Source organism: Granulicella sp. WH15 (assembly GCF_009914315.1).
GTDB lineage: Bacteria > Acidobacteriota > Terriglobia > Terriglobales > Acidobacteriaceae > Edaphobacter.
The window spans coordinates 1,781,915-1,839,585 of record NZ_CP042596.1 but is presented as its reverse complement, the minus strand read 5'-3'; the positions used below and the strand labels follow the sequence as shown (position 1 = coordinate 1,839,585).

The following is a 57,671-nucleotide window of genomic DNA, read 5'->3' as shown; positions in this document are numbered from 1 at the left end:
CCAGGGCACACGGCAGACCACTCGAGCTGCCAGCACCATCAACAACCTGCCCCCAGCGGCATTCCGCACTGGTGACTTCTCGGGCACTTCGGTAAAGATCTTTGATCCCACCACACGGCACATTGGCCCCAACGGCACGGTGGTCGCTACCCAATTTCTTGGCAACAAAATCCCACCTGGACAACTGAATAAAACAGCCCTGGCGATCGTCGGCCTTATTCCTCCAACGAATACCGGACTCCCGACCGATCTGTCACGTAACTTCGTCTATCAAGCGCCGCAGTTCAACAACACCGATCAGGGAGACGTTCGCATCGACTACACGATCTCCCAGAAGAACACGCTCTATGGCAGCTTCTCCAAGAGCAATAACACCGTACCCGCGGTAGGTATATTTGCGGGTTTTCTCGGTGGAGGTTCGCCTGCGGTAAGTAACTCCATGCAGTTGGCGATGACCGACGTGCATATCATCACGCCGAACCTGATTAACGAGGTTCGCTTCGGATTGATCCGTCATAACGGCAGCCTCTCCGGTACGGGTCAGGCAGGCGAAGCGTTCGCCAATGATAACAACTTCGCTTTATTTCCCGGACCAGTGCAAGGCTTTGGCACAATCAACTTCAACTACTCCGGCGTGCAAAACGGCACGCAGGAGTTCACAACCATCGGCGGCGGCGATCTGAACAACAACATCGAGACTCGTGGCCAGCTTGGCGATAATATCTCCTGGACACGCGGCAAGCACGCCATGAAGTTTGGCGTCGATCTGCGCAACGCCCGTTTGAATACACTGCGTGGTTCGCCTTTTTTCGCGCAGAACTTCTACGGTGCAACCTTCACGTCGAGTTCCGACTCGCCGGGTTCCGGTTTACCCTTCGCAGACTTTCTGCTGGGCGATCCTACCAGCCTGCTGGCCGCTCCCATGCTAGCGTGGGGCCGTCAGCGCGACAGCTACGTCGGTCTGTTCGGGCAGGACGATTGGAAGCTCTCCAAAAATCTCACGGTGAATGTGGGGCTGCGCTATGAGCTGTATACAGAGCCAATCGATTCGCGCAATCTCGGTAGCCTCTTTGACATTCGCACAGGAAAATACGTCATCCCATGCACCAATGGATATAGCTGCGCCATGGTCCAGGGCGACCACAATAACTTCGGGCCCCGCATTGGTGCGTCCTATCAGATCACTCCCAAGTTCGTGGTTCGCGGCGGCTACGGCATCTTCTACGGGCTCAAGGATCAGAACCAACAGATCACGCAGTTCTCGGACAACCCACCGAATATTCCTCTCGTCGCGCTTCCAAATGTCTCGGCCACCACGACTGTCACTCCGCCATTCAACATCAGTACCCCAATCAAGGCGTTGCCTGTGAGCACGGATCTTAGCGGCTTCACCGCTGCGAATCCGCTGAGTACTTCTTTCCGTACGCAGGCCTTTGACCACGCGCAAAACCCAATGCTGATGCAATACAACCTGGACCTACAGTACCAGCTCACGAACAAAATCGTGATCGAAACTTCCTACAGCGGCGCTCGCGGATCGGACCTGGCTTCGCTCTTTCAGGATCAGAACCAGATTCCGTTCTCGCAAGCCGTCGCCGGGCTGAACAAACAGGCAAACCGTCCGTTCCCGGGCATCAATGGCCAGGTATTAGCGGTCTTCGCAACGGCAACTTCAAACTACAACTCGGGTAACGTGAAGCTCGAAGTACGTCCCACCCATGGCCTCAGTATGCTCACCAACTACACCTGGCAGAAGAACCTGGAAACAGGTGGCAGTGGACCAAATGCCTTCACGCAGAACGGCGGAACTGCTATCTCCATCAGCACCTATGAGCCGCAGCGCGAAAATGGTCTGGCCGCGATCAACGTAGCTCATAACTTTACTGCAAGCGTCAGCTATGAGCTACCGTTTGGAAAGAACCGTACTTTTCTGAATAGGAGTGGCGTGCTTGATGCGTTCGTGGGCGGCTGGATACTTAACGGCATCGGCACGCTACGAACCGGCTTCCCCACTGATATCCGTACCAGCCTGCTGCCCCCGGTCTTCAACACCTATAACGTTGCTGATTGCGTTGCAGGAGTCCCGAGAAAGCTTCCAAACCCAAGTCCCAGTGGCTACTTCAATCCGGCGGCGTTCAAAGTGCCAAACGTCGTGATTGGTGCCCAGGGCCAGAACGTGCAAACCTTTGGCAACTGCGGTCACTTTCCAACCACAGGCCCTGGCTTGAAGAACCTCGACTCATCAATCTTCAAAGACTTTCACTACTCCAGTAGGTCCTATGCCGAGTTCCGTGCCGAGTTCTTCGACACGACGAATACTCCGGCCTTCACCCTGCCGGGTGCCAATGACCCAACGCTTACTTGCCAGGGAACACCCGGAGCCACCTGCAATGCCAGCAATCCTAACTTCGGCAAGCTATCGAGCGGCACCGCTGTAGGTCGTCAGATACAGTTCTCGGTGAAGATTTACTACTAAAATGCCTTCACATGACCGGAGAGAGATAACGATGAGCGATAACAATGAAGTAACTCGAAGAGACTTCCTCTTGTCTACCGCGATGATTACGGCGTCTTCTGCCGTGGGTCATACGCAGCCGCTTCTTGGCGCGTTGGTGGGACAGGACACAGCCTCTACAGTCGTCATGCCCAGCACCGAAGTCAACATGGGTTCGGTCTTCCCTTCCGGCGGCGTCTACTTCCGCAAATCCAACCCTCCGACGGATGAGTGGGCACGCGATCATCAGACTGCATCGCAGCTCGGGATGAATACCTTTCGCCACTGGTTCATGTGGTCCGCGCTTGAGGTCGCACCCGGCAAGTGGGATTGGGCCGACTATGACACGATGATGGATCTCGCAGCGAAGAACGGCATCAAGGTCATCATCGCAACGCTCGATACCGCAGCGCCCGAGTGGGCCTTCCGCAAGTATCCGCATGCACGCTATAAAGCGAGCGACGACTCAATCACACACAGCTCTGTCTCGGCGAGCAGCGGCATCGGAGGATTTCCCGGTCTGTGTCTCGACAATGCTGATGTCAAAGCGCTGGCGGAAAACTTTCACACTAAACTGATCGAGCACTACCGTGGCCATCCAGCCCTGCTGGGTTATGACCTGTGGAATGAGACGACCTACGACAGTGGTCGCATCGGCAAGATGAACTGCTTCTGCGAAGCAAGCCAGAAGAAGTTACAGGAGTGGCTCAAGGATAAGTACGGTTCGCTCGATGCAGTCTGCAAGACCTGGCATCGCCCCAGCTTCTCGGAGTGGGCCGATATCGAGCCACCGCATGACTTCAGCGGCTATCCGGAGAGTCTCGACTGGCTGCAGCATCGCATTGATAAGGCATACGAACACTTCGACTGGCGCATCGCGCTGTATCGTCGCCTCGACCCCAAACATCTGGTGACCTGCCACGGTGTCGCAGGCACATTGGAGAGTCACGCCTCCGCCTCGCATAACGAGTGGATGGCCGCCAAGCGTGTCGATGTGTACGGCCTCACCTGGGTTCAGTCGCGGCACGGCACGGAACCCTGGCGGCAGTGGCAATCATTCGATCTGGTCCGTGCCGGAGCGCGCGGCAAACCGTTCTGGCACGCGGAAGCACAGGGTGGCCCGCTCTGGATGCAACCTCAACTCATCGGCAAACCGCGCGAGGACGGCCGCGTCACCGAACCGGAGGACATCCGCATCTGGAACATGATCTCCTTTGCAGGAGGAGCACGCGGTCTGCTCTACTGTCGCTATCGCCCGCTGCTGGACGGGCCGCTCTTTGGAGCATTTGGCTCCATCGGCATGGATGGCTCGGTGACGCCGCGCGCGCAGATGGCAGGCAAAACACTGACCTGGGCCAATGCTCATCCCGAGATATGGAAGTCACGTCCCGTACGCGGCGATGTCGGCCTGCTCTTTATCCCAGAGGCAGAACTATTCAACTACGTGCAACAGCTCTCGACGGACTTTTACCTTGAGTCCATGCGCGGCGCATATCAGGCCTTTTTCGACCAGAACATTCAACCGGACTTCGTCGCGCTCGATAACATCGACGAGTACAAACTCATCTATCTGGCCTACCCGGTGATGATGAAGCCTGAGACCGTGGCCAAGCTGAAGGACTATGTAAGCAAGGGTGGCACGCTTATCAGCGAGGGACTTCCCGCCTACTTCGGCGAACATGGCCATGTGGGAGAAGTACAGCCTAACTATGGTCTGGATGAGGTCTTCGGCGCGAGAGAGAGCTACGTCGAGTTCCTGGCTGACATCCACGACAACCTCATGATGGAGGTCAATGGCAATAACATTCATGGCCGTTACTTCTTCCAGCAATACGAGGTCAAGGGGGGCAAGGCAGCGGGCCATTATCCGAATGGCTCGGTGGCGGCAGTCGAGAACCAGATGGGCCGTGGTCGCACCCTGTTGATGGGCTCGTTCCCTGGCAGCGGTTACTACCTGCACCACGACAAGCCAACGCTAACCTTGTTTGCCGGGTTTCTGAAGATGGCCAGCATTGTTCCACGGGTGAAGGTCAATGACAACGAGGTCCAGGTGCGCGTACATCAGGGAGAAGGCGGAACCAACCTGTGGGTGACGAATCCAACTCGAACCGATCGTTCGGTATCCGTCTCACTCAGTTCAGACCTCGGGAGATTCTCCACGGGCGAAGACAAGTGGGGCAAGCTCGACATCAAGGTCTCGGGGCAACAGGTCACGGTCAACGTACCGGCACGGGATGCGGCAGTCATCTCATTGCGCTAACCGTTGCGAACAAACTGCCGTGATGGATGACGGCGAGAGAGTCGGGGAATAAAAGATGGCAACCAGTCGTCGAACTTTTCTGGGTTATTCCGTAGCTGCATCGGCTTCAACTTTATTGAAGCCAGCTTTTGGCACGCTGGCGGAGTCCTTCGCCGGTGCGCCGGGCGTGGGTGAGCCGGCAAAAGACTGGTACGACAAACCCATGCGATGGGCTCAGATTGGTTTTGCCGAAGATGACCCCGGCAACTACGATCAACAGTTCTGGCTGGACTACTTCAAGCGTCTGCACGTCGAAGCGGTAACCCTAAACGCAGGTGGCGCAGTTGCTTACTATCCCACGCAAGTGCCCTTCCACTACCGCAGCAAATGGCTTGGCAATATGGATACCTTCGGCGACTTGATGAAGGGTTGCCGCGCAATGGGCATCGTTGTTGTGGCACGCACCGATGCCCATGCCTGCCATCAGGACGTCTACGACGCACACCCCGACTGGATCATGGTCGATGCGAAGGGCAACAAACTTCGCCATCCCTCCGATAAGGACTTCTGGCTCACCTGCGCGCTCGGACCCTATAACTTCGAGTTCATGACCGCGGTGCATCAGGAGATTACGACCAAGTACATGGTCGACGGCATCTTCACCAATCGCTGGGCCGGATCGGGCATGTGCTACTGCGAGAACTGCCAGAAGAACTTTCGCACCTTCAGCGGCCTGGACCTGCCGCGAACACGCGACCCACAGGATCCGGCACGCAAGCAATACATCATCTGGCATCAGCAGCGACTATTCGAGCTATGGCGGCTATGGAACGAGACTATTCAAAAGGTGAATCCTAACGCCAGCTATATCGCCAACGCGGGTGGCGGCGCTCTCAGCGAGCTCGACATGAAGACCGTCGGCGAACTAGCCCCGACACTCTTCGCCGACCGCCAGGGCCGTGCCGGTCTGATGCCTCCGTGGGCCAACGGCAAGAACGGCAAGGAGTATCGTTCGACCATGGGCCGCAAGGCGATCGTCGGCATCTTCAGTATGGGGCTGGAGGACAAGTATCGCTGGAAAGACTCCGTCCAGAGCGATGACGAGATCCGCTTGTGGGTAGCAGACGGCATCGCACACGACCTGCGGCCCTGGTTTACGAAGTTCGACTGCAAGATCATCGACCCCCGCTGGGTGCCGGTCATCGAAGGCATCTACAAATGGCACGCCGCGAATGAAGCCTATCTGCGCAACGAGCGACCACTCGCCAGAGTCGGCCTGGTCTTCTCGCAGCAGACCGCCTCATACTACGGTGGGGAAGAAGCCCGCGCCAAAGTCGAAGACCCCGGACTCGGTTTCTATCAGGCACTCATCGAAGCACGCATCCCCTTCGAGATGGTCCACGATCATCTGCTCGACTCCACGCACGTCAGCCAGTTTCGCACGCTCATCCTTCCGAACATCGCCGCGCTTTCCACCGCTCAATGCAAGCAGCTTCAGGAGTTCGTGGAGGGCGGCGGTAATCTGGTCGCAACCTTCGAAACCTCCCTCTATGACGAGTGGGGCGTGCGTCGCACTAACTTCGGACTGGCTTCTCTCTTTGGCGTCAATTACGCAGGTAAAGTTGAAGGTCCGATGCTCAATTCATACCTGAGCCTCAACAAGGATTCATCGGGGCAGTACCATCCTCTGCTCAAAGACCTCGAAGACTCAGTCCGCATCATCAATGGAGCAAATCAGGTCTCCATAACTCCAGCCGGAGATGGGACATACCCCTTACAGGTAGTCCCGACCTACCCCGACCTTCCCATGGAAGAGGTCTTCCCGCGCAAGGATGCGCCGAAGGGAGAGCCTGGAGCTGTCGTTCGCCAAGTAGGCAAGGGGCGCGTCGTCTATCTACCCGGCGATATCGACCGCACGTTCTGGGAGACATTAAGCTTCGATCAAGCTCGGCTACTGCGCAACGCCGTCCTATGGGCGACTAACGAGCCAGCCCCTCTGACCGTCGAGGGCAAAGGCGTGCTGGACGTTTCGGTATGGACGCAGAAGAGCTCGATGACCGCTCATTTCGTGAACCTAACCAACCCCATGATGATGAAAGGCCCGATCCGCGAGATCATTCCAATCACAGCCCAGCAGGTCAGCATCAAGATCCCAGACGGCCGCAAGGTGAAGCAAGTGCATTTGCTTGTCGCAGGAATAAAGCCAAACTATACCAACAAGGAAGGCATACTCCAGCTCGAAGTGCCGTCTATCGCGTTGCATGAAGTCGTAGCAGTCGACTTTGCATAGATCCTTTTGAGACGGTCGGGTGGAAGCAAAACTGAGTTCATAAAGGGGGCAAGATGGCGAAACTAGGTTTTCTTGGACTTGGCATCATGGGTGGGCCTATGGCGAAGCGGCTTGTGGCGGCCAAGCACGAGGTTGCTCTCTGGTCGCACAGCAAGGGCAAGGCGGAAGCACTGGGAGGCAATGCCTGCGCAACACCCCGCGCAGTCGCTGAGGCCAGCGACTGTGTCTTCCTTTGCGTCGGCGATACGGCCATGTCGCGCGAGGTCATCTTTGGCAAGGACGGTCTTCTCGCAGGTGCGAAAAAGGGCCTCGTCATCGTCGACTGCAGCACCATCTCCCCCAAAGAGAGCCGCCAGATGGCGGAAGAACTTTCGACGTCCGGCATCGAATTTCTGGACGCACCATGCACCGGCTCGAAAGGAGGTGCGGAGGCTGGAACACTTACCTTCATGGTCGGCGGCAACAGAGAGGTCTTCGATCGCGTAAAGCCATGGTTCGAACCTATGGGAAAGCAGTTTTACTACTGCGGGGCCTCCGGCCAGGGCCTCCACGCCAAGCTCTCCCAGAACATGATTCTCGGCAATTTGCTGCAGGCCTTCAACGAGAGCATTGTGCTCAGCACCAAGGCAGGCGTGCCGCCTGAGCTGATGCTCGAGATCATCGAAAACAGCGCGGCGAAATCGGGCCTCGTCTCCCTGAAGGCCCCATTGGTCTTCAAACGTGACTTCGATCCTCGCTTCTCTGTGAAGTGGCTGGAAAAAGATATGCAGCTCATGCTGGACTCTGCCGCCGATCTGAACGTACCCGTTCCCCTCACTGCGCTCTCCCGTCAGATGTATCGCGCTGCAATCGCCAAAGGGTTTGGCGAAGAGGATATCTGCGGCTCCATCCGCCTGTTGGAAGACCTCGCGGGCTGCGAGGTAACTACTAACCAGTAACGATGAAGTGCCTACTGTTATCGCGTATCAATTGATGTAATACAAAAAAGACGGGACAGGCCACCATTCTCTGCTCCGGCGAAGATTGCTCTATTGAAGAAAACGTTTCCATAGTGCGGTCCATTACACTTATCAATCCAGAGAAGATTCTCGATGCGGAAACAAATCTGCATTGAGTTTGTTTGAGGGCTCCAAGTGAGCAGGCTGCTTTCTCTTCGAAGCTCGAGACCTCGGCGGGATGACTCAGCATGGACAGGTGTCCGGACTGCAAGGTCAACGTCGCGGCCTTCATCCGTTTTGCCATAGTCACCTCGAGTGCCGGTGCGATGGCTCGATCGTTGTTCGCAACAACGTACCAGGTGGGACGTTCTTCAGAGATCGGGACTGACATAGAATTCTCCATAGAAGGGTGATTCGAGAAATCATCAGGTAGTGGGCGGATGCCATTACGCAACTACCACTTACTAGTAGGCAGACCAGGAGGGGTTAAGATGTCTTATGTCAAAAGGGTAATCTTAGAGCAACTTCAATTTGAGGCTCGAAGGCGTTCCAGAGCACCCTTTGTGATTGAGGTAAAGATGCCCGGCGAGCCAAACTCTCGGGCAGAGATCATTGCCCCATGAACCAGAGCGACAAAGCTCTGCGCTTCCACTTCCACGCTATGTTGCAGGTGGATGCTGCCGTGGCCGATGCCATCTTTCAACGTAGAGCGAACCCAGCGGACAAGATATTTGAAGTGCAGTTGTATCTCAGCTTGTCCGTCGCTCTTCCCCTCAAGGTTACCCGTACTGACAGAGTCGTAACGAGAGGGCAACCTATCGGAAGCGATCCGCGACAATGACACTCTGTTTTACTCCAGAAATAACGAACATAAATTGTGCTGTAGAGCACACTATCGTGGGAGAGCCGACCTCGCTAGTCCGTCGACTCTCAACCACATCCATAAAGATGACTATCTTCTGGTCCTTGAACTGGGTGCGCGCTTCGATCAGGCGTTCGTCCCGCCATCGACAGTCAGATTCGTTCCGGTGATATACGAAGACTCCGGACCGGCGACGAATGCCACCAATGCGGCGACCTCCTCCACTGTGCCATAACGGTTGAGCGACGTAAGGGCCTTCTGAGGCACTGCCCAATCGCCCGCAGCGGGATTAAGCTCCGTGTCGATCGGACCCGGCTGAACATTGTTGACCGTGATGCCTCGGCCACCAACCTCTCTAGACAACCCCTGAGTAAACATCTTCACGGCTCCCTTGGTGGCCGAGTAGGCTACCAGCCCAGGGGTCATGGTGCGCTCGCCCACGCATGAGCCAACCATGATGATGCGGCCTCCACTCTTCATGTGCTTGAGAGCTGCCTGCGTCGCGACCAATATGCCACGGAAGTTGAGGTTGATCATGTGATCGATCTCTTCCAGGGTGGTCTCCTCAAAGACCTTTGGAATGGCTGTGCCTGCATTGTTCACGAGCACATCCAGTTGGCCGAAGGTCGCAACTGTCTTTTCGACCGCAGCCTTGACGGCAGCAACATCGGCAGCGTCAGCCTGAATCGCGACCGCTTTTCCGCCAGCGGATTCAATCGCTTTGACGACGGTGGAAGCCGAGTTGGCGTCCTTTGCGTAAGTGATGACCACGCTGGCTCCGTCCGCAGCCAGTCGTTTTGCGATTGCGGCACCGATTCCACGCGATCCGCCTGTAACCAAAGCGACTTTTCCTTCTAATGAGTGAGGCATGTATCTCCACCTTTCTGTTGAGTAGCGCTCTTGATTGAGCGACGACCTGGCATGAAGAGGAGAGGCCAGTGTCGACGCTATATGGCTATAGCAACGCTCCTCTGTTGCGTGCATCGTTTCCAATGAAAAAATAGCCTTCCAGAGTCATTAATAAAATTGCTTTGTAGGCTGAGGGGCTATGCTTTCTAGGCAGAGGTGGACATTGGAGCTCAGGCATCTTCGTTATTTCGTAGCCGTGGCTGAAGCACGAAGCCTCAAGCTTGCGGCAGAAGAAAAACTGCACACCACTCAGCCATCTCTGAGCCGCCAGATCCGCGACCTTGAGAATGAGGTTGGGGCGGCGCTTTTCTTACGGGGCACTCGCGGGGTCGAGCTCACCGCGGCAGGCCGGGTGTTTCTGGACCATGCTCGAGTGATGCTCTCCCAGGCTGAGACTGCGGTACAGTCGGTGCGCCAAATAGCCAATCCGACAAAGCCTTACTTCTCTTTGGGCTTTATGATCGGTCACGACTCGACCTGGCTCCCCAAGACTCTCCAGATACTCCGTGATGAGCTGCCGAATATTCATGTGGTGATCTCCACTCAGAACTCTCCACAGCTTGCGGCGGCGCTCTCGCAAGGGCTGATCGACGTAGCTTTTCTTCGCAGAGAAGATGGCGGCCCCGGACTGGAGTACAGTCTGATCATTGAAGAACCTTTCGAGGTATTTCTTCCTAAAGATCATCCTCTCGCTGCGCAGAGTGTGATCAAGGCGAAAGAGATCGTAGGGGAGACATTTCTCAGCGTATCGGGGACTGCTCTCAGCGTGTCGGGAAAGCCGCCCGCGCTGAGATTAGCTATTGATCGATACCTAAAAGAGAGAGGCCTCGATATCAGACCGAGCCATGAAGTGGATAATCTCGGCGGCGTGATGTCTCTTATTGCTTCAACCCGAGGCATCGCGCTCTTACCCGCGTATGCAAAGACATTCCTTCCTGACTCGGTAACAACCCGTCCACTACAGGGCTGCTCGCCGACGATCGATTTATCCGTGGGCTATCGCAGGGTAAACTCCTCCGCAACTCTAAAGCTGCTTCTCTCACGAGTGGATGAATTGGTGGCCGAGGTTCCAAATCACGCATAGAAGATGTAGCGCTGGTTCGATGGTCGGGACTTACTTGAAAGCTTTGCATTTACGGATGCTCGCGGTGGCTGCTGCGGAGATGTAAGAAAAGATCCGTGGCCAGCTCACTTCTTTGTCGTCAGGCGCGCTTGAGACTAGAGGGTGCGAAGTTATCGTGGAACCGCAGTAACACTGACCAGAAGACAAGCTTCCGGTCAGTGTTACTGTGTGTTTTCATACCACTAGAGACCGTGCTCTGAGGATGTATCCCGTAGCGTCACGCTACGCCAAGATTGATGCCGTGCCATCTGGCGACTTCGTGAAAGCGTGAATGACGTTGCCATCTGTATCGACGTGGCGCAGCGTGAGAAGCTTATCCGTTGCTTCGAGATGGCTGAAGCCATGAACCTTGTTGAAGAAGGGACCGCGCTGGACGACCTCGTCACGCTCATCGTACAGATCCGCGCCTCCGCCGCCGGAGAGGAAGAAGGAGGTGGGATGCCCTTCAAATTCGAGGTGCTGCAGATCATGGTCATGGCCAGCAAGGTAGAGATGTACCTTGTGCTCACGGAGAAGCGGCTCCCAATCCGCAATGAGAACCTTGTGATCGCCATGAGGGCCATTGGAGAAGACAGGATGGTGGGCGATGACGATGCGGAATGGAGTGGTGAGCGGCTTGGCAAGCTCAAGCTTGAGCCATTCGAGCTGCTGCTGCCTCTGCTCTTCGGTCATCACATGTGTAAAGCCGTGAGCCAGCTTGCCGTCAGCAAATGGCATATTGCTGTCCAACGCGATAACCGTCGCCACCGGCTTGTGTAGTGGAAACTTGTAGCTATACCACTGTGCAGGCTCGGTCCAGCGGGTGTTGCCGCGCGCAGAGTATGCCATCTGGGAGTGCAGTTTGATCTCTGGCCGCGCCTCGTAATCATGGTTGCCTGGGACCGCGTAAGCAGGGCAGTTGAAGACATCCTTCGGATACATCTCTTCGAAGTCAGTGCGGAAACGCGGGCAGTCGACGCCACCAGGAAACTCACCATAAAAGTTATCGCCCAGAAGGAAGAGCGCATCATGCTTCAGGTGATGCTGTCGTGTATAGGAGGCCATCGCTCGTGCGACGGAACTCTGTGAGTCGAGGTGACGATCGTCGCCCCAGTCCCCGATCATAAGCGCGTGCGCGGCATGGGGATTGGGAGAGGATTTTCGGTCCGCCGCAAAGGATGCAAGAGGATGAAGTGCAGCGGCAGCGCTGAACACAAAGCTTTGACGAAGAAAACGGCGGCGGCTTGGGGAATGATCTTGAGTAGTCACACAAAGAATTATTCCATTGCTTCCTTAGAACAATCTGAAGCCGGAGATGAATAGATCGTGAATGGCTTCAAGGAGAGAGCGGAACAGTCCAGATGGACTATGGTCCTGCATTTACGTGTTTAGCAAACTCTGACTGGGACGCTCTTGCTAACAATGAAGAGGAAGGCATCGATGCCTATGATGGCCACTATGCAGGTACCCGGAGTCATTCTTGGTCGCGCTGATGTCAGATGGACGGTAGAGAATCAGGACCTGACTCAAGCTCTCGGGGAGATCCACCAACGAACCTAGTATCACCTTAAATTATTAACTCACGGCTGCTATGTGGTAGCCGAGGAGCGCCTCCCCGAATAGAGCGATGCAGAGGGCACTGCGCTCACGGTATTGGATTGCGATCCGACATCTCCGGCGGAGCCAACGCTACAAGGAAAATCTGGACTCGATTCTAGACGGCGCAGCGGCTCACGTTCGCTGATGTTCGATCTTGCTCCGCTTCCCGGCGTCCAGCCCCTCCATCTGAACGCCGGTCCCTTCGGACGAACACTATGCCGCAGCAGGCTTCTTAGTGCTTTACAGCAATTGCAGATATTTCGATCTTCGCCCCGCCGATCAGCCCCGCGACCTGCACTGTGGCACGAGCTGGCTTTGGATCCGCCATCAGCTTCTTGTAAACCTCGTTCATCGCCGGAACATCCGCGAGATCCGTGACATAAACAGTGACAGATACGATATCTGACATTTGATAGCCTGCCTGCTCCACAACTTTCTTGACCGCAGCGATCGCGTTCGTCGTTTGCAGGGCAATATCCGTGCCAGTCACTTTGCCATGAGCATCCGGACCTTGCTGGCCGGCGACATAGAGAGTATTGCCTGCAATGTAGCCTTCACTGAACGGAGCACCTTGCTTAAAACCTATCGCCTTGTTCTGGGCCAAGAGATTCCCTGTGAAGCAGAAAGTCGTGAGCGCGGCCACCACCAGGGCTCGCCGAGCAATCGCAGCATACATTTTCGTCATTATTCGTTCTCCTCAATTCACAAATATCTGTGGCGAAGCTTAGCATCAAAATCGAAGTTGCCGCTCGGCCGAATGACCTACCTGCACACGGCTTGAAGCGTGTGGGAAGGCTAACATATCTCAATGAGGGATTTTCTTGCCGAGGCACGGGCGCTGCACGCGGAAAGCGTCGTTCTGGATGGACATGCGGATACTCCGCAGCGTTTTGTGGATGATGATTGGGAGTGGACCGGTCAGCCCCTGGGCCTGGGACAACTTTCGGAGGAGACGGCACGTGCCGGTGGGCTCGATGGCGAATTTCTGATTGCATGGCCGGAGCCGGGGTCGTGGTCGGGACGGTTTGCCGAGCGCACGCGAACACTTATCGCCAGCGTTCATACGCAAGCCGCAAAGCATCCGGAGGCCCTGGCGGTGTGCTGTTCTCCTGCGGAGATTCGTGCGGCAAAGGCTGCTGGACGGTTTTCCGCCATGATCGGCGTGGAGGGTGGGCACGCGATCGAGAACAGCCTGGAGTTGCTGCGGGAGTTCTTCGCCAGCGGCGCGCGATACATGACACTGACCTGGGCCAACTCGACGGAGTGGTGCGGATCGAGCGGTGAGGGCAAAGGCGCGAAGGGGCTGAGTGAGTTTGGCCGGGATGTCATACGCGAGATGAACCGGTTGGGCATGTTGGTGGATGTTTCGCACGTGAGCGACGCGGCCTTCTGGGACGTGCTGGAGACGAGTTCGGTGCCGGTGATTGCTTCTCATTCGTCGTCGCGTGCGTTATGCAAGGCGGTGCGCAACCTGACCGATGAGATGGCGGTCGCACTCGCGAAGAAGGGCGGGTTGGTGATGGTGAACTTTTATGCCGCGTTTCTCAGCGATGCTTGGCGAGCGGCGTATGTGGCACAGCGTCCCGAGGTGGAACAGGCACTCAAACCTGTAAGGGAGCAGTATCGCGAGCGGGGCGAGCCGGTTCCATTTACTGCAGAGTTAGCGGTGATCCGGCCCTATGCGCGGCAGTTGCCACCGGTTCCCTTCTCCGTACTGGTGGATCACTTCGATTATTTGTTGCGGCTGGTGGGCCCAGACCATGTCGGGATTGGCTCGGATTTCGATGGGATTGCCCTTTCGGTCGAGGGGATGGAGAGTGCCGCGGACCTGCCGAAGGTAACGGCTGCGCTGCTCGAGAGAGGATGGCAGGCCGGTGAGCTAAAGGGCCTGCTGGGGGAGAACCTGCTACGTGTGATGGAAGCGGCGCAACCCTTTGCGGCTCAATGAGTAACCCGCCTGAATCCCTCCTCCATTGACAGAGGCAAGTCAACGCCCCTACTATCTTTCTCAGAGGTGAACGGTATATGAAGCAGTGGAATACGCCCAGCTATGAAGAAGTCTCGCTCTGCTGCGAGATCAACTCCTACTCGCCTGCCGAGATTTAGGCCGCAGTGCGTCTACATCTGCTGGGGGCCGCCGCAGGTGGCGGTCTTCCCCAGTGGAACTGTGCTTGTTCCAACTGTCAGGCCTCCCGCTCTCATCCCACTCTTGCACGATCCCAGTCGCAGCTTGCCGTCTCTGCGGATGGAAATGACTGGCTGCTGGTAAACGCCTCTCCAGACCTGCGTGACCAGCTTTCCCGGACGTCTTTTCTTCATCCTAAGCCGCAATACGGTCTGCGCCATACGCCTGTGGCCGGCGTACTGCTGACCTCGGCTGATCTGGACCACATTCTGGGCCTTCTCCTGATGCGCGAGTTCACGCCGGTCTCGATCTATGCGACCGATAGCGTGCTCTCTGTGCTGGAATCGAATCCGTTCTTTTCCATGCTGGAGCGTGTGCCAGGCCAGAAGCGCACACAGACCATTCGGCACGATGTTCCTCTGCTCCCGTTGCCGGGATTGAAGATCATTCCTATCGAGCTTCCTGGCAGCTTCCCTATGCACATTCCGACAGCGATGAGAGACCGATTGAAGCTGAACGAGATGACACTGGGCGTGCTCTTCGAATCGAGCGAAGGCAGGCGAGCCGCCTATCTTCCGGCACTACCGTCCATGACGCCTGAGCTGCTGGACCTGCTCAGCAACTGCAATGTCGTGATGGTGGATGGAACGCTATGGAGCGAGGACGAGCTGCAGCGTCTGCAACCCGGTACGCCGTCCGCTACCGAGATGGGGCACATGCCAATTGGGGGACCGTATGGGTCGTTGACAGCTCTGCGGGGTCTGACTCATGTGCGACGCATCTACACCCATATCAACAACAGCAATCCCATCCTAGCCAACGGATCTGAGGAGCAAAAAGCCGTGCTGAATGCCGGCATAGAGATCGGTTACGACGGGATGGAGATCAACCTCTGATGGAGATGGACTTCTGATGGCAGAGATGCTCGATAAGCAAGGGCTTCGTGACTACCTGCAACGCACCGGCGAAGCCATGTATCACCACACCCATCCGTTCCACCTGCGAATGCACGCGGGCGAACTGACGCGTGGGCAGATGCAGGCGTGGGCGCTGAACCGCTTTTACTACCAGAGTATTATCCCGATCAAGGATTCCATCATTCTGTCGAAGTCGCACGATGCGAAGTTCCGCCTGGCGTGGCGCAAGCGCATTGTGGACCACGACGGCGACCCCGCACATCCCGAGAAGCCGGGAGGGATCGAGAAATGGATTCAACTTGCGGAGGCAACCGGTCTCGATGCCGCATACGTACAGTCCTACAAGGGCATCCTGCCGGGCGTCCGCTATGCGGTTGATTCATACGTCGATCTCGTCACGCATAGAACGCTGCTGGAGGCAGTGGCATCGTCGCTGACGGAGCTTTTTGCAGGCAACCTCATCGCGTTGCGCATGGATGCTTTGCGCAAACACTATCCGTGGGTCGTGCCGGGGCTCGCGTACTTTGAAGGGCGTCTGACGCAAGCTCCGGAAGATGCGAAGTTCGCCTTCGATTACGCCTTCGAGCACGCGACCACGCCGGATCTACAGGAGCTTGTGGTCGAGTGTCTGCGCCGAAAGTGCGCGTTACTGTGGGCCCAACTCGACGCCATCTATTACTCGTATGTTGAACCGGGGAATATTCCGCCTTCGCCTGGCGTCTTCCGTCCGGAGCCGAGCGCATGATCGATACGTCAAACAGAGTGCCACAGCTTGCGCGTGGGTGTCGGGTGCAGTCGCGCAACGAGGATGAAACAGTCCTTCTGATTCCCGAAGGGCTACTACGGTTGAAGGGAGCAGCGGCAGAGATCCTCGCATTTGTGGATGGACAGCGTACCGTCTCACAGATCACCGATGCCCTTCAGGCGCAGTATCCCCCTGAGGCGCACGCACAGATCGCTCAAGAGGTGGATGGGTTCCTGCGCAGCCTACATCAACGCAGTGTTCTACTCTTCAAAGAAGCATGATCGAAGCCCGTAACAATCCGCAGTCTCTCGCGCTTCCGCAGCCGTTGTCGCTGGTCTGCGAGTTGACGCATCGCTGCCCATTGCACTGCATCTACTGCTCGAACCCCCTGGTGATGCAGTCCGCGGATGCTGAGCTTTCGACCGAGACGTGGTCGCGCGTCTTCCGCGAGGCAGCCGCGATGGGGATCGTACATCTGCATCTCACCGGTGGTGAGCCGTTGGCAAGGCAGGACCTGCCGGAGTTGATCGCCGCGGGACGTGAGGCGGGCCTGTATCTCAACATGATTACGTCGGGGCTTGGGCTTACTGAGCAACGCCTGCAATCGCTGGTCGATGCTGGTCTCGACCACATGCAGCTTAGCCTGCAGGATGCCGACGAGCAGCAGGCGAACCAGTGGGCGGGTGCTCGCGTGCACGCGAAGAAGCTCGAGATGGCAAAGCTCATCAAGGCTCAGCCGAACCTCGCCTTCACGGTAAACATCGTCGTGCATCGGCAGAACCTTGACCGGCTGGAGGAGATGATCGCCCTGGCTGAGAGCATGGGGCCGGAGCGTATTGAGATAGCTCATGTTCAGTACTATGGCTGGGCGTTGAAGAACCGAGACACCCTGATGCCCACCCGGGCGCAGTTGGAACGCAGTATTCGCGTGTTGCAAGAGGCTCAGGGACGCCTGAGCGGCCGCATCCATCTGCAGGCAGTGGTACCGGACTACTTTGCGAAGTATCCCAAGGCCTGTGTCGGCGGCTGGGCGCAGCAGTTGCTGCTGATTGATCCGGCGGGCCGTGTGTTGCCATGCCACTCAGCCGGGATTATTCCGGGCATGGTGTTCGATTCCGTTCAAGATCGCAGCCTTGATTGGATATGGCGTGATTCCGCAGCCTTCAACCGCTTCCGCGGGGAGGACTGGATGCAGGAGCCCTGCCGCTCGTGCGATCGCAAGAACATCGACTTTGGCGGCTGCCGCTGCCAGGCCATGCAGATTCTGGGCGATCCCGATGCGACCGATCCAGCCTGTCATCTGAGCCCTCATCACCAGGAGCTTATTGAGATCGCCGAGGCCGCATCGGGTAGAACGGCGGACATGGTCTATCGCATCTTGACTGCAACGCCAGCCGTCGAAACGCACCTTAGCTAGATCAACACAAGCTCGCCTGGATAGACTCATCCTCCCCAACAGGGCTTTTCAGTAAAGGCTAAGCCCTGTTAGTTCCCTTCCATAAGCAGAAACCGTTCGCGCCTCGACTTGATCCGGGTTATTCCGGATCAAGTCGAGGTGCGAACGGCATAAGCCCCTGCGGCCTACCTTACGAGATTACGCAAGGTCGAAGCGATCAAGGTTCATCACCTTGGTCCAAGACGCTACGAAGTCATGGACGAACTTCTGCTGCGCGTCCGCGCTTCCGTAGACTTCGGCCACGGCTCTTAGCTGCGAGTTGGAGCCGAAGACGAGGTCCGCACGTGTAGCCGTCCACTTAAGCTCGCCAGTCTTGCGGTCGTGCCCTTCATACACTTCCTTGCTCTCCGAGGTCGCCTTCCACTCCGTGCCCATGTCGAGCAGGTTGATGAAGAAGTCGTTGGTCAGAGCCTCCGGCTGCTTGGTGAAGACGCCATGCCGGGTCTGTCCGACGTTGGTATCCAGCACGCGCAGACCACCCACCAGCACCGTCAGTTCAGGCGCGGTCAGCGTCAGCAACTGCGCCTTATCCAGCAGCAACGCCTCAGCCGGTACGCTGTACTCGGCCTTGAGGTAGCTACGGAAGCCGTCCGCAGCCGGCTCGAGCACCGAGAAAGATTCCACATCGGTCTGCTCCTGCGAGGCGTCCGTGCGCCCCGGGATAAAGGGAACGGTCACGGTGAGACCAGCATTCTTCGCTGCCTGCTCGACGCCTGCGCAACCAGCCAGGACGATGAGATCGGCGAGCGAGATCTTCTTGCCGCCCGACTGTGCGCCGTTGAATTCGCTCTGAATATCCTCGAGCGTCTTCAGCACCTTCGCCAACTGCCCAGGTTGATTGACCTCCCAGTCCTTCTGAGGGGCCAGACGGATGCGGCCGCCGTTTGCGCCGCCACGCTTGTCGGAGCCACGGAAGGTGGACGCCGACGCCCAGGCGGTAGAGACCAACTGCGAGACCGACAAGCCCGAAGCAAGGATCTTGCTCTTGAGCGAAGCAATGTCCTGCTCATTGACCAATGCATGACCGACCGCGGGGACGGGGTCTTGCCAGATAAGCTCCTCGGCAGGAACCTCCGGTCCGAGGTAGCGTGCGCGCGGCCCCATGTCACGGTGTGTCAGCTTGAACCACGCACGGGCAAAGGCATCCGCAAACGCATCGGGATTCTCATAGAAGTGCCGCGAGATCTTCTCGTAAGCCGGATCGAGACGCAGAGCGATGTCGGTGGTCAACATGGAAGGCGCGTGGCGCTTGGACGAGTCGTGCGCATCCGGAATCGTGTTGGCGCCAGCATCATTCTTCGGCTTCCACTGGTGCGCACCTGCCGGGCTCTTCGTCAGTTCCCATTCGTAACCGAAAAGGTTCCAGAAGAAGTTGCTGCTCCACCGCGTTGGCGTGCTGGTCCAGGTGACCTCCAGGCCGCTGGTGATCGTGTCGCTACCCTTGCCCGTGCCAAAGCTGTTCTTCCAGCCAAGGCCCTGATTCTCGATACCTGCACCTTCCGGCTCAGCTCCCACGTTGGAGGCAGGGCCAGCGCCGTGGGTCTTGCCGAAGGTGTGGCCGCCCGCGATCAACGCAACGGTCTCTTCATCGTTCATCGCCATGCGGCCGAAGGTCTCGCGAATATCCTTGGCTGCCGCAACGGGGTCGGGATTACCTTCGGGACCTTCGGGGTTGACGTAGATCAGACCCATCGTAGTTGCACCAAGGGGATTCGCAAGGTCGCGCTCGCCGGAGTAACGCTTGTCTGTACCCAGCCAGGTGGTCTCCAGTCCCCAGTTGACATCCTGATCCGGCTCCCAGACGTCCGCGCGCCCGCCGCCGTAACCGAAGGTCTTGAAGCCCATCGACTCCAAGGCGACATTACCAGCGAGAATCATCAGGTCGGCCCATGAGATCTTCTGGCCGTACTTCTGCTTGATCGGCCACAGCAGGCGACGCGCCTTGTCGAGGCTCACGTTGTCGGGCCAGCTATTGAGGGGTGCGAAGCGCTGCTGGCCTCGGCCACCGCCACCACGACCGTCACCGGTGCGGTACGTACCTGCGCTGTGCCATGCCATGCGAATGAACAAGGGACCGTAGTGGCCGAAGTCCGCAGGCCACCAGTCCTGCGAGTCCGTCATCAGAGCCAACAGATCCTGCTTCACCGCTGCAAAGTCGAGGCTCTTGAACTCTTCCGCGTAGTTGAACTCCTTATCCATAGGATCGGACAGGGAGGAGTGCTGGTGCAGAATATTCAGGTTCAACTGGTTCGGCCACCAGTCACGGTTCGATGTGCCTACGCTCTTCGCTGGATGAAAGGGGCACTTCGCTTCGCTTGACATGCTTTCTCTCCTTTTACTGGTTGAGTCCAACTATCAGGGTCCGCTTGGAGCCCGGATATAGTTTGTCTCGACCAGATGAATGTAGCATTATGGAGGTCGATAGCTCCAATACATAATTCCCATACGGAGTATAGGTATCACCTATGGAGTTTCACCAGTTACGTTACGTTTGTGCTATCGCGGAGACGGGCAGTTTCAGCCGCGCCGCCGAACGCTGCCAGGTCGCCCAACCCTCGCTCTCTCAGCAGGTTCTGAAGCTCGAAGAAGATCTGGGGGCAAAGCTCTTCGACCGCCTGGGCCGCAGTATCCGCCTCACCGAGGCTGGTCGCGCCTTTCTGCCCCACGCCCGCTCCGTTCTGAGCCAGATGGAGGCGGCGCGGTCCAGCGTGGCCGATAAGAGTACGGACATTCACGGCAGCGTGGCCGTGGGCGTTATCCCGACCATTGCTCCCTACCTGATGCCGCGCTACACGGCGTCCTTTACAAGGAAGCATCCGGAAGCGAAGCTGCGCATTGTTGAAGAAACGACGCCGATTCTAGTCGAAAGCCTGCGAGACCTGTCGATCGATCTTGCGATTCTGGCCCTCCCCCTGCGCCACAGAGACCTGGAGCTGTTTCCCATTCTCACTGAGCCGCTCTTTGCCGTTCTGCCCAAAGGTCATCCCCACGCCTCTGCCAAATCACTCGCCATCAAGGATCTCCGCGGAGAATCCTTCGTCATGCTACGAGATGGCCACTGTTTTCGCGACCTCAGCATAGACGCCTGCACGCACGCACGCATCACGCCTCATATCGCGTTCGAGAGCGGCCAGTTCAGCAGCCTCTTCGCAATGGTCGCCGCCGGTGTCGGCATCTCACTCGCGCCCGAAATGGCCATAGACCGGAACGCCGGTTGCCGCTATGTGCGCCTCAGCGACGTGCGCGCGACTCGCACCATCGTCGCCGCCATTCTGCGTGGACGCAGCTTCAATCGCGTCCAGCAGGCATTTCTATCAGGAATCAAATAATTACGGCAATGGATCAGTCGGCACAGCATTGGGAAAGAGCCATCGCTCACCATGAGCGATCATTAAACTGGCTCACTAGCTCTGTGAGCCTCCGGAAGACGCCTCCCTCACCACTCCAGTTCAGGTAGAACAGTAGAATGAACTCGCATAACTTCCCCGAGGCGCGCATGATCTCACGACGTAGTTTCCTAGTCTCACTACCTGCCATAACGCTTTCAGCTCGCACCGCCTTTGGTCGCGCCGGTGCTCCTATGCAGACCCGGCGCATCTTTATCGGTACAGGCGGACGCGGCCCTGGACAAGGCATTTTCACGGCCGATTGGAATGCAGCCACGGGTGAGATTGGAGTCATCACCCTGGCAGCAGAGGTTGCCTCGCCTACGTTCCTGGCCACGCACAGGAGAGGCACTGAGAGCCTCATCTATGCGGTTACAGAGGCTGGGGGCAAGGACGCCAAGATAAGCGCGTACACGACGGTGGCAGGCGAAGCGCGCCTCAAACTGCTCAATATCTCCGATACGCAGGGTGGAGGTCCGACTCATGTGTCGGTCTCACCGGATGGCCGTTGCGTCTTTGTGGCGAACTATGGTGGTGGCAGCGTGAGCTCTTATCGTGTGCTTGCCGATGGCTCGCTCTCCGGGCCTGTCTCGCACTTCCAGTTTAGTGGCAGTGGACCAGTCCAAGAGCGTCAGGAGAAGCCACATACTCACTCTGCGATTACCTCTCCTGATGGCCGGTTTGTATTCGTCAATGATCTGGGGTTGGATCGGATCATGATCTATCGGTTGGACTCCAACACTGCCGAGATGACGCCTTGCGACCCTCCTTACTTTTCTTCACGGCCGGGCAGCGGCCCTCGGCACCTGGCATGGAATCCCAATGGGCGATTTGTCTACTGCGCCAATGAGCTTGATTCCACGGTCGATGTGCTGGCATGGGATAAGAAGAAGACGTCGTTGCGCTTGATCGGCTCTCTGTCGTCGCTCCCGGAGAACTTTCCGAAAGGCACCGCGTTTGTCGGCGAGATCGCATCTTCTGCCGATGGCAGGAATGTCTATGCCGGAAACCGTGTGGCTGACGATACGATTGCCGTCTTCGACGTGAACAGGAAAACAGGCCTTCTGACACAGGTGCAGCTTGCGGACGGGGGCGGTAAAAACGCCCGTCATATCGCACTGGATCCCTCACAGCGCTGGCTGGTTATCTCACACCAGGACAGCAATGATCTTACCGTGCTGGAACGGAACCAGGTAAACGGAAGACTCTCGTCTCCCATTCATTCTTATCCTCTCAGCAAGCCGATGTGCGCCGTTTTTGTGTAATCACATTTTCTGTTCGAAGCAGGACATTTGTCCGATTGCAGGAACTGTGCACGCAAAGAGCATGGGAGTTGTCGTCAAACTAAACTTACGATCTAACTGGAAGACGCCAGCGGCACGTGTTGCGACACGCGCCGCTGTAGCCACTGTGCTTAGATGGCTGTCGATTTCAGTTGGGCTGATTGGAATCTATGGCTGCCACGGTTACGAAGCAGGACCCCCGCTACCCTACGCTTTCGAGAGGCAAGAATGCACGATTTCCCGCAAAGCCATCGGACGCTGTTTCGCGGATAGAGGTATGCGAGAGCGCGGCCGAAGCGGCTGAGGCTCTACAACGCATCGTAAGCGCGGGGTTGCGACCCACTGTTCGCTCCGGCGGTCATTGTTATGAGGACTTCGTTGCCAATAATCCGAATGGCGCGATTATTGATGTAAGTCTACTGAATCACACATCGAGCGCGCCTGGAGGAAAAGGTCCATATCAGGTTGGAGCGGGAACGGTATTGGGTGCTGCCTATACCGAACTCTATCGGAAATATAATTTGACCATTCCAGGGGGCAGCTGCTATTCGGTAGCAGCCGGAGGACATCTTAGTGGCGGCGGCTATGGGCTGTTGACTCGTCTTCAAGGACTCTCTGTGGATTGGATAACCGGCGTCGATATTCTGACGGTCGAAGCCGATGGCAAAGTCGTAAACCGCCATGTTAGCAAGGCGCAAGATGCCGATCTATTTCGCGCGTTGCGCGGTGCTGGCGGGGCAAACTTTGGAGTCATCACCAGCTTCTATTTCGATAAGCTCCCGCCAGCACCGCGAAGCTTGAGTAGCGCGGGTGTCTCCTTCCCCTGGGAGACCATGACGGAAGAAAAGTTCATCCATATTGCACGGACCTATGGAGAGTACTTTGAGAAGAGAGGCCAGGAACCAGATACATGGGCACTCTTCACCTTTATGGGACTAACGCATAAAGGAATCGGTCAGCGCATTGCTGTCAGCGCCTCTTACCATCACATGGATGAAAAAAACGATCTCAGCATCCCGACAGAGTTTCTTGACTTGTTTCTGAAGTGCGGCGATGCTGAGGCGCTGGCGGACCCGGCTATCACCGGACACCAGCAGCAACAACAGGCAGGACGCCAGCAACAACTGACTCCCTGCATAGCTGGACAGCATCGCTTCACCACACGTCCCTGGCTCGACGCGACAATAGGCGATGGTGGAGGAGCTGGCGCAAACGGAACGACGCGCGGGAAATACAAATCCTGCTATATGAAGAAAAACTTTACCGTGGAGGAGCTGCGACGCATGTATGCGCATTTGACGCGAGACATCCCCGGTATGACGACCGGCGGCATCATTGCTGTCGACTCCTACGGTGGCGCGTCGAACAAGCCCGCTATGGCGAATGAGACCGCTATCCCGCAGCGCGCGTCAATCATGAAGCTGCAGTATCAGATGTACTGGCAGAATCCTGAAGAAGATGAAGCTCGGCTAAAGTACTTCGACGAACTCTACACCGATGTGTACTCAGCCAACATGGACGCAAAGCACGCCGGAACCCCGTTCCATAACAATTTTTATGAAGGCTGTTATATCAATTACCCGGATGTAGATATGGTGCGATATCCATTCTGGCCGGAGCTCTACTACGGAACAACAGGCCTTTATCCCTTTCTCCAGGGCGTGAAAAAGAAGTACGACCCCAATAATATTTTTCATCACAGCATGACGGTCCGAGGCTAGACATAGCCCGAGAGTGGAGCGATGGACACCATGACCAAACAACCGAGCCAATGGACGCGGCGGACGTTTTCAACTGGATTAGCAATATTTGCGGGAATACCTTCTCTTAGCCTAAAAGCCTTGGCCAAGTCACTGAATGACGATCAAAAAGATGCAGCCGGATTTGCTTATATTGGCTCGGAAGCAGGTGAGGGTGCGATCCACGTCTTCGATACCACCGGTGACCATTGGCGGCCAATGCAGAGAGTCCCGGCCATGCGGCCAGCCCATCTGGAAAGACACCCTTCCCTTCCGATCCTCTACGCAGTTCATGCAGTTGACCTATGGGATCATCTTCCCCGTGGCGCAGTAAGTGCATATTCTATCAATGCCTCTTCGGGCCGCCTGCAGCTACTCAATACACGCGCCTTGTCGCTTTCGGCCACGTCTCCACGACATGCAGTAGTAACCGATAACGGAGCGCACCTGATTGTTGCAGCCCAGAAGGGCGGCTCGTACGATCTCCTTCCCATTGCCTCCGATGGAAGTTTGATGGCCTCTGAAAGCGTTAGAAAAGAGGTTGGTCTCGTGGAAGGGCTTATAACGAAAACAGCACAACCGAGATGTATCCTTCGGCATCCGGATGGCTCGACACTTCTTACAGCCGATTCCGGCAACGAGGCAATGCATTCCTTCAAAATAGAAGCTGGCTTGCTACAACGCCAAGCAAGTCTACGTATTCATCCGCAGGCAGGGCCTTCACAGATTGACCACTCCAGCGATGGGAAGTGGATCTATGCGCTGAACTCAATCAATGGCTCTCTCAGCGTCCATGCTTGGAATCAGGTCTCCAAACAGATTTCCGCAGCTTCTCAGGTTATTGCACTCCCCCGGCCCGGGGCAACACTTATGGCGATGCATCCAGAAAGACGTTTTCTTGTGACGGCGGGTGTAGATGACCGCGCGCTCGCCATACATTCTTTGAGCATCGACCATCGGACCGGACGCTTGGCTCTCGTTGAATCGACGCAGCAGCGCGAAAGACTCAGTGCTCTTGCTTTTTCGCCGAACGGGGAATATCTGGTAGGAGTTGGTGCAGACTCCGGCCAAATCATTCGCTTGAGCTTCGACTCCCAAACAGGCGTAATCCGCAATCGCCAGAGCATCGCACAAGTTGATTCCGCATCCTGCGTTGCCTTTCACTCAGCCTGATTCGCTTGAGTTCTCAGGAGCCCCATACGATGTATCCCTTCCGTCGCAAAGTGGGGCGCTACATGCTCATCCCGGCGATAGCGCTCTTTAGCCGTACTGTATCTGCACAAACCAACTCGGGGGGGGTACCGATGTCGCCTCCCGCGTCCAGTACCTGCATGAATCTTCCTCATGCAGATCATCCGATGGCGAGAATAAGCAATGGCAAGTTGAGTGCCGTCATCTTTTTACCAGACAAGGATCATGGATTTTATCGCGCCTCTCGTTTCGATTGGGCGGGTATCGTGGGTTGCGCCTCTCTAGATGGTCATACCTTCTTCGGCGAATGGTTCAAAAAATACGATCCCATGTCGAACGACGCTGTGGCTGGCCCTGCGGAAGAGTTCCGTCATCCGACAAGTGAACTAGGATACGATGAAGCAGCTCCGGGAGGCCTCTTCGTCAAGATCGGCGTCGGTGTCGTAAGACGTATCGACGACTCTCCTTATCGTTTTGGCGGTGCCTATCCCATTGTGGATAACGGAAGATGGAAGGTGAAGGTTCATAAGCGATCTATCCACTTTCGTCAGGAGCTTCATTCTCCTATGGGATTTGCTTATATCTATGAGAAGGTTCTTTCCTTGGATGAGCATGGCAATGTACTGAGCCTCGAGCATCACCTGAAGAACATTGGCACGAAGTCTATTGACACCGCCGTGTACGACCATGACTTCTTCATGCTCGACAACAAGACTACGGGGCCAGATATGAAGATCCATCTTCCATGGACACCTGTTCCCGACTCTGCTCTTCCTAGCTCTGCACAGATAACCGGAACAACTATTCAATTTGTCTCACAGTTGCAACCGCAACATGGGGTAGGCAGCTATCTTACTGGATATTCTGACAAAGTATCCGACTACGACATCCTGTTTGAAGATCGATCTACGAAACTGGGAGTAGAACAAACCTCCGACTCGCCCATCAATAAGTTTTACTTGTGGGCCACCCCAAAGACAGTCTGCCCGGAAGCTTATATAGCTATCCATGTGGCTCCTGGAAAAAGTCAGGAATGGACTATACATTACCGCTTCTTCACTAATTAGTTTTATCCACGCTTCTCAGAGCAATAAAAAGGTCGGCATCCCGAAGGATGCCGACCTTTTAGTTTTTTCTTTTAGAAGGTGTACTTCGCCGAGAGCTGCAGTTGACGCGGCACTAAACATGACAAAGTAATGGAACAGAACGAGCTATAAACAAAAATAGATCAATTGGCCTAGCAAGCAGCCTGTCACGTTGCGCTATACGCATCAGGCATAACAAGCATCTAGCGAGAGCACTTAGCAATTCGAAGCAGTGTAAACTCATCGCATGTTTTTATCTCGACGCATCAGTCTCTGTCTTGCGGCCTTGGCTTGTTTATCTGTAGCTCCTGCTCTCACAGCACAGGCGCCTGCTCCTCTGGGGAATCGTCCTGAACGGCTGGAATGGTTTCGCGATCAGGGACTGGGTCTCTTTATTCATTGGAGCGTCGATTCGCAGCTCGGTGTCATCATCAGTCACTCCCTTGCAGGTGCGAGCGACGAGTATGTCGACCGCTTCTATCGAGATCTACCTCAGACCTTCAACCCTACGCACCTCGACCCTGAAGGTCTTGCGAGACTGGCCAGAGTAGCAGGCTTTCGCTACATGATGTTTACCACTAAGCATCACAATGGATTCTGCATGTGGGATACAAAGACTGTCTCGTTCAATAGTATGCAGACCCCTTACAAAAAAGACATTACGGCCGAGTTGTTTGCTGCATTTCGCAGCCAGGGCGTATCCCCCGGGGCGTACTTCTCACCGGACGATTTTCTCTGGCTCCATCAGAATGGCAAACAGATTCAGAGGCTGGTTCCAGAGGTGCAACCCAGCAGGAATCCGGGACTTATGAAGTTAGATAAGGATCAGGTCACGGAACTGATGAGCCACTATGGACCAGTGGCGGCCGTATTCTTCGACGGAGAAGCAAAGGAACTCCGTGATCTGGTCTGGAAGATGCAGCCGGATGCAGTTGTAACTCGTGGCGCGATTGAGACGCCTGAACAAAATATCCCTGGCGCGCCGCTTCCAGGCGCCTGGGAGACAAATATGACGCTAGGAACTGCCTGGGGATATCAGCCAACGGATGAACGCTACAAGTCCGTGCGTGATCTACTGCGTATTCTGATCCAGACGCGCTCTCGCGGGGGCAATCTACTGCTGAATATTGGGCTGAAACCAGACGGCTCACTGCCAATCGAACAAGAAGAGGGGTTACGCACCCTTGGTGCATGGATGTTTATCAACTCCGACGCAATCTATGGCACACGGCCATGGGTGGTAACCAATGAGGGGAAGGTCTGGTTTACGCGATCAAAAGATAAACGCTCGCTTTATGCAATTGTGGATGATGACGATGCTGCGCCAGCGTGGAAACGCGGCACATGGCGCGAGTTCACGCTGAAGACAGTACGTGCGACATCAACCACTACCGTTGGTCTTCTGGGCCAAAACGATCAGCTAGTGGAATATCGTCCGGAACTGAAGCCGCAAGGCTCCTTTCATCAGGAGGCAGATGGGCTTCATGTTCGCGTGATGCGAGCACAGCGACTGCGCGATAGCGATTCATGGCCTTATCCTTCTGTAATCAAGCTCACCAATGTGGAAGAGGCCTTTGCGCCTCCTACAGTGCATACACTTCCTCCACTGACGATGAACAACGGATCGATCACGCTGCGAGGAAGCTGGCAAGATGCGGCAGACGCGCCCGGGACTGAGTTTGGCTTTGACTATCGCCTCATCACCGGCGAAGACAAGCTCTCTAGATTGCATGGATGGCAACATCTACCATTGCAGCCGGCTGCACATTCAGGAGAGTTCTCCGCGGTCTTTCACCCTGAGCCCGGTGAGCAATACGAGTATCGTGCGGTGCTGAAACACCCTCTGCTCATGCTCTTCGGCGAAGAGATACAGCTTCCGAAACGCTAAGAGCGAGGAATAATCCAGCATCTATTCAATGGGCGTTGAGGCCATCAACGAGAGAGTTCCGATAAGCGCGGAAAGCAGGGATTGTACCAATGAGCGCGGCAGAGATGATCGTCGCCAGGGCATAGAACTCAACTCGTGTGGACAGACCGACCAGTGTAATCGGTAGGCCGAATCTACTCTCAATCGTCGAGTGCAAAGCAAAGAGAAGAACGTACACAGTACCGATTCCCAGAACAGTTCCCGCAAAAGCGATAAGGACCGACTCGATGAGGAAGAGCATGAAGATCTGCCGAGCGTGCAACCCCACGGCTCGGAGAATTGCGACCTCCCGCCGCCGTTCGTTGAGGGCCGTATAAAGCGCTGTAAGCATGGCAAGCAGGCCAACAATAAGCACGGCGGCAGAGACCAGCGAGAGCGCAGTGTCAGCGTAATCGAGCAGACCCCAGAGCTCCTGCAAGGTGTAGGCCGGAATAATTGCAGTTAGCGGTTCGGGCTTGTAGGTATTAATCTCACGCTGAAGATAAAGAGTGCTGATACGCGATTTAGTGCCAAGCAAAAATGATGTAATCTGATCGACTTTAAGCTTCGAGGCATCGAGCTTCGGCACCGTCTCACCAATTGCGGGCGGCGTGCCATCTGACCAGCCAAAGTGCATGGCCTCGTCGCCAAGAAGCGTGATGTACACCGCTCGGTCAATCGGGGTGGAAGTAGGTTTCAGGATGCCCACCACTGAAAATGGAGTGTTGTCGTGCTTCAAGATCGACTTTTCTTCAATGCCGTGCGCGAGAACAATCTTTTTCCCAAGAGCATCATGCAGGCGCGCGGCGGCCTCTGCTCCAAGAGCAGCCTCGAAGATACCGCTCGGTGCGCGGCCCTGCGCGAACTCCAGCCTGTGGCTTCCACGATACTGATAGTGCGCATAGAGGTTGTCATCCGTAGCAACTACACGATACCCGCGGTAGGAGTCGCCCATTGAGATTGGGATTGTCCACGCAACGGCGGGATGCTGCACAAAGTGCTGATACGTCTCCCACGAGATGTTGTTGGAGGCGTTGCCGATGTGGAAGACGCTGGAGAGGAGCAGCGGCAAATCGCCTCCGCGAGCGCCGACCACCAGATCAGCATGGGAGAGAGTCCCGGAAAATCCGGCTTGAGCGGCACCACGCAGTCGATCGACTCCGACAAGCAGCATGACGGAGAGCGCAATTGAGAAGATGGTGAGTGCTGTTGTAAGAGTGCGGGCACGAAGGGATTTAAATGCCAAAAGGAGAAGCGTCACAGGGTATTCTCCAACGATCTCGTCTCCTGATTAATTTCGGGAAGCGACAGGATCGAGTCAAAGCGCGTAGCGAGAGATCGATCGTGCGACACAAATAGAAGCGTCATCTCGGGATTACCACGCGCCTTCGCTTCACCGGTCACTTCAGTAAGGAGCGACAAAAAGTCTTCGCGGCGATCCGTATCAAGCGCGGAGGTAGGTTCATCTGCAATCACAAGTGCCGGAGAACCAATGATGGCACGTGCGATTGCAACGCGCTGTTGTTGACCAACGGAGAGATGAGCGACTGGCGCACTTAAGTGTGTGTGTATATCCAGACGCGAGGCCAGGCGCGTTACTTCAGCCGACAACGTCTCAGCAGTAATACGAGCACGGCGCTCGGGATGCAGCTTGCAGGGTAATGCAATATTTTCCTCGACTGAAAGGTAAGGAATGAGATTGAAGCCCTGAAAGATATAGCCGATCTGGGAGCCGCGTAGTGTATCGCGAGCTGCGGCCGAAAGTTGCGTGAGTTCCTGCCCAAGAATGCGAATGCTTCCCTGCTGCGGTTTGAGGACCCCCGAGATGAGCGAGAGAAGAGTCGTTTTGCCACTACCTGACGGCCCGTGAAGGAAGCATCGATGGCCAGAGGAAATACATAACTCGTCGATCCGAAGAATCGGCTGCTGCCGGGTATAAGAGAAACGAACCTGCTGCAGGTGCACTGCGTCTGTCATGAAGGAATCACTGGGCATAAGGCTGGACGCTATCTCCGTCCATGTTGAAGGAGACATCGCCGTATGGGCTCTGCACAGTGGCAACATGCAGTTGGCCAACCACCATAATCGGTTCGGTGAATGACATCTTCGCCTTTTGGTTATGCCTCAGCTTGACATAGATCATCTGGTTCGGTGGCGGCGGCGGTACGTGGATGCAAGCTCCGGCAAAAGGCACCAGGAGAAACTCCGTGACTTGATCCGCATCATCTTCGAGCGGGACCATAAATCCTGGAACAGAGACAAGTTTGTTATTGAGCGCGCGTGCGGGAGAGTCTGCCTGTGAAGAATTCAGAGTCTTTAGAGTCGACCAGCTGACGGTCGGAGCGGTCGCAGCAAAAAGGAAGGCGGCCGAAAATACGACGATAAGTGCCGATGCGAGGCGCTTCACCTTAAACCTCCTAGCTACGACTATCTGGATCCATGGTGCTGCTGTTTCTTTAGACACATTCCGCATCCTTTCGTTTGCGGTGGGTAGCTGAATCGCTCCCATGAAGTTGACAAGAGAGAGCGCCGTCACGCTCTCTCTTGTCAACTATTCTACTTCGGTGTAGCCGTATTCTGGCTGCCAGGAGCGTACTGCGGGAAACGAGGAGAGCGAGCGGCTCCGAAAGGACGCTCATTGAAGGTTGTCCAGCGACGCGCCTGGCTTTCGTCTGCAGAGTGCGTCGTGGCATCCCACATATCTGCGGAGATACCATTCAAGTCGTAGACCACCTTGCCATCACGCAGCGTAAGCTCGCAGACCAGCTTTTTCGTTCCCATCATCTTCGTGTTGTACATGTCAACGAAGCCGAACGTGCCCGTCTCCACTGAGAACACAGCCACGTCGGCGACCGAACCAACGGAGAGATTACCGAGCTGATCCTGCTTGATCTCATGCGCCGGATGCGAAGTCATCTGTGCCATGACCTGCGGGATTGTCTCACCAAGCAACATCAGCTTGTCGGCGACGTTCAGCATATCCTTCATGCCATTGTTCATCGAGTCGACATGCAAATCCGTGGAGATGGAGTCCGGCAGATAACCGCCCTTCATAATGGGAGTAGCTACCGTCCATGAGAACGAGCCGCCACCATGACCGACATCGCAATAGATGCCACGCCTCTTCATCACAAGAAGAGCCTCTGAGGCAAGCCCTGTCTGCGGGTTCTGCTCACCGCGCAGACCTGAAAAGCAGTGCGTGTAGATGTCACCGGGACGAAGGTGCGTAGAGACGAGTTCGAGAAGAGGGCGCTCGATACGGCGCGAACCGTAGTCGATCATAACGGGGATATTCGCTATATTGCCCGCGATAACCGCCTGATCGTATGGCTTCCACTCCGGTCCTGTGAAGTGCGCGCTTTTGACTCCGACGATAACTCCGGGAAACTGCTTGGCCTTTTCTCCGGTCAGCTTGCCATCCATATCGTCGAGGTTATTCTCGTAGTTGGAGCCACGCATTCCGGAGCCGACGATGTTGAGTTCGGAGAGAACACGGGTCTTCGAACGATCGATAATCTTGTCCTTGAAGTCATCGAAGTTGCGCCAGCCGGAGCTTCCGGCATCGACGATCGTGGTCACTCCGTTACGGAGGGTGAACCCATCCGGATACACAGAGAGGTCGCCAGCATAGGAGCCACGCTCTCCTGTGCCCGTATAAACATGGGTATGCAGATCGATAAGCCCCGGCGTCACATACAGGCCTTTGGCATCAATGGTCTTCAGAGCATCTTTCGCATTGAGGTGCTCAGCAACCGCAACGATCTTCCCATCTTTGATTCCCACATCGCGGATTGAGTCGATCTTATTCTTGTCGTCCAGCACATGGCCGTTCGTAATCAATAGATCATAGGCAAGCGGATTGGCCGGCAGTTGAGGCAAACGACGCCCTTCCTGTGCCGGTAAAACAGTGGAACAAAAGACAGAGCAGCTGAGGATGACGCGACCAATATGCTTGAAGCTCATGAGTTCCCTTTCTCGACGAATGTGCTCGAAATGCGTGACGCTATCTTGATAACCGGAACGGCATCCTGTGCCTGCGTATAGCCTCATGCGCATTTGGAGAAGAAACATAGTCAGGATCATCCTGTCTCGTTCGAGGAGGGATGATCCTGAGTTGCTCGGCCTCAAACTCCAGACCTGAAAAGTTTCTAGATCGAAGCGATGCAGTCGATTTCTACCAGAGAATCTCCCGGGATGCCGCCAGCAGCGGCAATCGTAGTACGAACCGGAGGAACGCTACCCCAGCGGCCTGCATAAACACTGTTCATCCGGGCGTAGTTCGCGAGATCGCTCAGGTAAACGTTTACCTTCAACACCTTGTCCATCGACGATCCGGCCAGAATAAGATTTTGCTCGAGCTCATCCAGAACATGCTTGGTGTGCTCTTCGATAGTTCCCTTGAAGTGTGCGCCGATACCTGCGATAAACACCAGGTTGCCGAAGGTGACGATGCCGTTGAAAAGCGGCGGTCCCTTGGGCGCGGCTGGGGCAGCGTTCGCAGCAGGAGCGGCCGGCGCTCCGGGATTGACGGAGGGAGCGCGGTGAATCGCCTTCTTCTCCCATACAACGCCGCCAGACTGCGCCTGAGCCTCAGGCGCCATCACCGCAGCTCCAGTAACGGCGGCAGCGGCCGCAGCAACGTTCTTCAACAGACCTCTTCTCGTTTGCTTCTCCATAATCGTTCCTTTCCGTAAAAGCTAATTAGGCATGATGAGTAAGAGCCGCGCGAATACGGCGACCGACGATAACATCTTCCCCAGGTTGCAGCATCCAGACCCCGACGACGAGCGTATTGGCGTCGGACGGAATACCTTGGCGCGGCTTACGACCAGTATCGGGGTTCAGCTCAATGGAAGGCTTACTCGCACGTAAAGCTGACACAATCTCCGGTGTCGTAATGCCGGTCACAGCGGGATCGAAGCGAATCAACAGGTGCGGCACATGGTTAGCTATTTTCGGCACAACAATCTCAGTGCGAACGGAGGGAATATCCTTGACCGCAAGCGCGATCACATCGGCTCGCTGCTGGTAGTCGCCCTGCATCGACTCTTCCGTATGGGAGAGAACCCAGTCGATGGCCGCAACCATGCCAACGATCTGCTCCTTCGCCACCTTCATTCCACGAGCGATACCGTCAACGGGATTGTTGCCCTGATGTGCCAGATCCGTAAGGTGCTTCTTGCCCAGCAGAAGCCCGGCGTTCTGCGGGCCGCGGATGCCTTTGCCTCCGGAAAACGAGACAAGATCAAAGCCCATGCCGGTGTATTTCCATAGATTCTCAATGGGAGGCATGTCTGCTGCCGCATCGATGTGGCAAGGGATGTTGTGTTCGTGAGCGATCCGAAGCCAATCTTCCCGTCCGATCTGAGCACTTCCAGAAAGACCGTCGTCCTCCGCGGCATTGAAGAAATTAGTCATTACCGCGTTCCCTGCGGCACAGGCCTTGCGGTAGTCGTCGAGTGTCACAACCTCCGTCACTCGAGCTCCACACAGGAACATGGCATGATCGTAGTCGTAGCGGTGCGCGTGTTGCACAATCACCTGATTCTTCAATCCATCGACAGCTTGCGGCATGGCGAGGGGACCAATATTATTCGCAAGCTGCATACACGCCGCAGTCGCCAGGCTGATAGCCCCAGACGCACCCGACGTGACGACTGCACCTTCGCATCTCAGCCGCTGTGCAAGATATTCTCCAGCCTTCATCTGTAGGTCGTGCAGACGGACTGGATGCAGTGCGGCCTTCTGTACGGCAGCAAGAACGACGGGGGGCATACAGGCCGCAGTCAGAAACGTATAGGTTCCGGCTGCGTTGATAATCTTCTCAACCCCTAGCTTGTCGTAGTAGTCCTCCCCGTCTGCCTGCATCGCAGGGGTACGAGCAACGGTAGATGCAAACGCCGGACCGGCACTGATAGTGGCGGCAAGCGAACTCGTCAAACGAAAAAAGCGGCGGCGGGAGAAGAAACCCGCTTGAGATTCAGGCGATGCTGGCATCAGGAACTCCACAACTTCTCTGCGAGAGAACAACGATGAGATAAAGCATCCATCGATTTCGTTCGATCGACAAGGGTAGATGAAAGGATCAGGAGAGATTCATTTCACAATGGGAAGACCGATTTAGCATGGGCCATACACCTCCCGCCGTCTTGGGACAAATGACATATCGAGCCAAAAGAATCGATTTGGCAGCTTATATACGACCGAACTGTTTTACTGCCTCGACGATCGAATGGAACTTTTCGATAAACGGATACATGCTGTGTTCGCTGTTATCCAACTTCTGGGCCAGGATAAGGATGTCTGCCGCCTGAGCTTTGGGCACAACAACGATTCCGTCCTGATCGGCAACGATGATATCGTTTGGATTGACGCGAACTCCACCTACATCAACGGGGATATTCATTCCCCCAAAGCGGTAGTGTGAAACAGAGGTAGAGGGCACCGGTCCGGTCGAATACACGGGAAAGCCGATCTTCTTCAGTTGCGGAAGATCACGAACACCGCCGTCCACTACTGCACCGGAGAAACCACGCGCAAACATCGCCGTCCCCATCAAGCCGCCCATTCCAGCGATGTCTTCTCCGTCTTCCACCTTCATGACGTAGACCGAACCCGGACCACCACTATCGATTGCCGCAAGCATTCCGGAGAGCGCGTTTGGATCCTTGTTCTCTTCCTTCTTCAAGAGCACTGTCAGAGCCGTACCAGCAAACTTCGTGGGGAAGATCGGCTGCATCTTGTGAGACATGTAGTGCTTTTCATGTAGAAGCTGCTCTTCGGCATCAGAGACTGAGGCTGCTTCAACATGGCGGTACGCCTCAAGCATGCGTGCCGGATCGCGCGTGTAATCCGCAGCAGTCAGCGGAGCATCGGCACGAAGCACAAAGCTAAAAGCCGCAGTTGCAAGCGTGAAAACCGCAGCACCGAGTATGATGCTCTTTCTGCTCTTACTTTTTTTGCTTGACTCTTTTTTGCTTAAGCCTAAAGACCTGTTTGCAGACAGCATATGTAACTGACTCTCCGGGTGATTCGCTTACACCAGCATGTTAGCGTCAACGAGAAAAAGAGTACAGCCGCCATAGAATTTCCTGGCGGCTGTACTCCGGTAATGAGTTAGAAGTTGATCTTACCGGCGATCTGAAGGATACGAGCTCCGGAAGTGGTGAATCCAGTCTGAGCAGCGGTGATATCTCCGAACGAGCTCTTAGCCAAGGTAGCGGCAGAGAGATCGGAAGGCAGAGTCGTTGATGAGCTGGTGGTGCTACCCGTCGGAACGAGAGCCGGATTGGGATGGTTGAAGGCGTTGAAGGCCTCAGCACGAATCTGGAACTGTACTCCGTCATGGATAGCGAAATCCTTGAAGAGAGAAAGATTCGTGTTCGCCGCACCAGGCCCGTAGGTGGCGTTGCGGCGTGCATTGCCATAGGTGAAGTTAGCCGGAATCGCGTATGCAGAAGCGTCCAGGCAGCTTGCGTGGGTTCCACCAGAGAGCACAGTCTGACGGCTGCAGGTCGTACGCTCGGCGTGGACGTAGTTGGGACGCTGCGTTCCAATATTACCAGCATTGGCGACGTCGGAACCCAGGCTGACATTGATCGGAGTACCCGTGCGAAGATCCACGATTGCATTGACCTGCCAGCCGCCGAGTGCCTCACGAACTGCCAGATTATGTCCGGAGATCTTCGGGAGAGCATAGGTGACCGTGCCGACGAAGCGATTCTTGATATCGCCGTTGGAGTTGCCATAGTCCAGCTTCAGGTGGCCCTGGTACATGGCCGTTCCGCCGCCGTTCGAATCGGGTGAGGTATCGAGCGAGTGAGACCAGGTGTAGCTCAGGTTGGCGCTCAGACCATAGACCGTGCGCTGACGCAGAACCACCGTGAGGCCATTGTAGGTAGCGATGCCATCGTTCCGGATGTCGCGGATCTGACCGATCAACTGGTTCGGACGACGCGCATTGACATTACCGGCGCCCGGCTGAGGCTGATTGGGATAGTAGCTCTCGTCCAGGTGAATGCTGTGCGATCCAAGGTACTGAAACTCCAGACCACCATTCTTCCAGACCTCCTGGCCCAGGTCGACGTTCCACTGGTACATGCGAGGCGTCTGCAGATGATAGTCGACCGTGAAGGCGTTGACGTAGGTGTTGGGAGTTCCGAGCACCGGCCCGACTGCACCTGCACCGGGGTTCGAGAAGGTATTGGTCGGGACAAAACCCGCACCAGGGTTCGAGATTGACACGGAGTTGGAGTACGGAAAGTTTGAGGTCGAAAGCGTAAACGCATTTAGGTGATTGGCGTTGTAGTAGATACCGCCACCACCGCGAATGACTGCGGTGTTCGTTACACGGTAGGAGAAACCAAGACGCGGTGCGATGTTGTCGTGGTTCGGAGCCGTAAAGCCGAAGTTAGGATAGGTCGCTGCGTTTGAAGCAAGCGTTCCACCCTGCGCCGGGAAGAGCGCCGTCATATCCGGAGTCAAGATACGGCCTACGCCGTTCTTGCTGTAGGCAACCTGGGGAAGCTCGTAGCGAAGGCCATACTGCACCGTCAGCTTCTGAGAAACAAGCCAGGTATCCTGCGCGAAGAAACCGTCGCGCCACTGGGCAACTTCGCCCTTGACCTGCGTGTAAGGTGTGTTACCCGAGCTGAAGGTACCCAGATAGAAGTCAGCAGCCGGGTCGCCCGTGTAGGTCGAAGCAAAGGTGAAGGTACCGCGAGCACCATTCACAGCTGCACGACCAATCGTGAGCTTCCGCAGGCTGACACCAGCCATGAAGCTATGCTTGCCGCGCGTGTAGCTGAGCTGGTCGTAGCCAGTCAGCGTACGGTCGTCCTGGAACCAGTTGGTTCCGTCTTCACCGCCAGTTCCCTGGTAGTTCGTGATGTTGATCGTCGGCAGACCAGGATTGGCCGCGGTAACGTCCGAGGTGAATCCGGGAATTCCAAGAGCCGAGCCTGCACCCTGGATATTGTTCTGGTCGAAGTAGTTGATGTTCCGCGTGACGACAATGTTAGAGCCAACCCGCAGATCGTTGACGAGATTGGGAGTGATGATGTGGGTGTAGCCAGCCGCCCCATTCTTGGAGACCGTCGGACCATAGTTGTTGCCGGCATAGTTGATGGAGTCAGCCTCATTGAAGACCGACTGCCAGTCAAAGCGAGCAAACAGACGAACATTCTCGCCGATGTTGTAGTCGATACGATCCAGAGTGGAGTTCGAGTTGACAACGTTATTCAGGTTGCCCTGGAAGTTATTCGTCGCACCCGGAAGATTGGCACGCGTGAGATACGGAAGAACCTTGGAGGAGACCGGGTTGATCGCCTCGGTAATGATGTTGTTCAGATAAGGCTTCTTGGTATAAGGATCGACAAGCTGATTGCCGAGCTCCCCGAAGTCTCCGGTGCGCATCCGATCCGTCAGCACAGTGCCGATGGTAAAGGTGGAGAAGGTGTCGCGAAGCCCCTCGTACGATGCAAGGAAGAATGCCTTGTTACGGCCATCGAAGAAGTGAGGAATGAAGATCGGTCCGCTGACGACACCGCCAAACTGGTTATAGCGGGAGGTCGGCTTTTTCGTAGCCGACGTGGAGAGCCAGCTCTTCGCGTTCAACGCATCGTTCTGGATGTAGTCGTACACCGTACCGTGGATCTTGTTGGTACCGCTGGCCGAGACCTGATTGATGTGTACGCCGAGATAGTCGCCATACTGAGCGGTATAGTTACCGTTCTGCACCTGAACCGCGCTGAGCGCATCCGGGTTCGGCACAAGCGTAGCCGTCGAGCCGAGATTGTTCATGATGCTGACGCCGTCCAGCGTGATGCTGTTATTGACACCGCGCGTACCAGCGCCACTGGCATTGTTTCCAGGAGGATTGCCCGTGAGAGCAGTACCGCTCACGGTAATGTTCGAGGCGGTCTGCGCGAGGCTGAGCGCCTGACGACCGTTTATGGGCAGATCGTGCACCTTCTCCTGATCCACCGTCTCACCGAGCATCGCATCGTCGGTAGAAAGAGTGGAGGTCTGCGCGGAAACGCTGACCTCGGAGGTATCCGAACCGATAGACAGCGTCACGTCAGTACGCACTGCCAGGTTGACCGTGACAACGACGTTGGACGCCGTCACTTTTTTAAAGCCGGTCATATCAACCGTCACATCGTATGTACCGGGGTTAATGAAGGGGATCGAGTAATACCCTTCAGCATTGGTTGTTCCGGTATAAGCGACCTTGGTATCACGATTCGTGCCGATCACCTTGGCGCCGGCGACGACGCTGCCAGTCGGATCGGTAATCGTACCAACCAGAGACGTATTATTAGCGACCTGAGCATGTCCCACGATAGCGGTGGACATCAGCAGGGCAGAACATAACGAAAACTTCTTCACGGTGTGGACCCCTAGAAACTTCGGTTGAGACCGAATGAGTGCTACAGCAAGAAAGAACTCCGCCAACTGTTAAAGGAAACACCAATAGACGGTAAAGATATGATGAAGAGAGTGAACCGATTACAAATCGGGACAGGCCAGCCGTCAACGGATAGTTGACCGAGAAACATCTAGGCCAAAAAGCCTAGATGTCCTCCGGATGCCCTAATCGAGATGCACCAGACCACGCTGGAGCGCGTAGATGGTCGCTTGGGTTCGGTCACGAGCGCCCATTTTGTCGAGCACCGACGAGACGTGAATCCGGACGGTCTTCTCCGCAATATGGAGCTGCTCCGCAATCTCGCGGTTCGAGCGGCCCTGCGTAATGCAGAGCAGCACCTCGCTCTCGCGAGGCGTCAGCTCAACCGACGGGGTCCGTTCGGCGAGCCGGTCCAAAGCCAACCGGGGCAGATAGCGGAGATCACGGTAGACCGTCTGGATCGCGTTAATCAGTTCTTCCCCACTTGCATCCTTAGTGAGATACGCCCGCGCCCCTGCGCGAACTGCGCGATAGACATCTTCCGACCCCTGATAGTTGGAAAGAACTACAATCCGCGCAGGATGCCGCTCTTTGCGCATCATTGTGATGACGTCAAATCCGCTGACGCGTGGAAGACGAAGATCGAGAACTACTACATCAGGAAGCAAGGATCGGTAAAGCTCGATCCCAGTCTCGCCGTCAGGAGCTTCTCCGACGATGAGAATCTGCGCATGGCCGGCAAAAACAGACTGGAGCGCCATACGTGCAAGAAAATGATCCTCAATCAGAAGGACGCGAATCTGCTTCATGAATTCTCCCCAGGGAGACCTGTATACCTGTTCAATGAGATGGACTTGTTCTGGCTGACTTTACACGCCGATCCACGGCACGACAAAGTGCTGTTGATGTGGGGGCTGATGAATCGCCTTGAAGCTAACGGTGACGGCAACCTCCGTACCGGAGCCTGCCGAGGTAGTAATGTGCAATACGCCTCCAAGTTTGCGCGCTCGCTCATCCATAACCAGGATGCCAAAGTGGCCGTTGCGTGTGGCTTGATCGGTCAAATCGAAGCCACGACCATCATCTCGAACAAGTAATTTTAATGATTCGTTATCATAACGCAGGCTGACGTGAATATTAGAGGATTCTGCATGGCGAATGGCGTTAGTTACCGCCTCCTGGCCAATACAAACCAGGTGGTGAACGGCTCCCGGAGGAAGAGGAATCTCATCGCCCTGCACGTCTAGATTCGTCCCGACCCTCTCGTGAAGGCGATGAGTGCTCATGGCCCGTAACAGCGCCTGGGAAAGAATATTCGTAACCTCCTGCGAATCACGCAGATCCCAGATGATGCGGCGTGCCTCTGCCTGGCAGTGCGCGACCATGCTGCGGGCCAGTTCACAGGACTGAGCCGCGGGGTTTTCCGCGGCACCCGCATCACGGAAGAGCTTGGCCGTGGCCTCAAGCTGCCAGGAGATAGCAGCGAAGCCAGCCATCAACGTGTCATGGCAGTCGCTCGCGATGCGGTTACGCTCCTCAAGTACCATAGCAATCTGCCCTTTGAGGAGCTGATCCCGCTGGCTCAGCAACTGTCCTGCCAGGGCTACGAGGCAGAGGCAGAGAAGAGTATAGAAATACCAAGTCTGGTAGAAAAATGGCCGTTGCTGGACATCGAGTACCGCCACTGCGCCGCCCCAGGGCTCGCCCTTCGTCCTTGCCTGTACTTCAAAGCGGTAGCGGCCAGGAGCGAGACGCCGGTAGTGCGCAACGCGACCGTCTGTGACTGTCCAATCCGAATCGGAGCCGTAGAGCCGATAGCGAAATTCGACCGGGGAGTCAGCGTGAGATGCGGTGGCAAAGAAGAAAACGATCTCAGAGTGGCTTGGATCGAGTGAGATTTCGTCCTCATGCCGCAACGCCGAGTCAAGCTCGCTACCGGACGACCAGCCACGGATGACAGTCTTAGGCTCGTTCAGCGGCACGCTGGAGGAGGCAGGTGGCGATGGAAGATCCTGCACAACCGGAGGCACAGGGGTGTACGGCATCGGTACAACCTGCCCCTCAAGCCGTGGCAGAATGACACACCAGAAGAGCAGCAGCCACAGCCGCATCCGCTTTAAATTTTCAAGCACACATCTAAGGCATCACATTTTGCATATGTAATGCAAGCGTTAAACTTTCATCAAATGCGACTCCGAGGATTCAAGAGCGCGTTCGGGGTGAACGACAAGCCAGCATAATGCCCCAACGACTGCCATTCCGGCGGCAACGGCGAAGGATGTCGTCCAGCCGAAGCGCTGTGCGATCCAGGGCGTCAACGAAGCGGTGAGCGCCCCGCCGAGCTGCCCGCCCATGTTGACCATCGACGAAAAGACGCCGGAGCTGCGGCCTGCAATATCGACTGACACTGACCAGAACGTGCTCTGCGAGAGGTAGAGAGCGCCAGCTCCGCCAGCCAGAATGATGCCTGCAAGCTGAGGACTGCGAACCTGCGATCCGATCACGAGAAAGATCGCGGTAATAAATAGCGAGACAGAAGCAAGGTAGCAGCGACCGACACGCAAGCCATACATGCGGGTGAGCCGATCGGACAAGCTTCCACCGACCAGGCTGAAGATCGTCATGCAGAGAAACGGCAGCATGGCATAACGTGCGCTGTACCGGAGATCGAATCCACGAACCTGGGCCAGATAAAGAAAGAACCAGCTAAAAAAGACCCACGCAATATAGCCAAAGCTAAAGTAGCCGGCCATCAGGGCGGCCAGATCCTTACGGGTGAAGATCGCTTTCCAGGAGATGCTGGTGCTGGCGCCGGATTGCGTAAAGTCACGATCCGGCGAACTCACCAAAAGCCCCTCGCGAATCTCCTGCAACTCCGCACGCGAGACTCCTGGGTGCTCTTCCGGGGTATCGCGCGCCAAGAACCACCAGATGGCGCCTCCAATGAAGCCCACGACTGCGCTGAACCAGAACGCTGCACGCCATCCATGCTCTACGATGATCCAGGTGAGGAGCGGCGGGGTTAGCCCGCTGCCAGCCCCCACTCCAGCGAAGATGAGGCCGTTGACGAAACCACGTTCCTGCTGAGGCACCCAGCGCGCAACAAACTGGTTCGCCGCAGGATAAATCACCGCCTCTCCCGCCCCGAGAACGAATCGAATGGCGATGAGAAGAACTAGCGCGTGCGGAATGTTCGAAGGTAGCAGCGCGGTCAACGCAGTAGCGATTCCCCACCACAAGACTCCAAGCGTAAGTACACGCCGAGGACCAAAACGCGCCGCAAGAACGCCTGCGGGAAGCTGAAAACCAGCATACCCAATGAGGAAGGCTGAGAATATCCAACCAAGCCGTTGATTGCCTAGACCAAACTCCTGGCTGATCTGAAGTCCAGCGATAGAGATGTTGGTGCGGTCGAGAAAGGCGATGCCGCTTAGGATAAAGAGCCAGAAGGCTAGAAAAAGTCTGACTCGTGTACGGCGTCCGGCGACCATCGTTCTCTCCTGATGCGCAGTCTATCAACTGGCAATAGTGCTTCTTGAACTCTAATTCAACGTCGAGGGACTTAGCTCGTCCCCACTAGGGCATTTGTCTCAAGCGAAAGCGGACTTCTCTTAGAAAGATGAGATAACTATGAGGTCATTCAAGTTCTTCTTCTTTCTGAAATAGTGCGAAGTAGCATGAAGTAGTGCGAATAGGTGGACGGGTGCGGAGTCCATCGATCAATGCAAATACATGGAAAGCACTGCTTATTTCGCGCCGACAACCTGCATCAGACACCTCATCGACGCCCTATTTCAAAGGATCGCACTTAAATTTGAGATAGGTATAGGACCTATGACCGACCTCGTGAAGAAGTCATCACACAAAGAGAGCAAATGAATTCGGGATTTATGAAAAAGCCACTTACGCGACGCATGGCGCTACAGTCCATCACAGCAATAGCCGCTGATCTCAGCTTATTTTCGTGCTGGCCCGGTCTCGCTCTTGCAAGCACGGTCCCGGAAACACCGCTATCCCCGAGACCGAAGCCATCTGATCGCAGGTTCCAGAACGCCACCGTCGAACAATTTATTACGTCTACCAGCCGACAGATCGGCGATCCAGCTCTTGCGGCCTTATTCGTTGCCTGCTTCCCAAATACACTGGATACGACCGTAGAAACAGGATCTTTTGAAGGCAAGCCCGACACTACCGTCATCACCGGCGATATTGCCGCCATGTGGTTGCGCGACTCGTCCGCACAAGTCTGGCCGTATCTTCCGCTTGCCGCGAAAGATCCTGCACTCGCTCACCTGCTCGAAGGGGTTATCCGGCGTCAGACGCGATGCCTTCTGATCGACCCATACGCCAATGCCTTCATGGCCGACCTCAATGCACCTCCTCTTCCCTGGAGCCTGAAAGACAAGACCGATCTCAAACAGGGCGTCGGCGAACGCAAGTATGAACTGGACTCTCTCTGCTATCCCATCCGCCTGGCCCACGGATACTGGCGACAGACCGGTAGCACCGCCCCCTTCGACGCAATGTGGCAGCAGGCGATGAAGACCGTGGTGGGAGTCATGCGGACGCAGCAGCGCAAAAACGGAGCCGGCCCATACCACTTCCAACGCTTCTCCGAGGTCTCGACCGAGACTCTACCTGCCGATGGCTATGGCAATCCCGTCAACCCGGTCGGCCTGATCGCCTCGGGCTTTCGTCCCTCCGACGATGCCTGCGTCTTTCCATTTCTCGTGCCCTCAAACCTCTTCGCGGTTACCTCTCTACGCCAGCTTGCCGAGATGGCTCACGCCGTCCTGCACGACGATGGACTCGCCATGGAAGCACAGTCACTCGCGACCGAGGTCGAGCGCGCTCTCCAGCAGCACGCCATCGTTCCTACCACCTCGGGAACCATCTGGGCCTACGAAGTCGATGGATTCGGAAGCCATCTGCTGATGGACGATGCCAACGTGCCCAGCCTGCTGGGCCTGCCGTACCTCAAGAGTTCGCCGGACCCGGCTCTCTACGCCCGCACTCGTCAATTTGTCTGGAGCACCCGCAATCCGTGGTTCTTTCAGGGCTCAGCCGGTGAGGGCATCGGAGGTCCGCATATCGGGAAAGACATGATCTGGCCCATGTCACAGATGGTCTATGCCCTGACGAGCACCTCCAACCAGGAGATTCGTCGTGCCCTGACCATGCTGAAGCGGTCTGCTGCAGGAACCGGCTTCATGCACGAAAGCTACTTCAAGGATGATGCCGCCCGATTCACGCGCCCATGGTTTGCCTGGGCGAACACGCTCTTCGGTGAGCTGATCGCCACCCTGGCATCGACGAAGCCTGAGCTATTACGCTAACGAGCCATGCCCTTTACTTAGCGGTTCATGCGATCCCTCGGATGAACCGCTAAGCACTAAGGATGGTTCGAAGGCGATGGTTCCCCACCGCTCTTCGTATGTGGCTCCAGAAGCTCATCCTTGCAACCAGAAGGTGCGTTGACAGGATTGCAGCGCGCCGGAAGACCGTGCGGAAGGCCGACGGTATAGCCACTCCATGGCGCAGGCTCCGTGAGCGGAAAATCCGTGCTTATCATCTGCGCACCACTCAAAAGCAGGCTGTCGCGACGGGCCGTATCGTTGTTACGTCCGGCATCGGTATTGAAATCTGCCCGTGTTCGGACGAGATAACCACTCTTGATAAAAGGGTCGATGATCTCCGGCGTGCCACTATCCCGTTCGACAAAGGCCGCCTCCGGCTGTCCTGGATCAGAGTTCGTGAACAGGACACGCCCCCGCAACGAAGGATGACCGTTCATGTAGGCTGGAGCGGATTTTTTGATGTAGAGAAGGAAGACGACCTTGCCACGGGACTTCGCCAGCGTAGGCCATTGTCCAGCCAGCACAGCCTCCTCAAGCGTGGCATAGCGACCGCGCACCATGTCGGGAGTGATGATCTCTTTTTCCGGAAAGACGGAATGAATCTCGCGATCGAGCGCGTCCCAGGTCTCCGCCGTCCACGGTTCAGCCTCGACTGCACCCGGAAGCTGGCTGATACGCCCCTGCTTATCCTCGACAAGCACGAAGATGGGCATGTGGTCGGGATGCGCTTTGGACCACCCGCGAATATCCTGCAGGCAATGAACGAAGCTCTGGCAGCTGCTACGCTCGTTCAGATCGCCTAGATGCACAACCTTGAATCCAGGCCTCTCCATCTCGTGCTGGGGATCGAAGTCCGGGTCGGCGGGCAGCCCCTGCTCCTTCGTAATCCCCACAATCTTGGGATGCGCGAACCTGCCCCCCTTGGGGTCCTGAACAATGTCCAGCTCCAACTGCCGCACACCGCCTGAAAGCTGCTCGGCAAGGGTCTGGTGATGATACTCAAGACCGTGATATGCCTTGGGGTACTGTGCAGAGAAGAACTTCGCCTCGCTTGGCGCGAAGCCGGTGTTGTAGCTGTTGTGCGTGCCGATCACTTGGATCTGATTCAGATGGACGAGCTTATCCTGCTTCGCCTGGCTCTGCGCGAATCCCGCAAGTGGAGCAAGCGCAAGCAGCGCGCAGGCAGTAGACAACGAACGACAGAACATCATGCTGCATCCTCGATCCATGCTTCGTGTCCTGTTGCATGTGCCTGCTGATTCCAGTAATCAGCAGGCACACGCAGCAACAACGTCTCAATGCAAACGGTAGACGACCACAGAAGCAGGATCACCGTGTAAACAGATGCAGGATGAAGGCTAAGCCTTCGCAGCCTCGCTGAAGATCTCGACGAGCCGGTCGGCAATGACCTTGTCTTCCCCGTCCTTGATCTGCCAGACAGCAAAACCGAAGCTGGTCGGATCTTCGCCATGGCCGTTATGACGCGAAGGCTTTGGCGCAGCCCCCTTCGGCTCATCCGGGTTGCGTCCGCGCATACCGCTCGCGCCCGCGCCCATGCTGCCGATTCCGATCGGCCTGGTATCAGCAAGCTTCTGCATCACCTCCGGCCCGGTGATCTTGAGCTTGGGATCGATATGCCAGCTATAACGCGGCGTAACGTTGCCGAGCGCATTGGGATTGAACTCACGCGGCAGAGCCGTCACGCCAAACTTTGCTACAGCATCGGAGATCACCTTTGCCCGCGCGTCGTACATCCGCAGGGTTGCGTCGTAGTCCTGGTTGACGAAGATCTCAAGCGCCTTCAGAAGACCGAAGATGGTCTCCTTGCCGACCTTGCAGCAACGTCCGATTCGATCTTCCTGCGGGCTCATGTTCAGCAGAGACCAGTGAATCAGCTCTTCCTTGCCGATCAGGATGCCCGATGCCTGCGGTCCGCAGATGTCCTTGCCGCCGCTGAAGGTAACCATGTCAAAGCCGATTGCCGGATACTCCCAGAGCCGCGATACCGGCGGCACATCGGCCGAGGCGTCGTTGAAGCTATAGATGTTGTGCGCCTTGGCGATAGCAACCACCTCAGGACCACTTACCTGTCCCCTATCAGACTGAATGTTGACGAAGTGAATTGCCAACGTACGCGGGTTGATCGCGGCAATCATCTCCTCGCGCGTCTCCACCTCGATCAGCTTCGCGCCCGTCTGCCGAATCTGATGGTCGAATGCATAGCGGTGGCTCTTCTGGATGATGACTTCCGTCCTGGGGAAACCGGTCACGTCAGGACAGGCCTTGATACGCGGCTCAAGATCTTCCGTCATCATGCCTGCATACGCCACGACCATCGCCGCAGCAGCGCCGCCGGTCACCAGTCCCGTGTAGCCTGCAGGAGACTTGCACAGCTTTGCAATGAACTTACCCGCTGCGACCTCGAGCTCATCGATCAGAACGAAGTGCTCGTTGCCCCGGCGAATGAGCTCCATGACCTCCGGCTTCATCACCGACCCACCGATGACAGTCACCGTGCCATTGATATTAATCAGCGGAGTAACGCCCAGCTCTGCATAGATATCCCCCGTAGAACCGAGCCCGGACGTGATCGGCACGATCGGGTTGCCATCGACCAAGGGCTTGGACGCCGTTGACTTCTTGGCAAGTCCCGTTGCCCCCGCCTCATGCGTGGCAAACAGGCTTCCGCTGGCGGCTGCAAGCATGGATAAAAAGGAACGGCGACTCCAACCAAACTTAAAATTCATTCGTAGCTTCCTCTCTGATGGCAGTCCCCATGCAATATCCTGGGCGACTTCTTGCATTCTAACTTTGCTCCCCCGTCGATGCCATCAGACCAGAGGTTTATGGACAATTCACGGAGAGTACATCCGCGAGACTTGGCATCGTGGGAGATTCATGCGATTGTCTTGCCAAAGAGGACAGATGTCATGGGCCGCCAGACTGAGGCTGATCTAGACCAAATGACGTATATGCAGGGACTTAGCCATCGCACAATCCGTAACCGGCAAAAATAGCCTGGAGCCGTCGGAGAGAGCCAGTCCGACTCGCAAACCACGCATACTGCGATAAAGCATGCTGCGGTTCAGTCCCAGATGTCGGGCCGCGGCGCTGACATTGACGCGGTTAGCCGCAAGTGCCGCCCGAAAGGCAGATTGCTTCATCACTTCAAGCTCCCCCCCATCTCTGCATTCTGTGAGCCACCATCTCCGGCAACTATATTCAGGAGCGGAGTGCTCACATAGTGATGACTACGCTTTGACTTATCCCCAAAGAGCTATCACTCAATTTCTTTGAGCCAGAGGTTACGGAAGGATACCTTAAGCGTTCCTGGACCAGAACATTGCAAACCAATGAGCCCACTCGGTCTTGATTGAGTAGCATCATCATCAATCAGAATGGCCATCACATGTCCATTGATTATCTGGATGAACTCATGTCCGCGTACGATCAGATAGACCTGATTCCACTCCCCGAGTTTGTAGAACTTGCCCAAGCTTTCGAGGGACCCAAGATCACCGATCAACTGTGGGGGCTTGCCGGCCTCGGCCTTTACCATTTGGCCACGTTTGGCGAGGATGCCCCGTGCCCGCGGGCCGTTCTCGCCGATCTGACCGGTCCAGGAGTCGAGATAATGAACATCAAACTGGTAGCCTCCCATATTCCAACGGGGATCCTGTGGCGGAGGGTTGGGGTCGGGGCGCGGTGGAGTTAGATAGCTGCGGTACTGAATTCCGCTGTCAGGCTTCTCTCCCTCCAGTTTGATCTCGAGCTTCAATTCAAAACTAGCAGGAGTAAGATTCTTGAGAACCAAGTAGGTTCCACCATTGCGTGTACCAGAAGGCGTGTTGTAACTGCCCACAATGCTTCCATCCTGCACGCTCCACACCTTGGGATCACCGTCCCACCCGGCGAGCGTCTTGCCATCAAAAAGCTCGGACCACGCAGAACGATCAGAGAGATCAACCTGCTGTGATACTGGCACAGTTGTCTGAGCCCTTAGGGCAATCCCGCAAACGAGCGCACAGGCAGCAGTTAATTGGAGCTTCACTGAAGACTTCCTGCGTATAAGGAATATGAGACGTCTCATTGTTACAATACGCGCATACTGGGAACTTCAGCAATCATGCACCACCAGATCCGACAAGATGCTCTGCAATGCGGAATCCAACGAGACTCGTTCAAAAGAATTACAAATTTGCAAGTAGTCTTACATCGCGTACCGTGCACTTCTCAGGTAGTTTTATCTACTGGGCAAAACAATAAGGGCTGTACGAGTTAAAGCTTATGTTCATTCAAGGGGGAGAGCTAATGCTAAAGATGAAGATCATTAGAAAGTACAAGGCCACAATATTGCCGGGTTTGTTATCTTGTCTTTTATTTGGAGTGTTATCAGTTCCGCTGCTTGCACAGCAGATTCCAGCACCAGAAGCCAGTGCTTCTCAGGTAGCAAATCCGGGCAGCCAGACATTGCATTTTCGCGAACCCGATCCAATTGAATTCAATGAGCATAGTGGCTTTACTTCTTTGTTCGATGGGAAAACATTGAAGGACTGGGATGGGGATCCCCAAACCTGGCGAGTGGAAGATGGTGCTATCGTAGGCGAATCGACCAAGGATAAGCCACGCCCAAACAGCTATATCTCATACCACGGAACGGAAGCAAAAGACTTTGATTTAAAGCTTGAGATCAAGGTGGAGAACGGCGGCGGCAGCGGCATTCAGTATCGAAGTTCGGTAGGCAAGCCCTGGATCCGTGGGTTCAAGCCCGGCGTTGTGCCGCCAAAGCTTACGTGGATGATGACCGGCCCCCAGGCTGACTTCTGGTATCCGGTGAACCCGCACAGCTTTTCCTACAGCGGACAGTTTTATTCGGAAAACACACCGCTTGGAATCCTTGCATGGCGCGGCCAGGTCACAGAGTCGGAGCCTGGAAAAGCTCAGAGATTGCTTGGAGATATCGGTAGCCGGGATGCCCTTGGTGGATATATCAAGATCAACGACTGGAATCAGTACGAGATTATTGCTCGCGGTGGCGTGCTGATGCATATCATCAACGGACAACTGATGGCCGTCTATATCGACGATGATGCCAACTCTTCCAATAATATCTCAGGCTTAATCGGCATTGAGCTTGAAGGCGCTCCATGCAAGGTATCGGTTCGGAATATCTGGTTGAGAAAGATCAACTGATGAATATAGCGCTCGACTAAAGACTTTCAGAAGTTCTTAGTCGAGCGCTATCAACTGAAAATACAAAGTCAGCCGCCCCACGTTCCAGCTAGGTCAGCGCAATCACCTCATAGTCCTCAATCGTTGGAATGTCGAACTGTATCTGACTGCCTGCTCTCTTAAAGACCAGAGACTGCCCGAAACGCAAAGCTCGCACGCTGGCAATCTTTTGCCCTTCAGGGATATCGACCTTCACATGCAGTGGCCCAATGGGATAAAGCTCGCGTACAAGAGAGCGCGTCATATTCGGATTGGTGTAGTTCAGAATATGAATGGCAATCCCAGGCTCAGTCCGCCACGCGAAGATCTCTGTCATGCCCTTCCCTTCAACTGAGACGGAGGCTTCTTTACCGGCAAGCAGCCATCTAACGGCGTTGCCGATGAGATGAGTGAAGTCAGGATTACCGGAACGCCACGCAGTGCGATCTACATCACCCGGAAAATAAACGACTCGCGATGCACCTACTTGGCGAAATACAGCTGCGGGCTCATTTGTCTCGCGTTCACGAGGATAGGCAAGCTCAGGCAGGGCGGAAGGATACTGCGGCACCACACTAAGCTGCAAGGACTCATTTTTTCTAAGAGCCACTGGCACTCTAAACTCCGGACCAGGAAGCAGCGTAGTACCCGCAAAGCCATTTAAGACTGGATGCTCCTGACGAATGTGCATATAACTATTGAGCGCGGGCCCGATTGGATGGCTATCGAAGTCGCCTGAGCAGTTTACGCCAAAGAGATCCTGCAGAGCGAAGTCACTCCGTGGATCTCCCCATTCGTTGTAACGTGAGGTTTCGAAGGTAGCCAGGATGGATCCACCGGATGCTACATACTGTCGGATCGCCTCACATTCGCTGTCGCGCAGATAGGCAGCGTTTGGAATCAACAGAGCCCGATAGGGCTTCAGCGTTGCCGCCGAAAGATTCTCCTGATGAACAAAGTCGAAGATGAAGCGCCCTTCCAACAGGGAATAGTAGAGCCCCTGAAGGTGATCCTCCGGATCAATATTGCTTCCATTCAACTTTCTTTCGCTTGCCCCTTCCGAACGATAAAAAGCGATGGTGCTCTGGGGATAAAGTACAGCAATCTCAGACATCGACTTACGATTGCGGAAATGCTCCTCATTCTTCGCAAGCCACCCATAAAAGTTTTTTGCAGGCTCGCGCCAGCGGTTATCTTCGGGCGAGCCCCCAGCCAGTGATGCCACGGCACCATGCCGCATGCCGCCACCTGGGCCATCCAAAGATTGATCTCAGCCGCGGGCGCGCTAACATGGCGCCACTTCGGCTGGCTATCACTGTAGGCGCCATCGATGTTCGTAACGGTCTTGCCCCCCATAACGGACTGCGCAATTCGTCCCTGCGCAGCGCACTCCCAGATCGGAACGTTGGCTCCTCCGCGCCCCTGATGGTCACCGGCGTACCACGATGCAATATCGCCAATCGGCTTTAGATCTTTCATCATCTGCAGGCCCGCGCCGCCCAGATCACCGAAGTAGATGGCCTCCGGATTCTTCTCCTTCGCGGTGCTGTCCCACAGCTTCCAGATCTCGATGATCCGATCCATATAAACCTTGTAGTACTTGCGATAGACCGGGCTCTTCGCATTAGTAGTCGCGGGGGGAACGCCTCCCGTCTGCTCCTGATAGATCTTCTTGCAGTTGACGCAGTGACAGACCTCAAGCGCCGCGGTTCCGGGCCATCCATTGGTGAAGATTGCGTCAGGAGAGTAACGCTGCTGCAGTTCTCGATAGATAGCCGGCATCTGCTCCGTAAAATAACTGCTGAACAGGCAGGTCTTATACAGATACGAGGCTTCCAGTTCCAACCGCGGCGAGCCATCAGGCATCCGATGAAACCACTCAGGATGTGCTTTCAGAGCATCCTGATAGGCATAGTTGCAATCCATACGGACTATCACGCGTAGATTACGTTTACGTGCGGCCGCAATTGCCTCGCCAGTAAGATCGCGTGATCCAAGATACTGGCTGCGATGATGATAGGGAACATTCGTCGGATATGAAGCGACGATGCCACCTCCGCCGATCATCACGGCATTCACCTTCAACGAGACCCAGTAGTCCATCCAGGCATCGATATCCACCGTGAGCGGATCGGACTCATTGAAGTTGAGCTGCCCGCAACGACGCACCGTGGAGTACCACGGCTTGCCCGCATCGGTGCTGGACGAAACCGACGACAGTCCGAGTAAATCACCGGAGGATAGAATCGCCAAAGAAGCCGCGGACGCGGTAATAAACTCGCGTCGTGTTACAGGTGGCATAGAGCCTTACCCTTTCATCGAGCTGGTTATAAGGTTTGCCATGTTCTGCTTACGGCCGAACGCAAGATGGCATCGGTTACACGATCAGTTTCAAGTGCATCTCTGAAGGTGGGCTGTGCCGCCTTGCCCTCCTCTAGCGCACTTACAAAGTCTGCTACTTGATGAATGAATGTATGCTCGAACCCAATCTGCAATCCCGGAACCCACCAATGCTTCATATAAGGGTGTTCCGTACTGCTTACATGGATCTCTCGCCATCCCTGTAGGCGCTTATCATCGCGATAGTCGAAGTACTTCAGGCGATGCAGATCTTCCAAATTCCAGATAGCCGAGGCATGCTCTCCATTGATCTCCAAGGTATTGAGCGCCTTGTGTCCGCGCGCATATCGCGTCGCCTCGAAGAGGCCAAGAGAACCATTCTGAAACCGAGCAAGCGCGCTGCTGGCATCGTCGATGGTAATCGGTTCCACTCGGTCCGTAAGATTATGCTTGCGCTCTTTGATGAAGGTCTCGGTCATAGCCGTCACCTCTGAGATAGCGCCATTGAGCCAAAGTGCAGCATCGATATTGTGAGCAAGCAGGTCACCGGTTACACCGCTTCCCGCGACACTGCCATCCAAACGCCACAAGGCGCCGCCTCCCTGAGGAAGATCAGGGGAGATAGTCCAATCTTGCAAAAACTGCGCGCGATAGTGAAAGATGCGGCCAAATCGACCTTCTTCAATAAGCTGCTTCAACAGCATGACGGCCGGTACACGCCTGTAGTTGTACCAAACCATGTTGGGCACAGCAGCCTCTTCCACAGCGCACACCATTGCCAACGCCTCTGCGGCATTGCGGCCCAATGGCTTTTCGCAGAACACCATCTTGCCCGCCTGTGCGGCCGCAATCGCAATCTCGGCATGAGTATCATTCGGACTTGCGATATCGATCAGGTCGATATCGGCACGCTCCACCAAAGCGCGCCAATCGGTCTCGATTGATTCATACCCCCAGTTATCGGCAAACTCCTGCGCACGGCCTGCATTGCGCGAGCACACCGCCTTCAGAACCATCTGCCTCGGCATATCGAAGAACTTTCCTGCCTGGCGATAAGCATTCGAGTGTGTGCGCCCCATAAAGCCGCCACCGACTAACCCAACATTCAACACCTGGTTCGCTGATCTCATCCTTCAATCCCAACCGTGCGCGGCGCGCACCTTCATCATGGCCCCCAAAACATCATTCCATGTTCGGCTATCGAGCATCACGTCGTTGGAGAACATGCAGCCATCCCAGCAGATGTGGTGAAAGGTCTTCGTCAAATGCCCCGAGCCATCGCGCATCCATGCTCCGGCATCCCGCACAATATTCATGCGGCCTTCGGGATCATTCGGCAGGCAGTGACGTCCTGTACGATCGTGGGCTCCCGAACCCTTTACCGTTCCATCATTCTGCGCAACATGGAAGTCGATCGTCCACGGCCGCAGCGCATCCGCCATCTTCGCAATTGCCTTCGCAAATAACTCTTGCTCGCTCCAGACAAAATCTTCAGGCAACAAGCGATCTTCAGGAGCGTTATAACCCAAAGTAAAAAGCATCGTATGCGCCATATCCGCCTGGAACCCCAGAATCTCAGGCCTTCCCACAAGCTCCAGCAGCTCTACCATTCGTCGCCAGGTATGCATCCCGGCCCAGCAGATCTCACCTTCAGCGGCTAGCCTCTCGCCATAGCCTTCCGCGATTAAACAAGCCTCACGAAAGGTATGGGCAATTTGCTTCGTATTCTCCTCCGGATTGCGCACCCACTCCGAAGGAGGCGTAGCAGAGTCGATCCGAATCACACCCGGAGAACGAATCCCCAGCTTGCGCAAGCTATGCCCAATCCTGCACGACTTCTCTACCTGTGTAAGAAAGCGTGCGTTCTCTTCAGCATTACCCATAGCCGATCCGCCACCAAGATCAGGCCACACCGGAGCGACAAGCGAGCCTACCGATAATTCCTTTGCAACAATCTTGTCCGACAACCTCTTCAGGTCATCCTCAGTTGAATCAATATCAACATGGGGAGCCGTAAGAATCAGGTCAATGCCATCGAAGCGAACACCATCGACTTCAGCCGCAGCCGTAAGCTCCAGCATCGTGTCGAACGACAGCGGTGGCTCCGAGCCCGTCCCTTTGCCTACCAGGCCAGGCCACATCGCATTATGCAATAACGGAAATCGATGCTGGCTCCTCTGAGACACCGGCTTATCCTTTCAGCTTTAGCAAAGATGCTGCATCAGGATTGCCTGGACCAAAGTGCTTCAACATGACCAGAGGAGCGGTCTCACTCAGGTTCTTGATAAGCACCCCCTCTGCGGCCTTAGCCGCACTTACAAAGAACTCATCCTGCGTCGGCTGACCGAAACGAATCAAGGCAGGCGTCTCCACCGAATAATTCCCTAAAGTACCGTGCCCCTCCGTGAGAATTAAACCATAGGCAGCACCATCCCGAATCAGCGCGCTTCTGCCAGGCAAAACAGTAAGCTCCTTAGCCGAATAAAACCCGGTTCCATAGACGACCCACCGTTCGCTATAGCCATTCACCTCCGTCTCTGCAGGTGGCTTGATCGGTAAGGGCAGCACGCGATTCGTCTTTGCAAACTCAGGATTTACATTCTGCTCCCAATTCAACATGCTGACCAGATAATCCAGATCATCCCAATACTCTGGCAGAACATCTTTCACCAACAGACTACGGTCGACAATTCTTCCATCCACAATGGACTGGAACATCGCAAAGACATCGCTATTGACCTGCGGTTCATAGGTTACAAGTGAGCCTGGTGCATGGAGAATACCCGGGTCCACCTGCCATCCCGTCCCGCGCTCCAGCCGGTATGCCTTGGAGTGAGCAAGAATGCCGTTATCTCCACGCGACCAATCCGCAAGGCACTGACGCACATCGTCACGCGTTGTCCCCGGCTCAAGTCCCATAAACGTAAAAGGAAAGTCATTTTCCTTCACGTTGTATTGCGGGGGGAAGTAATAGGCTTCGGGCTTTCCTTTGCTTCCAACCAGGCTGGCGAACTCGTTCGTCTGATGCAAGTGATGAGGAATCGCGCCCAGGTTGTCGAAAAACTTACACAAAATATTCCAACCGCCTTCGCGCTGCATGACATCCGCGCTCAGCAGATCATCGCCGATAACCTCCACCGCTTCCTTCAGCAAGAAACGTTGATCTCCGAAGATCACATAGCTGAGACCTTCATCTTCCGGTGTTCCAGGACCATTCGAAGCGTGAGTCGTGGAAGAGAACCAGCGCTCATTGATGCCGCCTCGATGTGCGCCCAGCGCATATAAATCATCCGGGTGAAGCCGGAGTCTACCTCCCGGCACCATAAAAGATCGAGGCACCCAACACGGGGCAAGCCGCAGGATGCCATCTCCTACTCGCAGAGCTTCCAGATATTGTTCGCGCTTCGGCATAGATGACAAACTCCTTTATGCAGAACCCAGTTCAAACTTATGAGACGTCTCAATAAGACATTCAATCTACGGAAACGAGAAGACACATGTCAACTTCACAACGTATCCAAAGAAGCGGGACACGTTCCGCAGAAAGGAATAGCTAGTTGCAGCCTATACCTAGCCGATCTTCCGTACTGTAAAGTGTGATGGTATGCCGACGCAAAAAGAATTGGCCAAACTTGCTGGAGTCTCTTCTGGAACTGTATCCAATGTCATCAGTGGGTCAGTCCCGGTCGGAGAACGCTCCCGGGAAAAAGTGCTCAAAGCAATCCGAGAGCTGAACTATCAGCCCAACCTGATTGCCCGAAGCCTGAGAACGAATCGGACCCACACAGTCGGAATCATCGTGCCTGATATCACGATTCCCTTCTTCCCCAAGGTCATCCGTGGCGCAGAGTCGGCCGCCCGTGAGCGCGGTTACTTTGTCGTTGTCGCCGAATCCGAGGGAAGCTCCGAGCGTGAAGCAGAGCTTATCGCCCTGCTGCGCTCGCAACGGGTCGACGGCATTCTGCTCATCGTCGCAGCTGGAGCCAAGCGACCTCCGCTCTCATCATCCGACCTGCCCGTCGTATACCTGGACCGTCTCCCCGATGGGTTCGAAGTCGACTCCGTATGCGTGGACGACCGCGCCGCAGCAGAGATGGGTATCGTTCACCTGCTCTCTATGGGGCATCGCCGCATCGCAATTCTCACCGGTCCCCTCACCCTCAAGAACGAGCAGGAGCGTCTTCGCGGCTACCGTCAGGCCTTCAAGAAAAGCGGAGTACCCGTACAGGAGTCGCTGATATGGTCCAGTTCCTTCAACCTGGAAGAGGTGATGAGCGTCTGCCAGAAAGGTCTGCTCAAGCCCAGAAATCGTCCTACCGCTCTTTTCACGACGAACGGCCTCTCCGGCATGGGTGCGCTACGCAGCATCATCGCCTCCGGCCTGAGCACCCCCAGAGATATTGCCTTCGTCACCTTCGACGAACTAACCTCGGAAGATATCTTCCGGCCCGCGATTACCTCCATCGTTCAACCCGCGTCGGAGATCGGCTCTCGCGGCATGGAAATCCTGATCGACCGCATCAATACCGGTTCTGTCACCGGCCCGCGTAAAAAAATCCGCCTTCCAGCCATGCTCGCCGTACGCGAATCCTCTGGAGTGATGCTTCAGAAAAGAAAAACCCTATAGTCTTTCTCTCCTCAACTAACTGACTTATTTTTTAATAGGACTCTCCGCCGTGAACGGTGAGCAGCACGGTTTTACCTTCGGCTGAAACTCCATGATCTCCGCACGAGTCTCATCTGGATCGAAGAGGTTGAGCTGCCACTTACCATCGCGCCCAATCTTAGGTCCAGCATTGAGGTTTCTCCCCGTCAGTCGATCTCCAGCGTAGAGCAGTTCTGTTGTCTTCTCAATGTTGTCCACCCCAAGCGAGAAGTGATCCATGCTCCCCAGTCCGGCACGAGACATCGTGGCAGGAATCCCCCTGGTCTCCGGACCACTCGCCATCATGTACTCCACCCAATCGGTTCCATCCGGAACCTGTTGCGAGATCCAGCTCTTGACACCCTCTTTGCCACCGCCAAACCAGTACGGGCGAAATCCCAGGATCGTCCGATAGAAGGCATCCTCCACCTCCTGCCGGTGCGCCATGAATCCAATATGGATGATATGGCTGCTCAACGGATTGATCGGTATGGAGACAGGCTTAGTTGGGGCCTGAACAAACTCAACCTTATTCCCTTCAGGATCCATCACATCGAACCAGCTGCTTCCATCACTGCCACGTTCGGCCTTGCCCGGCACAGTAACACTGTGGGCCTCAAGATACCGGCGCAGCGCCTCTACGTCTGCAGTCCGATACGCCATGTGATCGAGACGATTGATCGAGGTCTCACCAGCCGGAAGCGGAAGCACCTCAATAAACTGCGTGGGGCCGAAGTAATAGCGAACCCCTTGCGGATTCTCCGGATCGGTCATCTTCACCGCGCCAAGATCATGCACATAGAAGTACTCAGTCTTGGCTTCATCGGCGCTGTACACGCTCAGGTGCGAAATTCCAGTAATCGCAGGGCGCGCCGGTCCAGCCTGCGCATAGGCCAACAGGCTCGAGATGCAAACAAAACCGAAACCAACAAACTTCGATATCTTCATGTGAATTCCTTGCTCGAAGAAACGCCTGCACCTAGCTGTCCAATTTGCAGAGATGCCAACTCGTGGAGTGATCGAATATTGAGCAATCTGGCGCAGATTCGACAACCGAACTGTATTTAGATAATCTCCGGTTGTCAACCGCATAGCGTCCACAAAATGAATCGTCTCATTCTGAAAAGCCTGGAGCATCCTGTGAAGAAGAAAACAGAGAAACAGACAAACCGTCCTATTGATGAAGCACCAGCCTCACCTGGGCGGAGAACCTTCGTCGGCGGCATAGCCAGCCTCAGTGCGGCCAGCTTGTTTGCCACTCCAATCGCTCATTCACAAAATGCCACATCGGTCAGCAGATCCAGAGTCTCAGCACAGCTCTCAGCATCGGATGCCACAACCATAACCGAAACCACCACCGGCAAACTCCGCGGATACCGTCGCAATGGCATCTACACCTTCAAAGGCGTACCCTACGGAGCCTCTACCAGCGGCACTCGGCGCT

The 57,671-nt window shown here is 55.6% G+C and carries 45 protein-coding genes (2 of these 45 running past the window's edge); 20 read left to right on the top strand and 25 right to left on the bottom strand.

Annotated features, from left to right (window positions below):
* The 4 genes from FTO74_RS07650 to FTO74_RS07635 all read left to right on the top strand — a co-directional run.
* On the top strand, nucleotides 1–2,476 hold the 3' portion of the coding sequence (locus FTO74_RS07650; RefSeq protein WP_162537614.1) for a TonB-dependent receptor. Its footprint begins 911 nt before the window's first position; only the last 2,476 of its 3,387 coding nucleotides appear in the window; its start codon lies beyond the left edge, outside the window; it ends in the stop codon at nucleotides 2,474–2,476.
* Nucleotides 2,477–2,507: 31 nt separating this feature from the next.
* On the top strand, nucleotides 2,508–4,754 hold the full coding sequence (locus FTO74_RS07645; protein WP_162537613.1) for an alpha-amylase family protein: 2,247 nt from the start codon (nucleotides 2,508–2,510) through the stop codon (nucleotides 4,752–4,754).
* 115 nt (nucleotides 4,755–4,869) lie between these two features.
* Nucleotides 4,870–7,023, top strand: coding sequence for a beta-galactosidase trimerization domain-containing protein (locus tag FTO74_RS07640; protein ID WP_220399104.1), 2,154 nt, complete (start codon nucleotides 4,870–4,872; stop codon nucleotides 7,021–7,023).
* Nucleotides 7,024–7,076: 53 nt separating this feature from the next.
* Entirely contained in the window at nucleotides 7,077–7,961 is an 885-nt protein-coding gene (locus FTO74_RS07635) for an NAD(P)-dependent oxidoreductase (protein WP_162537611.1), read from the top strand.
* On the opposite strand, the gene FTO74_RS19430 is transcribed toward FTO74_RS07635, so the two are convergent.
* Both FTO74_RS19430 and FTO74_RS07625 read right to left on the bottom strand, forming a co-directional pair.
* Nucleotides 7,951–8,352: a hypothetical protein gene (locus FTO74_RS19430; protein ID WP_181955722.1), complete on the bottom strand. Its 402-nt coding sequence runs from the start codon at nucleotides 8,350–8,352 to the stop codon at nucleotides 7,951–7,953. The genes FTO74_RS07635 and FTO74_RS19430 overlap by 11 nt on opposite strands.
* Before the next feature lie 597 nt (nucleotides 8,353–8,949).
* The gene (locus FTO74_RS07625) at nucleotides 8,950–9,693 is read right to left on the bottom strand and encodes an SDR family oxidoreductase (RefSeq protein ID WP_162537610.1); all 744 of its coding nucleotides are present in this window, start codon (nucleotides 9,691–9,693) and stop codon (nucleotides 8,950–8,952) included.
* Nucleotides 9,694–9,871: 178 nt separating this feature from the next.
* Between FTO74_RS07625 and FTO74_RS07620 the strand changes: the two genes are divergently transcribed.
* Nucleotides 9,872–10,816: a LysR family transcriptional regulator gene (locus tag FTO74_RS07620; RefSeq protein WP_220399103.1), complete on the top strand. Its 945-nt coding sequence runs from the start codon at nucleotides 9,872–9,874 to the stop codon at nucleotides 10,814–10,816.
* 261 nt (nucleotides 10,817–11,077) lie between these two features.
* Here the strand turns inward: FTO74_RS07620 and FTO74_RS07615 are convergent, their stop codons facing one another.
* Both FTO74_RS07615 and FTO74_RS07610 read right to left on the bottom strand, forming a co-directional pair.
* A complete protein-coding gene (locus tag FTO74_RS07615) occupies nucleotides 11,078–12,049 on the bottom strand; it encodes a metallophosphoesterase (RefSeq protein WP_255462561.1) in 972 nt (323 codons plus the stop codon).
* Between the two features lie 616 nt (nucleotides 12,050–12,665).
* Nucleotides 12,666–13,118 (bottom strand): RidA family protein, encoded by a 453-nt coding sequence (locus FTO74_RS07610; RefSeq protein WP_162537607.1) that lies wholly within the window; start codon nucleotides 13,116–13,118, stop codon nucleotides 12,666–12,668.
* 123 nt (nucleotides 13,119–13,241) lie between these two features.
* Between FTO74_RS07610 and FTO74_RS07605 the strand changes: the two genes are divergently transcribed.
* The 5 genes from FTO74_RS07605 to pqqE all read left to right on the top strand — a co-directional run bounded on the left by FTO74_RS07605 (nucleotide 13,242) and on the right by pqqE (nucleotide 17,637).
* Nucleotides 13,242–14,381, top strand: coding sequence for a dipeptidase (locus FTO74_RS07605; protein WP_162537606.1), 1,140 nt, complete (start codon nucleotides 13,242–13,244; stop codon nucleotides 14,379–14,381).
* Between the two features lie 164 nt (nucleotides 14,382–14,545).
* Entirely contained in the window at nucleotides 14,546–15,454 is a 909-nt protein-coding gene (gene pqqB, locus FTO74_RS07595; protein WP_162537605.1) for a pyrroloquinoline quinone biosynthesis protein PqqB, read from the top strand.
* A gap of 16 nt (nucleotides 15,455–15,470) precedes the next feature.
* Nucleotides 15,471–16,220: a pyrroloquinoline-quinone synthase PqqC gene (pqqC, locus tag FTO74_RS07590; RefSeq protein WP_162537604.1), complete on the top strand. Its 750-nt coding sequence runs from the start codon at nucleotides 15,471–15,473 to the stop codon at nucleotides 16,218–16,220.
* Entirely contained in the window at nucleotides 16,217–16,501 is a 285-nt protein-coding gene (gene pqqD / locus FTO74_RS07585) for a pyrroloquinoline quinone biosynthesis peptide chaperone PqqD (protein WP_162537603.1), read from the top strand. Before pqqC ends, pqqD begins: the two co-directional genes overlap by 4 nt.
* Nucleotides 16,498–17,637 (top strand): pyrroloquinoline quinone biosynthesis protein PqqE, encoded by a 1,140-nt coding sequence (gene pqqE / locus FTO74_RS07580; RefSeq protein WP_162537602.1) that lies wholly within the window; start codon nucleotides 16,498–16,500, stop codon nucleotides 17,635–17,637. Before pqqD ends, pqqE begins: the two co-directional genes overlap by 4 nt.
* Before the next feature lie 177 nt (nucleotides 17,638–17,814).
* Here the strand turns inward: pqqE and katG are convergent, their stop codons facing one another.
* Nucleotides 17,815–19,998, bottom strand: coding sequence for a catalase/peroxidase HPI (gene katG / locus FTO74_RS07575; protein WP_162537601.1), 2,184 nt, complete (start codon nucleotides 19,996–19,998; stop codon nucleotides 17,815–17,817).
* Between the two features lie 143 nt (nucleotides 19,999–20,141).
* Here katG and FTO74_RS07570 point away from each other — a divergent pair, with 143 nt between their 5' ends.
* The 6 genes from FTO74_RS07570 to FTO74_RS07545 all read left to right on the top strand — a co-directional run bounded on the left by FTO74_RS07570 (nucleotide 20,142) and on the right by FTO74_RS07545 (nucleotide 28,248).
* Nucleotides 20,142–21,005 carry a hydrogen peroxide-inducible genes activator gene (locus tag FTO74_RS07570; RefSeq protein ID WP_162537600.1) on the top strand — a complete coding sequence of 288 codons (864 nt, stop codon included), beginning with the start codon at nucleotides 20,142–20,144 and terminating at the stop codon, nucleotides 21,003–21,005.
* A gap of 137 nt (nucleotides 21,006–21,142) precedes the next feature.
* Nucleotides 21,143–22,327 (top strand): lactonase family protein, encoded by a 1,185-nt coding sequence (locus FTO74_RS07565; protein ID WP_255462560.1) that lies wholly within the window; start codon nucleotides 21,143–21,145, stop codon nucleotides 22,325–22,327.
* A gap of 188 nt (nucleotides 22,328–22,515) precedes the next feature.
* Nucleotides 22,516–24,066 (top strand): FAD-binding protein, encoded by a 1,551-nt coding sequence (locus tag FTO74_RS07560; protein WP_162537599.1) that lies wholly within the window; start codon nucleotides 22,516–22,518, stop codon nucleotides 24,064–24,066.
* Nucleotides 24,067–24,087: 21 nt separating this feature from the next.
* Nucleotides 24,088–25,257, top strand: a complete 1,170-nt coding sequence (locus FTO74_RS07555; protein WP_162537598.1) for a beta-propeller fold lactonase family protein — start codon at nucleotides 24,088–24,090, stop codon at nucleotides 25,255–25,257.
* Between the two features lie 158 nt (nucleotides 25,258–25,415).
* Nucleotides 25,416–26,342 carry a hypothetical protein gene (locus FTO74_RS07550; RefSeq protein ID WP_255462559.1) on the top strand — a complete coding sequence of 309 codons (927 nt, stop codon included), beginning with the start codon at nucleotides 25,416–25,418 and terminating at the stop codon, nucleotides 26,340–26,342.
* Between the two features lie 265 nt (nucleotides 26,343–26,607).
* Nucleotides 26,608–28,248, top strand: coding sequence for an alpha-L-fucosidase (locus FTO74_RS07545; RefSeq protein ID WP_162537596.1), 1,641 nt, complete (start codon nucleotides 26,608–26,610; stop codon nucleotides 28,246–28,248).
* Between the two features lie 25 nt (nucleotides 28,249–28,273).
* On the opposite strand, the gene FTO74_RS07540 is transcribed toward FTO74_RS07545, so the two are convergent.
* The 11 genes from FTO74_RS07540 to FTO74_RS07490 all read right to left on the bottom strand — a co-directional run bounded on the left by FTO74_RS07540 (nucleotide 28,274) and on the right by FTO74_RS07490 (nucleotide 42,165).
* Nucleotides 28,274–29,527: an ABC transporter permease gene (locus FTO74_RS07540; RefSeq protein ID WP_162537595.1), complete on the bottom strand. Its 1,254-nt coding sequence runs from the start codon at nucleotides 29,525–29,527 to the stop codon at nucleotides 28,274–28,276.
* Nucleotides 29,524–30,261, bottom strand: coding sequence for an ABC transporter ATP-binding protein (locus tag FTO74_RS07535; protein ID WP_255462558.1), 738 nt, complete (start codon nucleotides 30,259–30,261; stop codon nucleotides 29,524–29,526). The genes FTO74_RS07540 and FTO74_RS07535 overlap by 4 nt, the downstream gene beginning before the upstream one ends.
* Nucleotides 30,251–30,673, bottom strand: coding sequence for a DUF3299 domain-containing protein (locus tag FTO74_RS07530; RefSeq protein ID WP_255462557.1), 423 nt, complete (start codon nucleotides 30,671–30,673; stop codon nucleotides 30,251–30,253). The genes FTO74_RS07535 and FTO74_RS07530 overlap by 11 nt, the downstream gene beginning before the upstream one ends.
* A 149-nt stretch (nucleotides 30,674–30,822) precedes the next feature.
* Nucleotides 30,823–32,337 carry an amidohydrolase/deacetylase family metallohydrolase gene (locus tag FTO74_RS07525; protein WP_255462556.1) on the bottom strand — a complete coding sequence of 505 codons (1,515 nt, stop codon included), beginning with the start codon at nucleotides 32,335–32,337 and terminating at the stop codon, nucleotides 30,823–30,825.
* Nucleotides 32,338–32,414: 77 nt separating this feature from the next.
* Entirely contained in the window at nucleotides 32,415–32,942 is a 528-nt protein-coding gene (locus FTO74_RS07520) for a RidA family protein (protein ID WP_162537594.1), read from the bottom strand.
* A 25-nt stretch (nucleotides 32,943–32,967) separates the two neighbouring features.
* On the bottom strand, nucleotides 32,968–34,263 hold the full coding sequence (locus FTO74_RS07515) for a selenocysteine synthase (RefSeq protein WP_162537593.1): 1,296 nt from the start codon (nucleotides 34,261–34,263) through the stop codon (nucleotides 32,968–32,970).
* Nucleotides 34,264–34,459: 196 nt separating this feature from the next.
* Nucleotides 34,460–35,275, bottom strand: coding sequence for an RraA family protein (locus tag FTO74_RS07510; protein WP_162537592.1), 816 nt, complete (start codon nucleotides 35,273–35,275; stop codon nucleotides 34,460–34,462).
* Between the two features lie 107 nt (nucleotides 35,276–35,382).
* Entirely contained in the window at nucleotides 35,383–38,655 is a 3,273-nt protein-coding gene (locus FTO74_RS07505) for a carboxypeptidase regulatory-like domain-containing protein (protein ID WP_162537591.1), read from the bottom strand.
* Nucleotides 38,656–38,859: 204 nt separating this feature from the next.
* Nucleotides 38,860–39,483 (bottom strand): response regulator transcription factor, encoded by a 624-nt coding sequence (locus FTO74_RS07500; RefSeq protein ID WP_162537590.1) that lies wholly within the window; start codon nucleotides 39,481–39,483, stop codon nucleotides 38,860–38,862.
* Nucleotides 39,484–39,543: 60 nt separating this feature from the next.
* Complete coding sequence (locus FTO74_RS07495) at nucleotides 39,544–40,806, bottom strand: histidine kinase (RefSeq protein ID WP_255462555.1); 1,263 nt, start codon at nucleotides 40,804–40,806, stop codon at nucleotides 39,544–39,546.
* A 39-nt stretch (nucleotides 40,807–40,845) separates the two neighbouring features.
* Nucleotides 40,846–42,165 (bottom strand): MFS transporter, encoded by a 1,320-nt coding sequence (locus FTO74_RS07490; protein ID WP_162537588.1) that lies wholly within the window; start codon nucleotides 42,163–42,165, stop codon nucleotides 40,846–40,848.
* A gap of 384 nt (nucleotides 42,166–42,549) precedes the next feature.
* On the opposite strand from FTO74_RS07490, the gene FTO74_RS07485 reads away from it, so the two are divergent.
* The gene (locus FTO74_RS07485) at nucleotides 42,550–44,010 is read left to right on the top strand and encodes a glycoside hydrolase family 125 protein (RefSeq protein ID WP_345934154.1); all 1,461 of its coding nucleotides are present in this window, start codon (nucleotides 42,550–42,552) and stop codon (nucleotides 44,008–44,010) included.
* A 56-nt stretch (nucleotides 44,011–44,066) separates the two neighbouring features.
* On the opposite strand, the gene FTO74_RS07480 is transcribed toward FTO74_RS07485, so the two are convergent.
* The 3 genes from FTO74_RS07480 to FTO74_RS07465 form a co-directional block, all read right to left on the bottom strand.
* Nucleotides 44,067–45,242 carry a phosphatidylinositol-specific phospholipase C1-like protein gene (locus FTO74_RS07480; RefSeq protein ID WP_255462554.1) on the bottom strand — a complete coding sequence of 392 codons (1,176 nt, stop codon included), beginning with the start codon at nucleotides 45,240–45,242 and terminating at the stop codon, nucleotides 44,067–44,069.
* A 147-nt stretch (nucleotides 45,243–45,389) separates the two neighbouring features.
* Nucleotides 45,390–46,736: an aminotransferase class V-fold PLP-dependent enzyme gene (locus FTO74_RS07475; protein ID WP_255462553.1), complete on the bottom strand. Its 1,347-nt coding sequence runs from the start codon at nucleotides 46,734–46,736 to the stop codon at nucleotides 45,390–45,392.
* A gap of 575 nt (nucleotides 46,737–47,311) precedes the next feature.
* Nucleotides 47,312–48,082: a DUF1080 domain-containing protein gene (locus FTO74_RS07465; RefSeq protein ID WP_162537584.1), complete on the bottom strand. Its 771-nt coding sequence runs from the start codon at nucleotides 48,080–48,082 to the stop codon at nucleotides 47,312–47,314.
* 269 nt (nucleotides 48,083–48,351) lie between these two features.
* On the opposite strand from FTO74_RS07465, the gene FTO74_RS07460 reads away from it, so the two are divergent.
* Complete coding sequence (locus FTO74_RS07460) at nucleotides 48,352–49,224, top strand: DUF1080 domain-containing protein (RefSeq protein ID WP_162537583.1); 873 nt, start codon at nucleotides 48,352–48,354, stop codon at nucleotides 49,222–49,224.
* Nucleotides 49,225–49,312: 88 nt separating this feature from the next.
* Here the strand turns inward: FTO74_RS07460 and FTO74_RS07455 are convergent, their stop codons facing one another.
* From FTO74_RS07455 to FTO74_RS07435, 5 genes are all read right to left on the bottom strand, one after another.
* On the bottom strand, nucleotides 49,313–50,356 hold the full coding sequence (locus FTO74_RS07455) for a beta-galactosidase trimerization domain-containing protein (RefSeq protein WP_162537582.1): 1,044 nt from the start codon (nucleotides 50,354–50,356) through the stop codon (nucleotides 49,313–49,315).
* The gene (locus FTO74_RS07450) at nucleotides 50,278–51,495 is read right to left on the bottom strand and encodes a hypothetical protein (protein ID WP_162537581.1); all 1,218 of its coding nucleotides are present in this window, start codon (nucleotides 51,493–51,495) and stop codon (nucleotides 50,278–50,280) included. The genes FTO74_RS07455 and FTO74_RS07450 overlap by 79 nt, the downstream gene beginning before the upstream one ends.
* Nucleotides 51,496–51,569: 74 nt before the next feature.
* Nucleotides 51,570–52,712, bottom strand: coding sequence for a Gfo/Idh/MocA family oxidoreductase (locus FTO74_RS07445; protein ID WP_162537580.1), 1,143 nt, complete (start codon nucleotides 52,710–52,712; stop codon nucleotides 51,570–51,572).
* A 3-nt stretch (nucleotides 52,713–52,715) separates the two neighbouring features.
* A complete protein-coding gene (locus FTO74_RS07440; protein WP_162537579.1) occupies nucleotides 52,716–53,723 on the bottom strand; it encodes a TIM barrel protein in 1,008 nt (335 codons plus the stop codon).
* 49 nt (nucleotides 53,724–53,772) lie between these two features.
* Nucleotides 53,773–54,993, bottom strand: a complete 1,221-nt coding sequence (locus FTO74_RS07435; RefSeq protein ID WP_162537578.1) for a hypothetical protein — start codon at nucleotides 54,991–54,993, stop codon at nucleotides 53,773–53,775.
* Nucleotides 54,994–55,186: 193 nt separating this feature from the next.
* Here FTO74_RS07435 and FTO74_RS07430 point away from each other — a divergent pair, with 193 nt between their 5' ends.
* A complete protein-coding gene (locus tag FTO74_RS07430) occupies nucleotides 55,187–56,209 on the top strand; it encodes a LacI family DNA-binding transcriptional regulator (protein WP_162537577.1) in 1,023 nt (340 codons plus the stop codon).
* 24 nt (nucleotides 56,210–56,233) lie between these two features.
* Here FTO74_RS07430 and FTO74_RS07425 read toward each other — a convergent pair whose 3' ends face one another.
* Nucleotides 56,234–57,364, bottom strand: coding sequence for a VOC family protein (locus tag FTO74_RS07425; RefSeq protein ID WP_255462552.1), 1,131 nt, complete (start codon nucleotides 57,362–57,364; stop codon nucleotides 56,234–56,236).
* Nucleotides 57,365–57,367: 3 nt separating this feature from the next.
* On the opposite strand from FTO74_RS07425, the gene FTO74_RS07420 reads away from it, so the two are divergent.
* Nucleotides 57,368–57,671, top strand: partial view of a carboxylesterase/lipase family protein gene (locus FTO74_RS07420; protein ID WP_162537576.1) — the 5' portion only. 1,460 nt of this gene lie beyond the right edge of the window; only the first 304 of its 1,764 coding nucleotides appear in the window; its start codon is at nucleotides 57,368–57,370; its stop codon lies off the right edge, out of view.

Bases quoted from the DNA above. Each gene is read 5' to 3' on its own strand.
- FTO74_RS07460 (WP_162537583.1), top strand. From the start codon at position 48,352: ATGAAGATCATTAGAAAGTACAAGGCCACAATATTGCCGGGTTTGTTA.
- FTO74_RS07565 (WP_255462560.1), top strand. From the start codon at position 21,143: ATGAACTCGCATAACTTCCCCGAGGCGCGCATGATCTCACGACGTAGT.
- FTO74_RS07555 (WP_162537598.1), top strand. From the start codon at position 24,088: ATGGACACCATGACCAAACAACCGAGCCAATGGACGCGGCGGACGTTT.
- FTO74_RS07475 (WP_255462553.1), bottom strand. From the start codon at position 46,736: ATGCTTGCAGCCGCCAGCGGAAGCCTGTTTGCCACGCATGAGGCGGGG.
- FTO74_RS07550 (WP_255462559.1), top strand. From the start codon at position 25,416: ATGAATCTTCCTCATGCAGATCATCCGATGGCGAGAATAAGCAATGGC.
- FTO74_RS07625 (WP_162537610.1), bottom strand. From the start codon at position 9,693: ATGCCTCACTCATTAGAAGGAAAAGTCGCTTTGGTTACAGGCGGATCG.
- FTO74_RS07635 (WP_162537611.1), top strand. From the start codon at position 7,077: ATGGCGAAACTAGGTTTTCTTGGACTTGGCATCATGGGTGGGCCTATG.
- FTO74_RS07535 (WP_255462558.1), bottom strand. From the start codon at position 30,261: ATGCCCAGTGATTCCTTCATGACAGACGCAGTGCACCTGCAGCAGGTT.
- FTO74_RS19430 (WP_181955722.1), bottom strand. From the start codon at position 8,352: ATGTCAGTCCCGATCTCTGAAGAACGTCCCACCTGGTACGTTGTTGCG.
- FTO74_RS07445 (WP_162537580.1), bottom strand. From the start codon at position 52,712: ATGAGATCAGCGAACCAGGTGTTGAATGTTGGGTTAGTCGGTGGCGGC.
- FTO74_RS07515 (WP_162537593.1), bottom strand. From the start codon at position 34,263: ATGCCAGCATCGCCTGAATCTCAAGCGGGTTTCTTCTCCCGCCGCCGC.
- FTO74_RS07440 (WP_162537579.1), bottom strand. From the start codon at position 53,723: ATGTGGCCTGGCCTGGTAGGCAAAGGGACGGGCTCGGAGCCACCGCTG.
- FTO74_RS07525 (WP_255462556.1), bottom strand. From the start codon at position 32,337: ATGTTTCTTCTCCAAATGCGCATGAGGCTATACGCAGGCACAGGATGC.
- pqqE (WP_162537602.1), top strand. From the start codon at position 16,498: ATGATCGAAGCCCGTAACAATCCGCAGTCTCTCGCGCTTCCGCAGCCG.
- FTO74_RS07545 (WP_162537596.1), top strand. From the start codon at position 26,608: ATGTTTTTATCTCGACGCATCAGTCTCTGTCTTGCGGCCTTGGCTTGT.
- FTO74_RS07620 (WP_220399103.1), top strand. From the start codon at position 9,872: ATGCTTTCTAGGCAGAGGTGGACATTGGAGCTCAGGCATCTTCGTTAT.
- FTO74_RS07510 (WP_162537592.1), bottom strand. From the start codon at position 35,275: ATGCTGTCTGCAAACAGGTCTTTAGGCTTAAGCAAAAAAGAGTCAAGC.
- FTO74_RS07435 (WP_162537578.1), bottom strand. From the start codon at position 54,993: ATGCCGAAGCGCGAACAATATCTGGAAGCTCTGCGAGTAGGAGATGGC.
- FTO74_RS07645 (WP_162537613.1), top strand. From the start codon at position 2,508: ATGAGCGATAACAATGAAGTAACTCGAAGAGACTTCCTCTTGTCTACC.
- FTO74_RS07480 (WP_255462554.1), bottom strand. From the start codon at position 45,242: ATGATGTTCTGTCGTTCGTTGTCTACTGCCTGCGCGCTGCTTGCGCTT.
- FTO74_RS07430 (WP_162537577.1), top strand. From the start codon at position 55,187: ATGCCGACGCAAAAAGAATTGGCCAAACTTGCTGGAGTCTCTTCTGGA.
- pqqC (WP_162537604.1), top strand. From the start codon at position 15,471: ATGGCAGAGATGCTCGATAAGCAAGGGCTTCGTGACTACCTGCAACGC.
- FTO74_RS07570 (WP_162537600.1), top strand. From the start codon at position 20,142: ATGGAGTTTCACCAGTTACGTTACGTTTGTGCTATCGCGGAGACGGGC.
- FTO74_RS07610 (WP_162537607.1), bottom strand. From the start codon at position 13,118: ATGACGAAAATGTATGCTGCGATTGCTCGGCGAGCCCTGGTGGTGGCC.
- FTO74_RS07605 (WP_162537606.1), top strand. From the start codon at position 13,242: ATGAGGGATTTTCTTGCCGAGGCACGGGCGCTGCACGCGGAAAGCGTC.
- FTO74_RS07485 (WP_345934154.1), top strand. From the start codon at position 42,550: ATGAATTCGGGATTTATGAAAAAGCCACTTACGCGACGCATGGCGCTA.
- FTO74_RS07455 (WP_162537582.1), bottom strand. From the start codon at position 50,356: ATGTCTGAGATTGCTGTACTTTATCCCCAGAGCACCATCGCTTTTTAT.
- FTO74_RS07520 (WP_162537594.1), bottom strand. From the start codon at position 32,942: ATGGAGAAGCAAACGAGAAGAGGTCTGTTGAAGAACGTTGCTGCGGCC.
- katG (WP_162537601.1), bottom strand. From the start codon at position 19,998: ATGTCAAGCGAAGCGAAGTGCCCCTTTCATCCAGCGAAGAGCGTAGGC.
- FTO74_RS07500 (WP_162537590.1), bottom strand. From the start codon at position 39,483: ATGAAGCAGATTCGCGTCCTTCTGATTGAGGATCATTTTCTTGCACGT.
- FTO74_RS07490 (WP_162537588.1), bottom strand. From the start codon at position 42,165: ATGGTCGCCGGACGCCGTACACGAGTCAGACTTTTTCTAGCCTTCTGG.
- FTO74_RS07560 (WP_162537599.1), top strand. From the start codon at position 22,516: ATGGCTGCCACGGTTACGAAGCAGGACCCCCGCTACCCTACGCTTTCG.
- pqqD (WP_162537603.1), top strand. From the start codon at position 16,217: ATGATCGATACGTCAAACAGAGTGCCACAGCTTGCGCGTGGGTGTCGG.
- FTO74_RS07425 (WP_255462552.1), bottom strand. From the start codon at position 57,364: ATGCTCCAGGCTTTTCAGAATGAGACGATTCATTTTGTGGACGCTATG.